The organism is Massilia sp. SYSU DXS3249 (genome assembly GCF_053668055.1).
The window spans coordinates 1-51,149 of record NZ_JBSIPX010000026.1; the positions used below are offsets into that span (position 1 = coordinate 1).

At 65.8% G+C, this 51,149-nt stretch carries 47 protein-coding genes and 1 tRNA gene; 15 read left to right on the forward strand and 33 right to left on the reverse strand.

What is annotated here, in order from left to right; translation table 11 throughout:
- Positions 1-465: TonB-dependent receptor plug domain-containing protein (locus ACWCIA_RS21680; RefSeq protein ID WP_454166558.1), on the reverse strand; the 465-nt coding region annotated here is incomplete at its 3' end.
- Between the two features lie 333 nt (positions 466-798).
- Between ACWCIA_RS21680 and ACWCIA_RS21685 the strand changes: the two genes are divergently transcribed.
- The gene (locus tag ACWCIA_RS21685) at positions 799-2,055 is read left to right on the forward strand and encodes a DUF2863 family protein (RefSeq protein WP_454166559.1); all 1,257 of its coding nucleotides are present in this window, start codon (positions 799-801) and stop codon (positions 2,053-2,055) included.
- An 88-nt stretch (positions 2,056-2,143) separates the two neighbouring features.
- The gene (locus tag ACWCIA_RS21690; protein ID WP_454166560.1) at positions 2,144-2,662 is read left to right on the forward strand and encodes a GNAT family N-acetyltransferase; all 519 of its coding nucleotides are present in this window, start codon (positions 2,144-2,146) and stop codon (positions 2,660-2,662) included.
- A 155-nt stretch (positions 2,663-2,817) separates the two neighbouring features.
- On the opposite strand, the gene ACWCIA_RS21695 is transcribed toward ACWCIA_RS21690, so the two are convergent.
- The 5 genes from ACWCIA_RS21695 to ACWCIA_RS21715 all read right to left on the reverse strand — a co-directional run bounded on the left by ACWCIA_RS21695 (position 2,818) and on the right by ACWCIA_RS21715 (position 6,617).
- On the reverse strand, positions 2,818-3,963 hold the full coding sequence (locus ACWCIA_RS21695; RefSeq protein ID WP_454166561.1) for a serine hydrolase domain-containing protein: 1,146 nt from the start codon (positions 3,961-3,963) through the stop codon (positions 2,818-2,820).
- Positions 3,960-4,436: a CYTH domain-containing protein gene (locus ACWCIA_RS21700; protein ID WP_454166562.1), complete on the reverse strand. Its 477-nt coding sequence runs from the start codon at positions 4,434-4,436 to the stop codon at positions 3,960-3,962. Before ACWCIA_RS21700 ends, ACWCIA_RS21695 begins: the two co-directional genes overlap by 4 nt.
- A gap of 27 nt (positions 4,437-4,463) precedes the next feature.
- Complete coding sequence (locus ACWCIA_RS21705) at positions 4,464-5,585, reverse strand: M14 family metallopeptidase (RefSeq protein ID WP_454166563.1); 1,122 nt, start codon at positions 5,583-5,585, stop codon at positions 4,464-4,466.
- Positions 5,586-5,747: 162 nt separating this feature from the next.
- On the reverse strand, positions 5,748-6,110 hold the full coding sequence (locus ACWCIA_RS21710) for a hypothetical protein (protein WP_454166564.1): 363 nt from the start codon (positions 6,108-6,110) through the stop codon (positions 5,748-5,750).
- Positions 6,111-6,320: 210 nt separating this feature from the next.
- Entirely contained in the window at positions 6,321-6,617 is a 297-nt protein-coding gene (locus tag ACWCIA_RS21715; protein ID WP_379785383.1) for a KGG domain-containing protein, read from the reverse strand.
- 361 nt (positions 6,618-6,978) lie between these two features.
- Here ACWCIA_RS21715 and ACWCIA_RS21720 point away from each other — a divergent pair, with 361 nt between their 5' ends.
- The 8 genes from ACWCIA_RS21720 to waaF all read left to right on the forward strand — a co-directional run bounded on the left by ACWCIA_RS21720 (position 6,979) and on the right by waaF (position 16,125).
- Entirely contained in the window at positions 6,979-7,872 is an 894-nt protein-coding gene (locus tag ACWCIA_RS21720) for a hypothetical protein (RefSeq protein WP_454166565.1), read from the forward strand.
- Between the two features lie 330 nt (positions 7,873-8,202).
- Positions 8,203-9,978, forward strand: coding sequence for an ABCB family ABC transporter ATP-binding protein/permease (locus ACWCIA_RS21725; RefSeq protein ID WP_454166566.1), 1,776 nt, complete (start codon positions 8,203-8,205; stop codon positions 9,976-9,978).
- Positions 9,979-10,105: 127 nt separating this feature from the next.
- A complete protein-coding gene (locus ACWCIA_RS21730; protein ID WP_454166567.1) occupies positions 10,106-11,134 on the forward strand; it encodes a glycosyltransferase family 2 protein in 1,029 nt (342 codons plus the stop codon).
- A gap of 19 nt (positions 11,135-11,153) precedes the next feature.
- Entirely contained in the window at positions 11,154-12,140 is a 987-nt protein-coding gene (locus ACWCIA_RS21735) for a glycosyltransferase family 4 protein (RefSeq protein ID WP_454166568.1), read from the forward strand.
- On the forward strand, positions 12,137-13,603 hold the full coding sequence (locus ACWCIA_RS21740) for a glycosyltransferase (protein WP_454166569.1): 1,467 nt from the start codon (positions 12,137-12,139) through the stop codon (positions 13,601-13,603). The genes ACWCIA_RS21735 and ACWCIA_RS21740 overlap by 4 nt, the downstream gene beginning before the upstream one ends.
- A gap of 8 nt (positions 13,604-13,611) precedes the next feature.
- Positions 13,612-14,463, forward strand: coding sequence for an SDR family oxidoreductase (locus tag ACWCIA_RS21745; protein ID WP_454166570.1), 852 nt, complete (start codon positions 13,612-13,614; stop codon positions 14,461-14,463).
- Position 14,464: 1 nt separating this feature from the next.
- Positions 14,465-15,025: a D-glycero-alpha-D-manno-heptose-1,7-bisphosphate 7-phosphatase gene (locus ACWCIA_RS21750; protein ID WP_454166571.1), complete on the forward strand. Its 561-nt coding sequence runs from the start codon at positions 14,465-14,467 to the stop codon at positions 15,023-15,025.
- On the forward strand, positions 15,022-16,125 hold the full coding sequence (gene waaF / locus ACWCIA_RS21755; RefSeq protein WP_454166572.1) for a lipopolysaccharide heptosyltransferase II: 1,104 nt from the start codon (positions 15,022-15,024) through the stop codon (positions 16,123-16,125). The genes ACWCIA_RS21750 and waaF overlap by 4 nt, the downstream gene beginning before the upstream one ends.
- A gap of 331 nt (positions 16,126-16,456) precedes the next feature.
- Here the strand turns inward: waaF and ACWCIA_RS21760 are convergent, their stop codons facing one another.
- The 3 genes from ACWCIA_RS21760 to ACWCIA_RS21770 form a co-directional block, all read right to left on the reverse strand.
- Positions 16,457-17,887 carry an SGNH/GDSL hydrolase family protein gene (locus ACWCIA_RS21760; protein WP_454166573.1) on the reverse strand — a complete coding sequence of 477 codons (1,431 nt, stop codon included), beginning with the start codon at positions 17,885-17,887 and terminating at the stop codon, positions 16,457-16,459.
- Positions 17,888-18,209: 322 nt separating this feature from the next.
- A tRNA-Pro gene (locus ACWCIA_RS21765) sits at positions 18,210-18,286 on the reverse strand.
- Between the two features lie 94 nt (positions 18,287-18,380).
- Positions 18,381-20,267, reverse strand: coding sequence for an MFS transporter (locus ACWCIA_RS21770; RefSeq protein WP_454166574.1), 1,887 nt, complete (start codon positions 20,265-20,267; stop codon positions 18,381-18,383).
- 268 nt (positions 20,268-20,535) lie between these two features.
- Here ACWCIA_RS21770 and ACWCIA_RS21775 point away from each other — a divergent pair, with 268 nt between their 5' ends.
- Positions 20,536-20,754 (forward strand): hypothetical protein, encoded by a 219-nt coding sequence (locus tag ACWCIA_RS21775; RefSeq protein ID WP_454166575.1) that lies wholly within the window; start codon positions 20,536-20,538, stop codon positions 20,752-20,754.
- An 81-nt stretch (positions 20,755-20,835) separates the two neighbouring features.
- Here the strand turns inward: ACWCIA_RS21775 and ACWCIA_RS21780 are convergent, their stop codons facing one another.
- Together ACWCIA_RS21780 and ACWCIA_RS21785 are read right to left on the reverse strand one after the other, a co-directional pair.
- Complete coding sequence (locus ACWCIA_RS21780; protein WP_454166576.1) at positions 20,836-22,161, reverse strand: homoserine dehydrogenase; 1,326 nt, start codon at positions 22,159-22,161, stop codon at positions 20,836-20,838.
- A gap of 18 nt (positions 22,162-22,179) precedes the next feature.
- Positions 22,180-23,406, reverse strand: coding sequence for a pyridoxal phosphate-dependent aminotransferase (locus tag ACWCIA_RS21785; protein ID WP_454166577.1), 1,227 nt, complete (start codon positions 23,404-23,406; stop codon positions 22,180-22,182).
- Positions 23,407-23,578: 172 nt separating this feature from the next.
- On the opposite strand from ACWCIA_RS21785, the gene ACWCIA_RS21790 reads away from it, so the two are divergent.
- The 3 genes from ACWCIA_RS21790 (at position 23,579) to ACWCIA_RS21800 (ending at position 26,625) form a co-directional block, all read left to right on the forward strand.
- Positions 23,579-23,965 (forward strand): Mth938-like domain-containing protein, encoded by a 387-nt coding sequence (locus tag ACWCIA_RS21790; protein WP_454166578.1) that lies wholly within the window; start codon positions 23,579-23,581, stop codon positions 23,963-23,965.
- A gap of 191 nt (positions 23,966-24,156) precedes the next feature.
- Positions 24,157-24,627: a peroxiredoxin gene (locus ACWCIA_RS21795; RefSeq protein ID WP_454166579.1), complete on the forward strand. Its 471-nt coding sequence runs from the start codon at positions 24,157-24,159 to the stop codon at positions 24,625-24,627.
- A gap of 210 nt (positions 24,628-24,837) precedes the next feature.
- Positions 24,838-26,625, forward strand: a complete 1,788-nt coding sequence (locus ACWCIA_RS21800; protein WP_454166580.1) for a PhoH family protein — start codon at positions 24,838-24,840, stop codon at positions 26,623-26,625.
- 214 nt (positions 26,626-26,839) lie between these two features.
- Here the strand turns inward: ACWCIA_RS21800 and ACWCIA_RS21805 are convergent, their stop codons facing one another.
- The 8 genes from ACWCIA_RS21805 to rpsF all read right to left on the reverse strand — a co-directional run bounded on the left by ACWCIA_RS21805 (position 26,840) and on the right by rpsF (position 34,563).
- On the reverse strand, positions 26,840-29,590 hold the full coding sequence (locus tag ACWCIA_RS21805; protein ID WP_454166581.1) for a bifunctional diguanylate cyclase/phosphodiesterase: 2,751 nt from the start codon (positions 29,588-29,590) through the stop codon (positions 26,840-26,842).
- A 170-nt stretch (positions 29,591-29,760) separates the two neighbouring features.
- Positions 29,761-30,771, reverse strand: coding sequence for an anion permease (locus ACWCIA_RS21810; RefSeq protein ID WP_454166582.1), 1,011 nt, complete (start codon positions 30,769-30,771; stop codon positions 29,761-29,763).
- A gap of 24 nt (positions 30,772-30,795) precedes the next feature.
- On the reverse strand, positions 30,796-31,422 hold the full coding sequence (locus ACWCIA_RS21815) for a DUF47 domain-containing protein (protein ID WP_454166583.1): 627 nt from the start codon (positions 31,420-31,422) through the stop codon (positions 30,796-30,798).
- Between the two features lie 93 nt (positions 31,423-31,515).
- Complete coding sequence (locus tag ACWCIA_RS21820) at positions 31,516-32,901, reverse strand: replicative DNA helicase (protein WP_454166584.1); 1,386 nt, start codon at positions 32,899-32,901, stop codon at positions 31,516-31,518.
- Between the two features lie 131 nt (positions 32,902-33,032).
- Entirely contained in the window at positions 33,033-33,485 is a 453-nt protein-coding gene (gene rplI / locus ACWCIA_RS21825; protein ID WP_454166585.1) for a 50S ribosomal protein L9, read from the reverse strand.
- A gap of 36 nt (positions 33,486-33,521) precedes the next feature.
- Positions 33,522-33,812 carry a 30S ribosomal protein S18 gene (gene rpsR / locus ACWCIA_RS21830; protein ID WP_056332995.1) on the reverse strand — a complete coding sequence of 97 codons (291 nt, stop codon included), beginning with the start codon at positions 33,810-33,812 and terminating at the stop codon, positions 33,522-33,524.
- A gap of 37 nt (positions 33,813-33,849) precedes the next feature.
- The gene (gene priB, locus ACWCIA_RS21835; protein WP_454166586.1) at positions 33,850-34,143 is read right to left on the reverse strand and encodes a primosomal replication protein N; all 294 of its coding nucleotides are present in this window, start codon (positions 34,141-34,143) and stop codon (positions 33,850-33,852) included.
- A gap of 30 nt (positions 34,144-34,173) precedes the next feature.
- The gene (rpsF, locus tag ACWCIA_RS21840) at positions 34,174-34,563 is read right to left on the reverse strand and encodes a 30S ribosomal protein S6 (protein WP_454166587.1); all 390 of its coding nucleotides are present in this window, start codon (positions 34,561-34,563) and stop codon (positions 34,174-34,176) included.
- Positions 34,564-34,798: 235 nt separating this feature from the next.
- Here rpsF and lexA point away from each other — a divergent pair, with 235 nt between their 5' ends.
- Positions 34,799-35,434 (forward strand): transcriptional repressor LexA, encoded by a 636-nt coding sequence (lexA, locus tag ACWCIA_RS21845; protein WP_454166588.1) that lies wholly within the window; start codon positions 34,799-34,801, stop codon positions 35,432-35,434.
- A 198-nt stretch (positions 35,435-35,632) separates the two neighbouring features.
- Here lexA and ACWCIA_RS21850 read toward each other — a convergent pair whose 3' ends face one another.
- The 14 genes from ACWCIA_RS21850 to ACWCIA_RS21915 all read right to left on the reverse strand — a co-directional run bounded on the left by ACWCIA_RS21850 (position 35,633) and on the right by ACWCIA_RS21915 (position 50,799).
- On the reverse strand, positions 35,633-36,358 hold the full coding sequence (locus ACWCIA_RS21850; RefSeq protein WP_454166589.1) for a tetratricopeptide repeat protein: 726 nt from the start codon (positions 36,356-36,358) through the stop codon (positions 35,633-35,635).
- 27 nt (positions 36,359-36,385) lie between these two features.
- Entirely contained in the window at positions 36,386-37,627 is a 1,242-nt protein-coding gene (locus ACWCIA_RS21855) for a cystathionine gamma-synthase family protein (RefSeq protein ID WP_454166590.1), read from the reverse strand.
- A 16-nt stretch (positions 37,628-37,643) separates the two neighbouring features.
- Positions 37,644-39,170, reverse strand: coding sequence for an amidophosphoribosyltransferase (purF, locus tag ACWCIA_RS21860; RefSeq protein ID WP_454166591.1), 1,527 nt, complete (start codon positions 39,168-39,170; stop codon positions 37,644-37,646).
- Between the two features lie 50 nt (positions 39,171-39,220).
- On the reverse strand, positions 39,221-39,709 hold the full coding sequence (locus tag ACWCIA_RS21865) for a CvpA family protein (protein WP_454166592.1): 489 nt from the start codon (positions 39,707-39,709) through the stop codon (positions 39,221-39,223).
- A 16-nt stretch (positions 39,710-39,725) separates the two neighbouring features.
- A complete protein-coding gene (locus ACWCIA_RS21870; RefSeq protein WP_454166593.1) occupies positions 39,726-40,610 on the reverse strand; it encodes an SPOR domain-containing protein in 885 nt (294 codons plus the stop codon).
- Positions 40,611-40,683: 73 nt separating this feature from the next.
- Entirely contained in the window at positions 40,684-41,982 is a 1,299-nt protein-coding gene (gene folC, locus ACWCIA_RS21875) for a bifunctional tetrahydrofolate synthase/dihydrofolate synthase (protein ID WP_454166602.1), read from the reverse strand.
- Positions 41,983-42,161: 179 nt separating this feature from the next.
- Entirely contained in the window at positions 42,162-43,034 is an 873-nt protein-coding gene (gene accD / locus ACWCIA_RS21880) for an acetyl-CoA carboxylase, carboxyltransferase subunit beta (RefSeq protein ID WP_454166594.1), read from the reverse strand.
- A 109-nt stretch (positions 43,035-43,143) separates the two neighbouring features.
- Positions 43,144-43,419, reverse strand: a complete 276-nt coding sequence (locus tag ACWCIA_RS21885; RefSeq protein ID WP_454166595.1) for a hypothetical protein — start codon at positions 43,417-43,419, stop codon at positions 43,144-43,146.
- Between the two features lie 135 nt (positions 43,420-43,554).
- Positions 43,555-43,827, reverse strand: a complete 273-nt coding sequence (locus ACWCIA_RS21890) for a hypothetical protein (protein WP_454166596.1) — start codon at positions 43,825-43,827, stop codon at positions 43,555-43,557.
- Between the two features lie 129 nt (positions 43,828-43,956).
- Positions 43,957-44,754: a tryptophan synthase subunit alpha gene (gene trpA, locus ACWCIA_RS21895; RefSeq protein ID WP_454166597.1), complete on the reverse strand. Its 798-nt coding sequence runs from the start codon at positions 44,752-44,754 to the stop codon at positions 43,957-43,959.
- Positions 44,755-44,807: 53 nt separating this feature from the next.
- Positions 44,808-46,088 (reverse strand): tryptophan synthase subunit beta, encoded by a 1,281-nt coding sequence (gene trpB / locus ACWCIA_RS21900; RefSeq protein WP_454166598.1) that lies wholly within the window; start codon positions 46,086-46,088, stop codon positions 44,808-44,810.
- On the reverse strand, positions 46,036-46,767 hold the full coding sequence (locus ACWCIA_RS21905; protein WP_454166599.1) for a phosphoribosylanthranilate isomerase: 732 nt from the start codon (positions 46,765-46,767) through the stop codon (positions 46,036-46,038). The genes trpB and ACWCIA_RS21905 overlap by 53 nt, the downstream gene beginning before the upstream one ends.
- Positions 46,768-46,876: 109 nt before the next feature.
- Complete coding sequence (gene truA, locus ACWCIA_RS21910) at positions 46,877-47,677, reverse strand: tRNA pseudouridine(38-40) synthase TruA (RefSeq protein WP_454166600.1); 801 nt, start codon at positions 47,675-47,677, stop codon at positions 46,877-46,879.
- The gene (locus ACWCIA_RS21915) at positions 47,674-50,799 is read right to left on the reverse strand and encodes a FimV/HubP family polar landmark protein (protein WP_454166601.1); all 3,126 of its coding nucleotides are present in this window, start codon (positions 50,797-50,799) and stop codon (positions 47,674-47,676) included. Before ACWCIA_RS21915 ends, truA begins: the two co-directional genes overlap by 4 nt.
- Between the last annotated feature and the right edge of the window lie 350 nt (positions 50,800-51,149).

A 51,149-nucleotide genomic window follows, 5' to 3' on the forward strand; every position in this document is an offset into this window, starting at 1 on the left:
CCCCCCCCCCCCCCCCCGCGCGCGCCCCCCCGCCCCCCGGCCCCCCCCCCGCCCCGGCCCCCGACCGCCGCCGCCCCCCCCCCCGCCCCCCCCCGCCCCCCCCCCGACGGTGATGCCCGGCACCGAGCGCAGCGCGTCGGTCAGCGACACGGCGGCGGTTTGCGAGATGACTTCCTGGCCGATGACGGTGACCGACTTCGGCGTGTCCAGCAGGGGCGCGGTGAACTTGTCCGAGCTCGAGGCGACCGGCGCCTGGACGTCGCGGCGCGCGGCGCCCGTGATTTCGACGGTCGGGACGGCCGGGTCGATGTCCTTGGCGCCGTCGGCCTGGGCCAACGGCGACGCCAGCGTGGCCAGCACGGCCAGCGCGGAACCGGTCAGGGCCGGCGCGCTCGTGCGCGCATGCTTGCGGCTGCGGATGAAGGGAGATGCGCTCGGGACTGCCGGGTTTGCTGTCTTGGTCATGGTTGTCAGTAAAAGGTTACCTGCGGGTTGCCTGCCAGCGGCTGTTTTTGTTGCTTGGGAGCCGGGTTTAAATGAGAACGATTCGCATTATGATTTCTATTAAGCGTTTTGGCAAGTATTGTTCAGTGCATACGGCAGGGCCATGACCGGCGTCACGCCGGAATGTGCGCTCGGCGCCACATATGGATGAGCACGACAGGGGACGGCGCCCTTCCCCTTGTGTTCATGGCATGTGGCCGAATCAACTACAATACCGGGGATATGGGTTTATGATGACCCCTTGCAGTTCGACTTTTCGATCCTCACCATTTACAAAGAGACTCTCCCAGCGCCATGCGTCGTCCCTCCAAAGATTCATCTAACAAACTTTCCGCGGAAAGCCAGCGTCTCTCCAGCATTGCCCAGGCCATCGTGCAGTCTGCCAGCCGCGTTGAAGAACGGACCTGGGAGCGCCAACTGGACCTGCAGCTGCAGAAGCTGCTCAAGACCAACCACCAGGAAAGCATCGACGCCGCGCTCAACGCCCTGTTCAAGGACGACCTGGGCGCCTACGACGTGCTGATGGACTGCGTCGAGGCCGTCAGCGAATCGTCGACGATGGTCGAGCAAGGCAACGACGGCGCCGAAGTCACCTGGCAGGCCCTGCTGGTTGCCGCGCCCATCCTGGCCTGGACCCGCTTTTCGATCGGCTCCGGCACCATCCCTGCCGACATGCTGACCACGCTCTCCGCGCATTTTTCGAGCCACCTGCTGGCCGAGGGCGTACAGATGTCGATGGCGCCGACGCTGTATGCGATCGACCAGCTGCCGCGCACCCATGCCGAGACCTACGCGCTGACCCACAAGCTGGCCCAGGCCGCGCACAAGGGCATCGCCATCAAGCCGTCCACCCGCATCCCGGAAACGGCGCCTTTCCTGGCCGACACCCGCTACCTGCTGGTCGCGCTGGTGGCGCCCGTCGGCGCCCCGCTGTTCCGCTGGCAGGAACCCCAGCACCAGATCAATTTCTCGGCGGTGCGCACCAGCGCCCTGGAAGCCTGGCGCGACCAGGGCACGGCCAATGTCGCGCGCCTGCTGCCGGGCTGCGGTGTCGAACTGCTGCTGCCGGAAGCGTATTACGTCGCCTGCCGCGAAGCCGATAAACTGATCCGCCCGGTCTCGATCCGCGCCGCCGTGCACTATCTGACCAATACGCTCGACGTCGAAGCCTCCGACCTGCGCGCCGTCATCGCCGGCTTCGGCGAGGAAGCGCTTGAGGGCCAGATCGACGAATACCGCGTCGGCTTCACGCTGCGCCAGAGCGCGGAAGTGGTGTACGGCATCGTCTGGCCGCTGTACGGCCAGGAAGACGAGGAAGGCACGCCGATCGAAGGCGGCGACAGCCTGCTGCCTGCGCCGCTCACGCCGATCAACGAAATCATCGCCCACCTGAACGAAGCCGGCATTTCCCACATCAAGCGCATCAACGAGCGCTACGTCGCCGAATACTGCGACGATTGCGGCGCGCCCCTGTTCGCCGACCCGACCGGCGACCTGGTGCATGCCGAAATGCCGGAAGACGCCCCGGCGGGTACCGAGCACTTCCACTGATCCTCCCCGGCAGCGGCCCAGGCGACTCCGTCCGGGCCGCGCGCCATCCCGCTTGCCCGCCCGGCAACAAAGGGCGCACAATGGCGCCATGAGCGCCCTTTCCCCCCAATTCCTGGTTCGTCCCGAACTGCCGTCCGACGTTGCCGACATCGACAGCGTGCAGCGCGCCGCGTTCACCTTTCACCCGCACAGCAATCAAACCGAGCACCTGATCGTCAGGCGGCTGCGCTCTGGCGGCGGGCTCGCGCTGTCGCTCGTTGCCGAGACCCGGGAAGGCGCCATCGTCGGCCACGCGGCGTTCTCGCCGGTGACGATCGACGGCCAGGCACTGGGCTGGATGGGACTGGGTCCGCTGGCGGTGCTGCCGGGCTCCCAGGGCATGGGCGCGGGCAGCGCGCTGGTGCGGGCCGGCCTGGCGGCGCTGGCCGAACGCGGCGCCGCAGGCTGCGTGGTGTTCGGCGAACCAGGCTATTACGAACGCTTTGGCTTCCAGCCCGACAGCCCTTTGCGCTATCCAGGCGCCCCGAGCGAATATTTCCTGGCGCTGGCACTGGACGGCAAACCGCTGCCCTCGGGCGACGTCGCCTACGATCCCGCCTTCGATTGAGGGTGGACGGCTGCACCCGGGTCCATGCACATCCGCGGTTGCAACGCCGTCCACGCGTTCAACCGGTTCCTGAAACCGCGCGCCGATTGACCGCCCCACCATAAAAAAAATGGCGCCCCTGAGGACGCCATGATGGGCTCACACGCTTCGCGCAATCAGCGAATCGCCGCAATCACCCGCTTCGCAAACTCCGCCGAATTCCCGCTGTGCCAGCGCCAGACGATGACCAGGTCGTGGTTCGGAGAGACGACGATCGTGTTGCTGCCGGCGCCCAGCGCCGCATAGGCGTTGGCGGGCAGTCCCGGCAAGTTCTTGCCCTTGGTGTTGAGCCACCACAGGTAGCCGTAATCCGGGCCGTGGGCGCTCGGGGTCAGGGCTTCCTTGACGAAGCCGGCCGGCAGCACCTGCTTGCCTTTCCAGGCGCCGCCGTTCAGCCACAGGTAGCCGAAGCGCGCCATGTCCCAGGAGTTGATCCACATGCCGCCGCCCCAGCGCGTGCCGCCGCTGACCGACGGTACCTGCTTGCCGTTCAGTTCCACGTAGCTGTTGTGGTAAGGAACCCACTTCCAGCTGTTCGAGGCGCCGATCACGTCCATCACCTGTTCCTGGAACACTTCCGGCACCGGCTTGTCGAACACGCGCAGCAGCGACAGCGCGAAGCGGTTGATGCGCACGTCGTTGTATTCGTAATGGCTGCCCGGCTCGCCCAGCGTGCGCGGCTTGCGCTCGCCCGCACCGAACTCGGCCTTGCCGATGAAGTCGGCGTTCTTGCCGAACAGGCTGCCTTCCCACTCGGTTTCCTGCTGCAGGTGCTGCTTCCAGGTGACCTGGGCGTTGCGCGGCGACGCGTAGCCGCCGTCCTTCACGCGCTGGCCGACCGGCTCGTCGAGCTTGCCGATGCGCCCGTCGCGCACGGCCACGCCGGCAACGGTGGCCAGCATGCTCTTGGCCACCGAATAGGTGGGATCGACGAAATTCGTGTCGCCGAACTCGGCCACGACGTAGCCCTTGTAGATGACGACGCCGTTGGTGCGGGCGCGGCGCGTCGGCATCGAACCGAGGCGGGTGCCGAAGGTGGTTTCCTGGTCCGAAAAGTCGAGTGCGCGCTCGGTCTCGTGGCTTTGCGCATACTGGACGGCGGCAGCCAGCGCGGCGGCATCCATGCCCAGCTCGGCGGGCTGCTTGCGCGCCCACTCCCCGCCTGGGGGGAAATAGGCGGGACGGGCAGCAACGGCGCTGCCGAGCGGCAGCAATAGGACAGCACCAAGGGCAAGCGCAGCGCGCCGGGTCATGCAAGTCATGCGGAGTCCTTCCAGGCGGAATACGGGTGGCGAATCAGGTTCGAATTGAAATAACGGTGGTCGTGGGTGACCTCGAGGCCGATCCAGCCGGGCTTGTCGAAGGCCTCGTCCTCGGACGCGAGTTCGATTTCGGCCACGACCAGGCCGGCGTTGGCACCCAGGAATTCGTCGACTTCCCAAGTGTGCGGCCCAGCGGCGATCCGGTGGCGGATTTTCTCGACCAGCGGCCGCTGGCACAGGGTATCGAGCAATTCCGCGGCCTCAGGCACGGGAATCGGGTATTCCCATTCGCCGCGCGTGGCGCCACGGTTCTTGCCTTTGATCGTGAGCGTGGCCGCCTCGCCTTCGATGCGCACGCGCACCGTGCGCTCGGGGTCGAGGCTGAGGTAACCCTGGCGCAGCAGGGTGGCCTCGCCCAGCGCGCGCCAGGCGTCGCCTTTGACGAGGAACTTGCGCTCGATCTCAACGCCCATGCACGATACTCATAGTGAAGGCGCCAATCAGTCCAGCGACTGCAGGATAGGCTGCAGGATCGCCGCGCCGAGGGCCGCGCTGCGCGCGCCGTTCCAGCCGGTATGGACGTTCGGCAGGTTGGCGTTGTCCTTGAACGGCATTTCCAGGGTCAGCGACAGGCATTTGAAGGTGTGGCCGATGTATTTCGAAGCCAGGGTCAGCAGCTCGTCGTTGTACTTGCTGGCTGCGTAACCGTACACGTTCTGGAAGTCCGGGCTGGCCGCCATGTATTGGGCGACGAAGGCCTTCTGGCGCGCTTCGCGTTCCGGAGTGAAATCGGCCAGCATCTCGTTGCCTGCCACGAAGTTGTACGGCAGTGCCTCGTCGCCATGGATGTCGAAGAACATGTCGACGCCGGTCTCGTGGATCTTTTCCTTCACGCACAGCACTTCCGGGCTGCGCTCGAGGGAAGGCGTCATCCATTCGCGGTTCAGGTTGGCGCCTGCCGCGTTGGTGCGCAGGTTGCCGCGCACCGAGCCGTCCGGGTTCATGTTCGGCACGATGTAGAACACAGCCCGCTGCAGCAGCTTGGTGGCGATCGGATTGGCGTCGTCGAGCAGCGCATCCATCATGCCTTCCACGAACCACTCGGCCATGGTCTCTCCCGGGTGCTGGCGCGCGATGACCCAGATCTTTTTCTCCGCTGCCGGGTTGCCGATCACGACCAGGTTCATGTCGCGGCCGTCGACGGTGGTGCCGATGTCGTGCACGCGGGCGATCGGGTTCTCGGCGACTTCGCCCAGCAGGCGCAGGTGGCGTTCCCAGGTGTAGGGCTCGAAATAGGCGTAATAGATGCTGTCGAGTTCGGGCGTGTGGTTGACCGTCATGACCTGGCCGTCGAAGCTGGTCGGCACGCGGAACCAGTTCTCGGTGTCGTAGCTGGCCGCGACCTGGTAGTCCTCGAAGCCCTTCGGATAGGTGGCCTGGCCGGCATTCAGGAAGCGGATCGTACAAGCCTGGCCGCGCGCGCCCTGCAGGCGGAAGTGGAACCACTGATGGATGTCCGCGTTATTGTCGCGGCGCAGGTTCAGGTCGACCGCTTTCGGGCTTGAAGCTTGTACCACCTCGATGGCGCCCGAGTCGAAATGCTGGCTGATTTTGATAGGCATGGCTGTCCTCTATTGGCCCGTTAACGAAGAAGATACGAAGAAGAAACGAAGAAGAAACGACGAGAAGAAACGCGCAGAAACGGATGATACCGGATGGATGGGTCCTTCCGTCGCGCATGGGCAGCGTGCCGCTCCATGCACGGCGGACTCGGCGTTGCCGGCTTACGCGTCGAGGTCGATCAGCTCGCGGCTGTACAGCACCAGGATCTGGCGCATCAGTTCGACGTTGCTGCGGTCGAGGACGAGGACCAGGTTCGGCTCGCGGTCGAGGTCAAACGCCATGCGCAGCTTGCCCGGCAGTTCGCGGCAGTTGAGCGTCTGCGCGCGCGGGAAATAGGGATTGTTCCAGTCCTGCTGGGTGATTTCAGGCGGCGCCGGCGGCGGCTGCAGCGACGGGTCCTGGTTGACCGGCAGGTGCTTGAGCAGCCAGAAAACGATGGAAGCGGGAATGTGCAGGCCGATGTCGCTCGCGCCCTGGGTGGAGAATTTAGCGAGCAGGGAATTGCCGACGCGATCGCACGACATGGACATGCTCTTGACTTGACGAATGACCGCTTCTTTCACGACGATGTTCCTCAGGGATAGTTAAAAAGGCGCAGCGATTCTACCCCATCCCCTTGTCGATTTGTGTGCCTTCAGAAAGAAAACGGGGAGCCGCGCTCCCCGTTCCGGTGGTTGGTTCCATCATGCCGCCCGCTCTGGCCGGCATGATGGAACGACGTTGCCTCTTCAGGCTTACTCTTTCGAGCCGCCGCGGCTGCCGCCTTTCGACGAGCTGCGCGAGCTGCTGCCGGAACCGGCGCTGGCCGATTGACGGTTGCCGTGGCTCATCGAGCCGGCACGGCGTGCTTCCTCGGAAGTGAATTCGTGTGCAGTCCCTTTCTGGTGAGCGGCCTTGCCGCCCTGGCTGGCGATTTCGCGCTGGCGCTGCGGATCCATCGATGCGAAACCACGATTGCGAGTGCCGCCGCCGGCGCTCTGGCTGTTGGACTGGTTACCGCCCTGCTTGTTACCTTGATTGCTCGAAGCCATGATGGTGTTCTCCCTGAGTACTTGTGAAACCGCCGCGTCGTGCGGCAGGCTTTACCTCCGCTCATCCGCATAGCGCCGATGAGCGACGGCTGAATTCATCTTAGGCATGCACTTTAGATGAGGGTATAGGACGTTTTCAGATGACTTTGTAGGACTACAGGCGACAGAAAATGCACAGGTGAAATAACGTTCTTTTAGGAAGGAATCCCATCAGTTATCGTCCTACACACTACCGATGCGTCTTCCTATACTGAAGCGACAACAAGGCGCGCATCATGGCAGGATCATGCGGCGCCAGCAGTGCTCGGCAGTCCCCTTACGGCCGGGCCATCCGCGACATCAAGTTTGGAAAGGAAAGAACATGGACGCGAACCAACGCAGCGAAATGAACAATCAGACCAATAACGGTGCCAACGAAAAATGGAACAAGAACGCCAAGGGCAAGACAGCGCCTGACGCCCCGCTCGACCACACCTATCCGCAGGGCGCCTCGCAGCAGCAGGGCAACCAGGGCATCGACCAGATGGGCACCCAGCAAAGCGGCATGGGCCCGGGCCCGTGGACCAACGAAAGCGAGGTGTGGGACGTGCCGGGCGGCTCGATGCAGTCGCAGCAGAACGGCGGCAGCGGCCCCACGCAAGGCATCACCGACAGCCACCAGCGCCAGATGGAACAGCGCTCGAGCGCCTATGGCCAGCTCGAACTGCCGGTCGGCCATCGCCCGGCCGACAGCGGCACCGACCTGCTCCGGCACGAGGGCGAGCATGCCGGCAACACCCAGGCCACGCATCGAATGAATCCGCAAGACCCGCGCCAGCCTGAACTGCAGGGCGGCTCGCTCGGCCACCACCACCGCGCCGGCCAATCGATGCAGTCCGGCCAGGACAGCGGCGGCCAGTACGGCAGCGGCCAGGGCAGCCTCGGCTCGGCGCAGTCCGCCACCCAGGCCGGCGCCCAGCAAAGCACCGACCGCGGCGGCTCGCAAACCGGCGGAGGCGGCCGCGAGACCGGCGCCCGCGACCAGGGCGTACACCAGTCGAACGACCTGGCCGGCGGCCTGCCGCGCAGCCCGGGGAATGCCGGGCCGCGCACGGAAAACACGGCTTCGCTGCCCGGCGCCGGCGGGCAACAGGACCAGCCCGGCGTGCACGAATCGAACGACGCCGCGGGCGGCTATCCGGCCAGCCCGGCCGGCGCCAACCGCCTCGCGGGCGACCGCAAGATGGACGACGACACGGGTTTTTCGCGTAAATAACATGCCTTGGGGGCAGCCGCCCCCATTTGATTCCGACACCCCGGCGGCGACCCTGTCGTGCCGGGGTGTCGGTGCGTCCGTGCCGGACGGCGGTTAACATGGTCGTACGGGCACCTCTCCCCGTTCCAGCGCTGTAGGACAACTCCTTCATTCTGCGAGCAAGCGCTTTTGGCAGGCAGCCGCCTTTTCGGGCGCGGTTTCCTGCCTGGCGTGCCACGCATCGTTCGTGGTTCCCCGAAATAACTGAGCCGTATTTGAGCCACCACAGACATCCAGCGTGATGTAAACGCGGTCGCGCCGGTCAAACCTGCAGAGCCAGGAGAACCGGGAATGACAGGCGAACGTGTCGGCATCGCGGCAACGCGCATCAGTACCGAGCTGTGGGCGGTACTGGCGCGCTATCGCTGGCGCATCGTCTCCGCCGTCGTCCTGCTCCTCGTCGCCAAGCTCGCCACGGTGGCCGTGCCCCTGCTGCTCAAGCGCATCATCGATGCCTTTCCGCCGGACGGCATGCCGGCGCGCCTGCCGGTCTACCTGCTCGCCGGCTATGCGGTGCTGCGCTTTTCCTCGACGCTGTTCAACGAGTTGCGCGACCTGCTGTTCGTGCGCGTGACCCTGGCGGCGGTCTCGAGCTATGCCCAGAAGACCTTCGCCCACCTGCACGCCCTCGGCCCGCGCTTCCACGCCCAGCGCAAGCTCGGCAGCCTGCTGCCCGACATCGACCGCGGCACCAGCGGCATCGCCTTCCTGCTCGGGGTCGGCCTGTTCACCATCGTCCCCACGCTGGTGGAGATCGGCCTGGTGCTGGCGATCATGCTCAGCCGTTACGAAGCAAGCTTCGCCGCCATCATCCTGCTCACCTTCCTCGTCTACGCCGGCTTCACCCTGGTCTTCACCGCGCGCCGGGTGATCTACCAGCGCCGCGTCAACAAGCTCGATTCGCACGCCAAGGGACAGCTGGCCGACAGCCTGATCAACTACGACACCGTCAAGTACTTCACCAACGAGGCCTTCGAGGCGCGCCGCTTCGCCTCCATCATGAGCGACTGGCGCGCGGCCGGGATCGGCAACGCGCGCGCGCTGTTCACGCTGCACGTGGGCCAGAGCGCCATCATCGCCCTCGGCGTGGCCGCCATCATGCTGCTGGCCGGCCAGGCGGTGATGTCCAGGCGCATGAGCGTAGGCGACCTGGTGCTGATCAACGCCTATGCGCTCCAGGTCTGCCTGCCGCTCAACGCCCTCGGCTTCGTCTACCGAGAGGCGCGCGACGCCTGGGTGAATACCGAGCGCCTGTTCGCCCTGCTGCGCGAACGCCCCGAAATCGAGGATGCGCCGCGGGCGCCGCCATTGCGCGCCGGGCCCGGCGACATCGTGTTCGACCACGTCAGCTTCCATTACGAGCCCGAGCGGCCCGTGCTGGCCGACCTCAGCCTGCACATCGAGCCCGGCACCACGCTGGCCGTGGTCGGGCGCAGCGGTTCCGGCAAGTCCACGCTGGCGCGCCTGCTGCTGCGCTACTACGAGCCCGCCAGCGGACGTATCCTGGTCGACGGCCAGGACATCCGCACCGTCACCGCCGCCAGCCTGCGCGCAGCCATCGGCGTCGTGCCCCAGGAGACGGCGCTCTTCAACGACACGATCGGCAACAACATCGCCTACGGGCGCATCGGCAGCACGCGCGACGAGGTGGTGGCCGCCTGCCGCGCCGCCCACGTGCACGAACTGATCGCCACCCTGCCCCAGGAATACGACACCCCGGTCGGCGAACGCGGCGTCAACATCTCGGGCGGCGAGAAGCAGCGCATCGCGATCGCCCGCGCCATCCTCAAGGATCCGCCCATCCTCATTTTCGACGAAGCGACGTCGGCCCTTGACGCAGATTCAGAGCATGCCATCAGCCAGGAACTCGACCGTTTGTCGCGCAATCGAACCACTCTCATCATCGCGCACCGCCTGTCGACGATCGTGAACGCCGACGCCATCGTCGTCATGGAGCGCGGCCGCATCATCGAACGCGGCACGCATGCGGAACTGCTGCGCCTGCACGGCGTGTACGCCCGGTTGTGGTTGCTGCAGCAGCGGATGGACAAGGACAAGGCGCGCTAGCCGGGCCTGTGGTTGGTCCTTGGCTGGGCCTCGGCTGGCCCCTGCCCGGCCTGGGTCGAGCAGCGGGCCGAGTTTCAAGCCGAGTACCGAGTTGAATATCGAGTCGAGTCATTACCACGGAGGAGGCATGCCGAACACGACGTCAGCAGCGGGCAGCACCACCATCACGATCTCGGTCGTGGTGCCGACCTGCGGCCGCATGGACTTGCTCGACCGCTGCCTCGATGCGCTCACGCGGCAGACCCTGCCCTTCGGCAGCTTCGAGGTGATCGTCGTCGACGACGAGCCCAACCACAACACCCTGCACCTGGTGGCCGGCTGGCGCGCACGCACGCTCGATCGCGGGCCGCGCCTGGTCTACCTCGCCAATTCCGGCCAGCACGGTCCGGCGGCGGCGCGCAACCTCGGCTGGCGCGCCGCGCAGGCGCCGGTCGTCGCCTTCCTCGACGACGACGGCGTACCCGCGCCCGGCTGGCTGGCCGAGGGCCTGGCCGCCTTCGGCGCCGACGTCGACGTGCTGTGCGGGCGCGTCGACAAGGCCGGACCCGGCGCCGCGCGCGCCTGCGCGGCCCAAACGCATCCGGACCCGCTGCCCGAGCTGTGCATCACCAACTGCTTCTGCCGCAAGAGCGTGCTCGAGGCACTCGAAGGTTTCGACGAACGTTTCGAGCAGTCCAGCCATGGCGAGGCCGACCTGCACTTTCGCCTGCTGGGCATGGGCGCGCGCATCGTGCGCTCGCCCGACGCCGTGGTGGTGCAGCCGGTGCCGCCCATGCCATGGGGCGCCAGCCTCGCGGAGACCCGGCGGGCCGTGTTCGACGCCCTGCTCTACAAGAAGCACCCCCGCCTCTACCGCGAAAGAATCGGCGCCATCCCGCCGCTCGACTACTACCTCGCAACAGCGGCCCTGGTGCTCATGCTCGGCGCACTGCTGGCCGGCGCCGGCGTCCCCGCCCTCGTGGCCGGGCTGGCCGGGTTGGCTTGGATCGCGCTCACGGCGCGGCTGTGCAAGCAGCGCCTGCGCGGCGCCCCCATCCGCAGTCCCGACACCGTTCTGTACGTGCTCGACATCGTCGTCACCTCGGCCCTGATCCCCCCGCTGGCCGTCTTCTGGCGCCTGGTCGGGGCCATCCGCTACCGCGTCCGTTTCACCTGACGATACACCAGAGACTCCCATGCGCCGACTCAACGTCCTGACCTGGCATACCCACGGCAGCTACCTGTACTACCTGTCGCAGGCGCCGCACGAATTCTTCGTCGTCTCGAAACCCGGGCGGCCGCCCGGCTATGGCGGGCGCTGCGGCCATATTCCCTGGGGCGACAATGTGCACGACCTGCCGGTAGAGGCCGCGCGCGATCGGCAATTCGACTGCATCCTGTTCCAGGACGACCACCAGTGGGAACAGGACCAGTACGCTTTCCTGACGCCGGCGCAGCGCGCGCTGCCGCGCATCTACCTCGAACACGACCCGCCACGCGCGCATCCGACCGACACCCCGCACCTGGTCGACGACCCGAACGTGCTGCTGGTGCACGTCACCCCCTTCAACGACCTGATGTGGGACAGCGGGCGCACGCCGACGCGCGTCATCGAGCACGGTGTGCTGGTTCCGGACGGGGTGCGCTACCTCGGCACGCTCGACCGCGGGCTGGTGATCAGCAACCACCTGGCGCGGCGCGGGCGGCGCATGGGTCCCGACCTGTTCCTGCAGGCGCGCCAGCAGGTGCCGCTCGACCTGATCGGCATGGCGGCCGAAGAACTGGGCGGCATCGGCGAAGTGCAGCATGCGCAGCTGCCCGCGTTCGCCGCGCGCTACCGCTTCCTGTTCAGCCCGATCCGCTATTCCAGCCTGGGCCTGGCGGTCATCGAGGCGATGATGGTCGGCCTGCCGGTCGTCGCGCTGGCGACGGCCGAAATGGCGACCGTGATCGACGACGGCGCTACCGGCTTCATCGACACCCGCATCGATCGCCTGCACGACTGCATGCGCGAACTGGTGCGCAGCCCGTCGCTGGCGCGCGACCTGGGCCAGGCCGCGCGGCGCCACGCCCAGGAGCGCTTTTCGATCGAACGTTTCAGCGCCGACTGGGACGCCGCGCTGCGCTACGTGACCGATCACCCTGGCCAGCGGCCACCAAGGCCAGCCCGGAGGGACGCATGAAACTGAACGAACACCCGGCGGGTGCGCGCGCAGGCGCGGGCCCGCGCCGCATCGCCCTCATCAGCGACCATGCTTCGCCGCTGGCCGCGCCCGGCAGCGTCGATTGCGGCGGCCAGAACGTGTACGTGGGCAACCTGGCGCGCGAGCTGGCGCTGGCGGGCTGCTTCGTCGACGTCTTCACGCGGCGCGACGCCCCCGCCCAGCGCCACCCCGTGCGCCCCTTCCCGCACCTGCCGAACGTGCGGGTGATCCACGTCCCGGCGGGGCCGGCCCACCATGTGCCGAAGGAGCAGATGCTCCCTTTCATCCCGGATTTCGCCCGCTTCGTGGCCCGTTTCGCACGCCGCCAGCCGGCCCCTTACGACATCGTCCACGCGAATTTCTTCATGTCCGGCATGGTGGCCGAGCACCTGAAGGACACGCTCGGCATTCCTTTCGTGATCACCTTCCACGCCCTCGGCCATGTGCGCCGCCTGGCCCAGGGCGGGGCGGACGCCTTTCCGCCCGAACGCACCCGCATCGAAACGACGCTGATGCGCCGGGCCGACCGCATCATCGCCGAGTGCGCACAGGACCGGCTCGATATGGAGCAGCTGTACGGCGCCCCGCCCTCGCGCATCACGATCGCCCCCTGCGGCTTCGACCCCGAGGAACTCTGGCCGGTACCGCAGGCACAGGCGCGCATCCGGCTCGGGCTGGCGCGCGAACGCTTCACCATCCTCCAGCTCGGACGCATGGTTCCGCGCAAGGGCGTCGACACCGTGATCCAGGGCCTGGCGATGCTGCGCGAACGCCACGGCATCGACGCCCTGCTGCTGGTGGTCGGCGGCGACCACGCGCGGCCGGATGGATGTGCGAACGGAGGCACGACTGGAGGCATGACTGGAAGCGCAAACGGAGGCGCCGGCGCAGACGCGGACGGACGCGCTGGCGGAGGCGCCGACGAGCTCCCGGACCGCGCTTCGCAGCGCAATGCGCAGCGCAGTGCCGAGGAAGTCGACGACCCCGAAGTGGCGCGCCTGCAGGCACTCGCGCGCCAGCTCGGCATCGAAGCCCACGTGCGCTTCGTCGGCCAGCAGCCGCGCGACGCGCTGCGCTACTACTACGGCGCGGCCGACGCCTTTGTCACCACGCCCTGGTACGAGCCCTTCGGCATCACCCCGGTCGAGGCCATGGCCTGCGCCCGTCCCGTGGTCGGGTCCGAAGTGGGCGGCATCAAGAGCACCGTGATCGACGGCGTGACCGGCTTCCTGATCCCCTCGCGCGACCCGCGCGCGCTGGCCGAGCGGCTTGCGCAGCTGCACGCCGACCCGGCGCTGGCGCGCTGGATGGGCGAGGAAGGATTGCGCCGCGCCTACCGCCACTACACCTGGCGCTCGGTCGCCAGCCAGGCTGCCGCCGTGTACGCGGCGGTGCTGGACGAGTACCGGGCCAGCACCCCTTCCAGCCTCCCCACCCTTTAGGAGCAGACATGGAGTTGACGCAAGAACCGCAGGACGCGCACGGGCCGCAGGACTGCCGGCCTGCCGGCGAGCTGAATGAGCAACACGCTGGGCAGCAGCACGGGCAGCAACATGGGCAGGCCCGCGCCGCGGCCTCCGCTTCGCTGCGCGGCAAGACCGTCTTCATCACCGGCGCCGCCAGCGGCCTGGGCGCCGCGCTGGCGGGCGTCCTGGCGCAGGCGGGCGCCGACATCGTCGCCACCGACATCCGGCCGGCTGCGCTCGAGGCCGTTACCGCACCCTTGCGTGAACTCGGCGGCCGCCTGCATGCCATCGCCTTCGACGTGGCCGATCCGGATGCCGTGCGGCGCGCCATCGGCGAGGCAGCCGAGGCCATGGGCCGCCTCGACGTCCTGGTCAACAATGCGGGCACCGACGTCACGCTGCCGATCGACGCGCTGTCGGAAGCGGACTGGCTGCGCGTCATCGACACCAACCTGAACGGCCCCTTCCTGCTGGCCAAGCACGCGTCGGTCCTGATGCGCCAGCTTGGGGGCGGCCACATCGTCAACGTCGCGTCCACCGCGGCCAAGCGCGCCTGGCCGAACGCCGCGGCCTACCACGCCAGCAAATGGGGCCTGCTCGGCCTATCGCACGCGCTGCATGCCGAACTGCGCGCGCACAACATCCGCGTCACCGCGGTGGTCGCGGGCGGCATGCGCACGCCCTTCCTGCTCGAGCGCTTTCCCGAGCTCGACCCAGCCGGCCTGCAAGACCCGGTCAACGTGGCCGAGGCCATCCGCGCGGTGCTCTTGATGCCGCAGGAAACGGTGATCGCCGAATTGACCGTGCTGCCGATGCGCGAAACCTCCTGGCCCTGACATGAGAGCGATCTTTCTCGACAAGGACGGCACGCTCATCGAGGACCTGCCGTACAACGTGGAACCGCGCCGCATGCGGCTTGCGAGCGGCGCCGGCCCCGCCCTGCGCCTGCTGGCCCGGCTCGACTACCGTTTTTTCGTCGTCAGCAACCAGTCCGGGGTGGCCGAGGGACGCTTCGCGGAAGACGCGCTGCGGGCGGTGGGCGACCGCCTTTCCGACCTGCTGTTCCGCGAAAACCTCACGCTCGACGGCTTTTATTACTGCCCCCATCATCCGCGCGGCACGATCGCGCCCTACGCCGTCGATTGCCATTGCCGCAAGCCGATGCCCGGGCTGCTCCTGAAAGCGGCCGTCGAGCACGGCATCGACTTGCGCGGCTCCTGGATGATCGGCGACATCCTGCACGACGTCGAGGCGGGCAACCGCGCCGGCTGCCGCACGGTACTGCTCGATAACGGCAACGAAACCGAATGGCGGCTCGGACCGCGCCGCGTCCCCACCCGCATGGCGCCGGATTTGTACGCCGCCGCCGTCCTGATCGCCAGCCACCACGAACAATGAGCAACGACTGGAACCATGCCGCCCACCTGCTGTGCGTGCGGCTCGATTCGCTTGGGGACGTGCTGATGTGTACGCCCGCGATGCGGGCCCTGCGCGCCCAGCATCCGGCACGCCGGCTGACCCTGCTGACCTCGCCCGCAGGGGCGGCACTTGCGCCCCACCTGCCCGACGTCGACCAGGTATTGGCCTATGAGGCGCCGTGGATGAAGAGCAGCAGCGCCGACCCGCCCGACTACCACGTCGCGCAGATCGCCGCGCTCGCCGGCCACCGTTTCGACGGCGCCGTGATCTTTACCTGCTACAGCCAGAGCGCCCTGCCCGCCGCGCTGCTGTGCCAGCTCGCCGGCATTCCGCTGCGCGCGGCCTACTGCCGCGAGAAGCCCTACCAGTTGCTGACCGACTGGATTGCCGACCCCGAGCCGGGCGCCTTTGTCCGGCACGAAGTGCAGCGCCAGCTCGACCTCGTGCGCCACCTCGGGGCCGAGGTGCAGGACGAGCGCCTGTCGTTCCAGCCGCTGCGCGCCGACATGGCGGCCGTGGATGCGCGGCTGCGCCGGATCGGCATCGATCCGGCAGGACGCTGGCTGGTGCTGCACCCCGGCGCCAGTGCGCCTGCGCGGCGCTACCCCCAGCGCCATTGGAGCAGCCTGATCCGGCAGCTGCATGAACGGATCGGCTGCCCCATGGTCCTGACCGGCGGCGCCCACGAAATGTCGCTGATCGACGGCATCGACGTGCCGGCGGAAGCCCGCGTCCATTCGCTGGCGGGGCAACTTAGCCTCGGCGAACTCGGCGCCCTGCTGGCGCAAGCCTCGCTCGTGGTCAGCAACAACACCGGCCCGGCCCACCTGGCCGCTGCCGTCGGCACGCCGGTGGTCGACCTGTACGCACTCACCAACCCGCAGCATACGCCCTGGCGGGTGCCGAGCCGCGTCCTGAACCACGACGTCGGCTGCCGCTACTGCCACCGCAGCGTATGCCCGGAAGGCCACCACGACTGCATGGAAAAACTCGCGCCGAGCCAAGTGGTCGACGCGGTGTGCAGCCTGCTGAAGCAAACCGAGCCGTACCGGACCAGGGAGGGGATGCCGACCGATTGAGGAAACCAGGCGGCCGACCAGGAAACCACCGCTTGAGCAGCCGCTGGCCGATGCCGCGCACTACATGCGTGTTGTGCATCGCCGGCGCTTGTAGCTGCCGCTGTTGCCGGACATGTCCGCCTCTGTCGCAAACCGGCTGCTGCATAAGCTTCGGCTGCCGCGCGTGCGCTGGCTGCCGTAGCTGCTTCCGCGGATGAAGATGCACTTGCTGCTCCGAGTGGCTTGGCGGCCGCATGGGTCGCCAGCCGCTGTTCCCCTCTCCCGTGCAACATACTTCCTGCATCCACCAGACAAGCCTGGCCGCAGGCGGCGCGCGGCCAGGCCGGGTACTTCACTGACCCTGCTCCTTGACCGCCTTCAGCGCCGCCGTGCCCGCCCCGCGGAACAGCTCGAGCGGGATGGCATTCGCCATCGCCTGCATGCCGAGGTCGTTGGGGTGCAGGTGGTCGCCGCTGTCGTAGGCGGGCAGCATGCGGGTCGGATGCGCCGGATCGCGCACGGCGCGGTCGAAGTCGATGACGGCATCGAATTCATCGCTGGTCCGGATCCAGTTATTCACCGCCTGGCGCACGGCTTCCTTCTGCGGCGTGTAATAGCCGGGGAAGACCGTCCCTTCGAACGGGGTCAGCGTGGCGCCGTAGACCGGGATGCCCTTGGCGTGGGCGCGTGCGATCAGCTGGCGGTAACCGGCGATCAGGTCCTGCGGCGTGACCGCTTCACTGGCGGGGATGGTGCCGGTGCCCGGATGCCCGATGTCGTTGATGCCGATCAGGACGATCAGGTAGCGCACGCCGGCGGTCGCCAGCACGTCGCGGTCGAAGCGCGCCAGCGCCGCGCGGCCGAACAGCGGCTGCTCGCCCGGATCGCGCAGCAGGCGGTTGCCGCCGATGCCGCGGTTGACGATGCCGAGCCGGCTGTTCAGGCTGCGCAAGCCGCCGCTGCCGGCCTGGTCGCGCGTCGTCTGCAGGCGCAGCGCCAGCAGGTCGGGCCAGCGGCGGTTCGCGTCGATGGTCGTCACGGCGCCGTCGGTGATCGAGTCGCCCAGCGCCACAATGGCCCCGCCGGCGCCGGCGCCCGGCGAAGTCACGTCGACTTCGGTCAGGAAGGGCCAGGAAGTGATCGTGCGCTGGGTCGGCAGTGTGGCCGCGCCCGTGAAGTCGCCCGGCAGCGACACGTAGTTGGTCTGGAAGGCCGAGCCGTGGATGGTCGTGGCCTGCACCTGTCCCGGCAGGTAGAGGCTGACGGCCAGGTCCGACAAGGCCGGCACGTCGAGGTCGACCGGGTCGGACAGCACCGGGGCGCCGGCCGGGATCGTGATCGACGGCGAACCGCTGAAAGTCAGCACCCGGTCGGTGCCTGCGGCAATCTCCGCGCCCGCGCCGCGCCGGGCGACACGGGCCGCGCCGATGCGCAGCGGCGTGGTGCCGTGTTCGTTCGACACGCGGATGCGCACTTGCGTACCGCCGATGCTGGTGTGCACGATCAGGCGCAGGGTCTGGTCGTTGAAGGTCTGCGTCTGCGCCGCCAGCGGCGGACCGGCCGGCGCCGTACCCCAGGTGCCGACCCACTGCCGGCTGTCCCAGTTGCCCGGCTGGGCATGGACGGCGTCGAACGGCAGGCTCAGGCTGGAAATGGCCAGCGCCCCGGCGGCAAGCCAGGCGCGGCGCGAACGCGCCGCAGTACTGCTCGCAGTACCGCTTGCAGTATTGCTTCTGCGTGCCGGGCGAACCAGCCCGGACAAGGACAACCACATCGTCTTCATCTTCGTGCTCCTCGAAATGGGTGGACCGCCAGCGCCGCGAACGCGGCCATCGACGGCACGCATCAATCTAAGCGAGCCGGACCATGGCAAACAAGCCGGTCTCGGCATCGATCCTTGCGCTCGATCGAAGAATATGAAGACAACTAATGAGAATGGGGAACTTTATTTGGCCAGAACAATAAACAATCAAATTATTGATTAATTGAAACCGTCGCTGCGCCGGCACCTGTCCCCTTCCGCACTGCACGCGGCCGGCCGAAATGAAAAAAGCCAGTCCGAAGACTGGCTTTCAGGAATCATCAACTGATTCGGCTCATTCTGTTGGTCGGGGCGAGAGGATTCGAACCTCCGACCCCTTGCACCCCATGCAAGTACGCTACCAGGCTGCGCTACGCCCCGACTAGCCAACAATTATACCTGAGACAGAAATTTTTACTTGGGTTTTTGTCATACCCTGCCTGCATCGCGGTCCCGCCTGGCCGATACGGGCATCCTACTTCCAATCCCCCCGCAAGCCCTTCACCTGCTCGTGCAGGTATTCCGGCGTCGCCTGCTGGGGCGGCACCGGCACGCCCACCGCCAGCGCCAGTTTCGAGCGCCAGCCGCGTGCGAAGGAGCGCTCGAACAGGTTGCCCGGGTCGCGCGTGAAGACGCTGCCCCACAGGCCGCGCAGCGCCATCGGGATGACCGGCACCCTGCTGCGCTCGACGATCTTCGCGATGCCGCCGCGGAATTCGTTCATCTCGCCCGTCGAGGTCAGCTTCCCTTCGGGGAAGATGCAGACCAGGTCGCCCTGGTGCAGCGCTTCGGCGATGTCGATGAAGGCGCGCTCCATCAGGAAGGGGTCTTTCTTGGCCGGGGCGATCGGGATCGCTTTCGCGGTGCGGAAGATCCAGCCGAGGAAAGGCGTCTTGAAGATGCGGTGGTCCATCACGAAACGGATCGGGCGCGGGCTGGCGGCGCCGATCACGATCGCGTCGACGTAGCTGACGTGGTTGCAGACGAGGACCGCCGGCCCTGTGTCCGGGATGCGCTCGACGTCGACCGTGTGCACCCGGTGGATGGTGTGGATCAGCAGCCAGGCCAGGAAGCGCATCAGGAATTCCGGCACCAGCGAGAAGATGTAGACCGCCACCGCCGCGTTCAGCAGGGCCGTGACCAGGAACATTTCCGGGATCGAGAAGCCCTGCCCCAGCAGCACGATGGCCACGCCAGCCGCTGCCACCATGAAGATGGCGTTCAGGATGTTCATGCCGGCGATCGTGCGCGAGACGTGCTTCGGGTCGCAGCGCGTCTGGATCAGGGCGAACAGGGGTACGATGAAGAAGCCGCCGAACACGCCGATCAGGATCAGGTCGGCTACGATGCGCAGGCTGCCGGGCAGCGCCAGCAGCGCCAAGGCGTCGACGGTAACGGTATTCGAATAGGCCAGGCTGGCGAAATACAGGTCGATGCCGAACACGGACAGGCCGATCGAGCCAAACGGGACCAGGCCGATCTCGACCTTGCGGCCCGAGAGCTTCTCGCACAGCAGGGAGCCGAGGCCGATCCCCAGCGAAAACACGGTCAGCAGCAGCACGAAGACGCTGTGGTCGCCGTGCAGGTAGTCCTTGGCGTAGACCGGGAATTGCGACAGCACCAGGGCGCCGTAGAACCAGAACCAGGAATTGCCCAGCATCGACAGGAACACGGTGCGGTTCTGGCTCGAGAAGCGCAGGTTGCGCACCGATTCGGCCGCGAAGTTGTGGTTGATGCGCAGTTCCGGCGCGGGCGCGGGCGACTGCGGGATGCGCCAGCTCGCCGCCAGGCCGATCAGCGCCATCAGCAGGCTGGCGCCGGCGACCAGCTCGATGCCGAAGGGTTTGTAGGCCACCAGCAGGGCGCCCGCCACTTCGCCCAGCAGGATGCCGACAAAGGTGCCCATCTCGACGACGCCGTTGCCGCCCACCAGCTCTTCCGGCTTGAGGTGCTGCGGCAGGTAGGCGTATTTCACCGGGCCGAACAGGGTCGAGTGCAGGCCCATGCCGACCACGGCCGCGATCAGCAGCCACAGCGTGTGGGTCATCCAGCCGATGGCGGCGACCAGCATGATCGCCACTTCCAGCAGCTTGACGAAGCGCGCCAGCCTGCCTTTCTCGACCTTGTCCGCGATCTGCCCGGCCGTGGCCGAGAAGACGACGTAGGGCAGGATGAAGAGGCCGGGGATCAGGTTGTTCAGGAGGCCGGGGTCGAGGGTCGTCCACGACAGCGCGTCGTAGGTCAGCGCCACCATCAGCGCCGTCTTGAACAGGTTGTCGTTGAAGGCCCCGAGGAACTGGGTCCAGAAGAAAGGCGCGAAGCGGCGCTGCGACAGCAGGGAAAATTGGCTCGGGTGGCTCATGCGGAGTAGGTGTTCACAAGAGAGGCATCAATGTATAACGGCGTCCAGAGGGGAACAACGGTTGATTGCGCGAGATCATCATCGACCTGCAGCGGCGCGCCGGCTGCTACCGCGAGGAGCGGCTGACGATACTTTTTCCCTCTACGGAGCCCAAGTGTACCGTTGTTCACGGCGGCAACTACCATGGCCGTAGGAAAGATGTTTGACACGCCTCAAACACCCGGCGAGCCCGCCTTGTTGTGCACCGCAGCGTGAGTAGAATGCTCGGATGAATTCGCCCAACCTCCAACCCATCCAGCACAGCGCACCAGATGCGCTGCTTGACGAGCTCGAGCACGAGCTGCTCGCCCTGACCAACGCTTCGCTCGACGACGACGGCGACGAGTTGCCCGCCCCCCTCGTCGACGAATTCGCCACCGAATTCCTTGTCGAGCTCAGCCGCCCACCCTCCCCGCCCTTCACGGGCCGTCGACCTCAGGGGCAGTAGCGGCGAAGCGATGTCGTCGAAGACAGTACCCGACCACGGCGAAACGATTCAAGGCCGCCGTGGGATCCTGTCAGGCGCGCATCAGCTCAGGGTTTCGAGCCTGATCCGGATGACCTTGCCCACCACCGAACCGAGCGCCTCGATGCGTGCGATGGCCGCGTCGACGTTCTTCTCCTGGGTCTGGTGGGTGATCATGATGATGTCGGTACGCGCGTCGCCATGGGTGCCCTTCTGCAGCACGGCGTCGATCGAGATGCCGGCGTCGGCCAGGATGCGGGTCAGGTCGGCCATCACGCCGAGCTGGTCGTTCACGTAGACGCGCAGGTAGTAGCTGGTCGTGATTTCCGACATCGGCAGGATCGCCACGTCGGTCATCTCGTTCGGCTGGAAGGCCAGGTGCGGCACGCGGCAATACGGGTCGACCGTCGCCAGGCGCGTCACGTCCACCAGGTCGGCGATGACCGCCGAGGCGGTCGGCTCGGAACCGGCGCCCTTGCCGTAGTAGAGGGTGGAGCCGACGGCGTCGGCCTCGACCAGCACCGCGTTCATTGCGCCCTCGACGTTGGCGATCAGGCGCCCGGTCGGGATCAGGGTCGGGTGCACGCGCAGTTCGATGCCCTCGACGCCGTCGACACGGGTGCGGCGCGTGATGCCGAGCAGCTTGATGCGGTAGCCGAGCTGCTCGGCGTAGCGGATATCGATCGCCTGCAGCGCGCTGATGCCTTCCACATGGGCCTTCTCGAACTGCACCGGGATGCCGAAGGCGATGGCCGACATGATCGTCAGCTTGTGGGCCGCGTCTACGCCCTCGATGTCGAAGGTCGGATCGAGTTCGGCGTAGCCGAGGTCCTGGGCCTGCTTGAGGACGACGTCGAAATCGAGGCCCTTGTCGCGCATCTCGGACAGGATGAAGTTGGTCGTGCCGTTGATGATGCCGGCCACCGATTCGATGCGGTTGGCGGTCAGGCCTTCGCGCAGCGCCTTGATGATCGGCACGCCGCCGGCCACGGCCGCCTCGAAGGCCACCATCACGCCCTTTTCCTGGGCGGCGGCGAAGATCTCGTTGCCGTGCAGCGCCAGCAGCGCCTTGTTGGCCGTCACCACGTGCTTGCCGTTGGCAATCGCGCGCAGCACCAGCTCGCGCGTCAGCTCGTAGCCGCCGATCAGCTCGACGACGATCTGCACCTCGGGGCTGTCCACCACCAGGAAGGGATCGGCGACGACCTGGCACCCGCTGCTGTCGCCGATGATGCGCGCGGCGCGCTCGGTATTGCGGGCAGCGACCATCGTGATCTCGATGCCGCGGCCGGCGCGGCGCCGGATGTCTTCCTGGTTGCGCTGCAGGACGTTGAATGTGCCTGCACCGACGGTGCCGATGCCGAGGAGGCCAACTTTGATGGGTTTCATGGTCGTTTCATAGATAAGTTAACGCGCGTGGCGCCGACGGTAGCTGTCGAGGAAGCGTGCGATGCGCGCGCAGGCATCCGTCAGGTCGTCGGAATTGGGCAGGAAGACGAGGCGGAAATGGTCGGGCGCGGTCCAGTTGAAACCGGTGCCCTGTACCAGCAGGACTTTTTCCTCGCCCAGCAGTTCGCAAATGAATTGCTGGTCGTCGGCGATCGGGTACATCGCCGGGTCCAGGCGCGGGAACATGTACAGCGCCGCTTTTGGCTTGACGCAGGTAACGCCCGGGATATCGGTCAGTAGTTTGTGGGCGAGGTCGCGCTGCTTGAGCAGGCGCCCGCCGGGGCCGACCAGGTCGTCGATGCTCTGGTAGCCGCCCAGCGCGGTCTGGATCGCGAACTGGCCGGGCGCGTTGGCGCACAGGCGCATCGAGGCCAGCATGTTCAGGCCTTCGATATAGTCTTTCGCATGGCGCTTTTCGCCCGAGATCACCATCCAGCCGGCGCGGTAGCCGCAGGAGCGGTAGTTCTTCGACAGGCCGTTCAGGGTCACGAACAGCACGTCGTCGGCCAGCGAGGCGATCGACTCGTGGCGCTCGCCGTCATACAGCACCTTGTCGTAGATTTCGTCGGCGTAGACGATCAGGCTGTGCTGGCGCGCCAGCTCGACGATCTCGAGCAGCACCGCGCGCGGGTACAGGGCGCCGGTCGGGTTGTTCGGGTTGATGACGACGATGGCGCGCGTGTTGGGCGTGATCTTGCGCCGCATGTCGGCGATGTCGGGCATCCAGCCGGCCTGCTCGTCGCAGATGTAGTGCACCGGCGCGCCGCCGGCCAGGCTCACGGCCGCGGTCCACAGCGGATAATCCGGGGCCGGCACCAGCACCTCGTCGCCATTGTTGAGCAGGCCCTGCATCGCCATCACGATCAGTTCGGAGGCGCCGTTGCCCAGGTAGATGTCGTCGATGCCGACACCCGCGATCTTCTTTTGCTGGGTGTAGTGCATGACCGCCTTGCGCGGTGCAAACAGCCCCTTCGAATCGGTATAGCCGGCCGCGCCGTGCATGTTGCGGATCATGTCCTGCATGATCTCGTCCGGCGGATCGAAACCGAACACGGCGAGGTTGCCGATGTTGAGCTTGATGATCTTGTGGCCGTCGTCCTCCATCTGGCGCGCCTGCGCCAGCGCGGGGCCGCGGATCTCGTAGCACACTTCGTCGAGCTTGTTCGATTTCAGAATCGGTCGCAAAATTTCACCTTGGTCTGCCCGCATTGTTGCAGTGCGAAAAATACCATTCTGCCGAAAGCGCCCGATTTAAGCAACCTTGCCGGCTGAGGGCTGCGTGGCTACAGCAAAGCTGCCGAAACGCTTACAATGGCAGCCCTTTCGCCGATGGCGATGCCCAAGTACCAGGACTCCCATGAAGCTCCATTCCGACAACAACCAACAATACCAGACCGTCACTGGCTACGATGCCAGCGGCGTGGAAATCAACGCCGAGCGCTTCAACTTCAGCCTGCTCGTGATGCCGGAAACGCCGCCGCGCAGCTGGGACGTGAGCCGTTTCGAGGACCTGGAGGCCCGCCATTTCGAGCAGATTGCTGCGGATGCACCAGACGTGGTCATCCTTGGCACCGGCGCGCGCCAGCGCTTCGTGCATCCGCGCCTGGTCGCCAGCCTGTCCTCGCGCCACGTCGGCGTCGAATCGATGGACAGCCAGGCTGCCTGCCGCACCTATAACGTGCTGATGGGCGAAGGCCGCAAGGTGACGCTGGCGCTGATCATCGAGCCGGCCGCCGCGGCCTGAGCGTAGCCCTTTCGGGGGATGTTGTTTCCTTCTTGAATTATCGAATGCCGTCCGCATATCGGAACCGCTATTGACGAGTTGACATGCTAGACTGGCACCGGTGTCGATGGCCGTTTATGATGTCAGGGCACAGGACGGCAACAGGCCTGTCCTGCCCCAGATCTTGCATCCACCCCGTTCAGGAGAACCCCGTGGCCGACAGCCCCAGCGCAGCAACCGTAGAGAACTTTTCCGCCGCCATGACCGGCGACCAGACCTTCCAGCTCGGCGGGCGCCCGGCGAAGTACACGGTGCTGTATTTCTACCCGAAGGACAACACGCCCGGCTGCACCACCGAGAGCATGGCCTTCCGCGACCGCCACGAAGAATTCCTGGCCGCCGGCACTGAGGTCTATGGCATCAGCCGCGATTCGCTGCGCTCGCACGAAGGCTTCAAATCCAAGCTCGGCCTGCCCTTCGAACTGATCTCCGACCCCGAGGAACTGGTCTGCAAGCAGTTCGGCGTGATGAAGAATAAGATGATGTACGGCAAGCAGGTCCGGGGGGTCGAGCGCAGTACGTTTGTCGTTGACGCTTCCGGCCGATTGGTGAAAGAATGGCGTGGCGTGAAGGTCAACGATCACGTCGATGAAGTGCTGGAATTTGTGAAGAGCCAGCCTTGAACGGTGGCTCCAGTAAACTTACTTTTCTGGACGAACCCGTTATTTTGAGTCAACACGTTTCAAACAAGCATCATTCCAATCCGGTAGCCTGCCAGAACCGCCATGGTTCTGGCCCGCACCTCTCAGTACGTTTCCAGTTGCATCGAACCCGCCCCGCAGCGCACCACGCGCTGGCGCGAGGCGTCCTCCACTTTTTAGATTGAGAACCTGATGCCACTACCAAAAATGCCTACCAAGCCGGCCACGCTGCTGCCGGTAAATGAATACCCGAAAGCCGAACCCGGCAAGTCCCCTGTGCGCGCGGTTGCCGCTGCGCCGGCCGAAGCCGATCCTGTCGAAGACCTCATCAGCGGCAAGGCCGTGCCTGCCGCCAAATCGAGCCGTGCGCGCAAGGCGAAAGCCGCGCCGCTGGCCGCCGTCCCCTCCCCCCAGACCCAGCCCGAAAGCACCACCTGGCCGGCGCGCGCCGAGACCGGCACCGTCGCCAAGCTGAAGGAAACCGACCAGGACCAGCCGCATCCGGCCAAGCACAAGCCGGTCGAAGTCAACGTCAAGTCCTCGGCCAGCCGCAAGGCGGACCGTTCCGGCAAGACCAAGGTATTCGTGCTCGACACCAATGTGCTGATGCACGACCCGACGTCCCTGTTCCGCTTCGAGGAACACGACGTCTACCTGCCGATGATGACGCTCGAGGAACTCGACGACCACAAGAAGGGCATGTCGGAAGTGGCGCGTAACGCGCGCCAGGTCTCGCGCACGCTCGACGCCCTGATCGCCAACATCGACGACGACGCCATCGAGGCCGGCATCGAACTGGCGAAACTCGGCAACAAGGATGCCAAGGGTCGCCTGTTCTTCCAGACCAAGCTGCAGAACGGCCCGCTGCTGCCCGAAGGCCTGCCGGTCGGCAAGGCCGACAACCAGATCCTGGGCGTTGTGAAAGCGCTGGCCGCCGAACAGCCGGACCGCGCCATCGTGCTGGTGTCGAAGGACATCAACATGCGCATCAAGGCGCGCGCGCTGGGCCTGCCTGCCGAGGATTACTTCAACGACCACGTGCTGGAAGACACCGACCTGCTGTACTCGGGCATCGTCCAGCTGCCGGACGACTTCTGGGACACGCACAGCAAGAACGTCGAGTCCTGGCAGGAAAACAAGAACGGCAACTCGGCCACCTTCTACCGCGTCAACGGCCCGTTGATCTCGAGCTTGATGGTCAACCAGTTCGTGTATTTCGAGCCGACCGGCGCCGGCGAGACCCCGTTCTACGCGCAAGTGAAGGAACTCAACGGCAAGACCGCGGTGCTGCAGGTGCTGCGCGACTACAGCCACACCAAGAACAGCGTCTGGGGCATCACCGCCCGCAACCGCGAGCAGAATTTTGCGCTGAACCTGCTCATGAACCCGGAATGCGACTTCGTCACCCTGCTCGGCCAGGCCGGTACGGGTAAAACCCTGCTGGCCCTGGCCGCCGGCCTGGCGCAGGTGCTGGAAACCAAGCTCTATAACGAGATCATCGTCACCCGCGTGACGGTGCCGGTGGGCGAAGACATCGGCTTCCTGCCGGGTACCGAGGAAGAGAAGATGTCGCCATGGATGGGCGCCTTCGACGACAACCTGGAAGTGCTGAACAAGTCCGACAGCGACGCCGGCGACTGGGGCCGCGCGGCAACGCAAGACCTGATCCGCTCGCGCATCAAGATCAAGTCGCTCAACTTCATGCGCGGCCGCACCTTCGTGAACAAGTTCCTCATCATCGACGAGGCGCAGAACCTGACGCCGAAGCAGATGAAGACCCTGGTCACGCGCGCCGGTCCCGGCACCAAGATCCTGTGCCTGGGTAACATCGCACAGATCGACACGCCTTACCTCACCGAGGGTTCGAGCGGCTTGACCTATGTGGTCGACCGCTTCAAGGGCTGGTCGCACAGCGGCCACGTGACCCTGGCCCGCGGCGAACGTTCGCGCTTGGCGGATCACGCGAGCGACGTGTTGTAAGCAGTTTCCGTTTCACCAAAAAACCTGCGCACCGGAAGGTCCGCAGGTTTTTTTACGTCCGCCGGAACCGTGGGTGGTAATTCGTACTAAGCCTATCGACGCGTGGACGGGGAACCCGTCCACCCTACCCCCTGCTGCAAATGTTACCCGTAGGGTGGACGGGTCCCCCGTCCACGCGTTCAACCATCCCAAGCGCAGCCGCGCACGACAAGCATTACGACTGCGACCCGATCGCCGGCTGAAACTCCCGGCTCCCCACCGGCTGCCGCTCCCCCGCCGGCACCGGCCGCGAAAAGAAATAGCCCTGCCCTTCGTCGCAGCCCAGCGTCTTGAGCATCTGCATCTGCTTGCGGTTCTCGACGCCCTCGGCCACTACCCGCATGCCCAGCGCGTGCGCCATGGCGATCATCGAGGCGATCAGGGTGTCGCCCTCCGGGTGTTCGATGCGCAGCACGAAAGCGCGGTCGATCTTGAGCACGTCGAAGTGCAGCTTCTGCAGCTGGGAGAGCGAGGAGTAGCCGGTGCCGAAGTCGTCGATGCACAGCTTGATGCCCAGGTCGCGCAGCTGGCGGAACACGGCCGACTCGCCTATGCCCTCCTGCATCATCGACGATTCCGTCACCTCGATTTCCAGTAGCGCGGGGTCGATGCCGTAGCGCGCGATCACGCGCCGGAACAGCGCCAGGATGTCGGACTGGCTGAACTGGCGCGGCGAGACGTTGATCGAAACCGGCACCAGCGGTGCGCCGTCGCGCGCCCAGTGCACCAGCTGGCGGCAGACGCTCTCGATGACCTGCTCGCCCAGCTGCACGATCAGGCCGGTCTCTTCCAGCAGCGGGATGAAGCGGTCCGGCCCGGTCAGCCCCTGGCCGGGGCGTTCCCAGCGCACCAGGGCCTCCATGCTCGAGGTCTTGCCGGCGGCCAGGTCCACGCGCGGCTGGTAATGCACCACGAACTGTTCCTGGTCGAGCGCGCGCCGTAGTTCCATTTCCGTCTCCAGCCGGGTGCGGATCGCCTCGAAGTAGCGCGACTGGAAGAAGCGGAAGCTGCCCTTTCCCTCGGTCTTGACGGAGTACATGGCGATGTCCGCATGCTTGAGCAGGGTCTCGGCGTTGTCGCCGTGCTCGGGGAACAGGCTGATCCCGATCGAGGCGTTCAGCACGTGGGTCGCCTGCTGCAGGTGGAAGCCGTCGTGGAAGGCCCCGAGCACGCGGCCGGCGACATGCTCGACGTCCTCGGCGCCCTTGATGTGTTCCAGCACCACCACGAACTCGTCGCCGCCCAGTCGCACCACGTGGTCGCGCGGGCGCACCGCGACCGTCAGGCGCTTGGCCACGGTGCGCAGCAGCTGGTCGCCGGCCGCGTGCCCGAGCGCATCGTTGACGGTCTTGAAGCCGTCGAGGTCGATGAACAGCACCGCCAGCCCGCGACTGCCCGAGCGCGCCGCCTCGATGGCCCGCGGCAGGTATTGCTGGATCCAGTAGCGGTTTGGCAGCCCGGTCAGCTCGTCCGAATTGCTCCTGCGCTCGAGCTCGTTTAACTGGGCTTTCGATTCGCTGATGTCGCGCACCGTCACGGCGAGGTCGTCGCCGGCACGTACGACCTTGTAGCGGATCCATTGCGCCTTCAGGGGCTGGTCGGCGGCCGGCGGCACCGGCAGCTCGCGGTCGTACAGGCCGGTGTCGAGCGCCTGGCGCAGCCGCGCGCAGGCCGCACGGAACAGTTCGCCCTGGTAGAACTCGGACAGCCGGTGCCCGATCAGCTGTTGCGATTGCTTGCCGAACATGTCGGCGCCGTACTGGTTGCAATCGACAATCTCGAAATCGACCACGGCGCCGTGCGCATCGCGCAGCGGCCGGTGGATGAAGAAGCCCTCGCCCGCATCCTCGGTCGCCAGGCGATAGGTGGCGCGGATGGTTTCGACCTCGTGCTGCCGCCACTTCGCGTGCACATACAGGCTCGTCGCCAGCAGCGCGGCCAGCGTCAGCCAGGCGGTGTTCCACCACGCATTCTCGAGCGCCGCCGCGCGGTCGCGCCGGTGGCCCGCCATGGCCGAGTACTCGTCGACGCCGAGCATCCCGGTCATCCCCAATTCCGGCAGCGGCTGCCAGCCCACTACGCGGGTACGCCCGTCGGCAAACCAGCGGGCGCCGTCGAGCCTGGCCACGCCGCGCGCTCCGGCCTTGGGCAGGGGCGCCAGCAGGAAAGGCGCGGCGGCCGAGTGGACCGTGTTGCCGCTGCGGCTGGCCAGCACCTCGCCGTTCGCCTGCAGCAGGCCGACGAAGCCATGCTCGCGCAGGATGGGTTCGGCGTAATGCTGGGTGAAGAAGGATGGGAACACCGAGAACAGCACGATGCCCTCGAATTGCCCGCGCGGCCCCAGCAATGGGCGCGAGAAGGCGATCACTTCCCGGTTCGACACCTGGCCGGTCATGGGGCCGCTGACGTACAGCTTGTCCGCGAACTTGCCCGCCGCCGCATGCTGCTGCCCGGTGAAATAAGGTTTGTCCCCGAAATACATGCCCACCGCGTCCGGGTGCGAGCTGCTCACGACGATACCCTTGCGGTCGACCATGGCTGCGCCGGCAATGTACTGCTTCGAAAAGATGCCCTTCTCGACGGTCCCGGCCAGCGTATCGCGGGCGCCCGACACGGACCAGTGATGGCGCAACAGCAGCATCAGGCGGTCGGTGTCGCCGATCGAGCGCTGCGTGCGGGTGGCATAGCTGCGGGTGTACGCATCGACCTGCTGCTGCAGCTCGGCCTGGCGGTCCTGCCGCTGGTGATCGAGCTGGCCCAGCACCAGCGCCCACAGTGCGGCGCCGGCCAGCACCGCGATGGCCGGCCACAGCAGCAACAGCGACAGCCGCCCGCGCAGGAAGGCCAGGAAGGGACGCAGACGGACGACCGGCCCGGGAGCGCCCGGGGTTCCGGCTGTCATCGTCTTGTCGGGTCGCTGGTCCATCCAGACTCCTGCAGGCCGCGCCGGCTGTGCGTGAACCGACAGCGTAACAGAGTCGAGGTGATGAAGTAAGACCAGCCACGGCGGCGGAAGTTGGATGGGATGCCCTGCCGCGGCGATAAAAAAAGCCCGGCAATGCCGGGCTTTCCGTGATGCATGCAGCTGTGGGCTGCTTACATGATCTTGGTGCCGATCCACCATGCAACCGCCGCCATGAAGGCCGAGGCCGGAATGGTGAAGATCCAGGCCCAGACGATGCTGCCTGCCACGCCCCAGCGCACGGCCGAGGCTTTCTGGGAGGCGCCCACGCCGACGATGGCGCCGGTGATGGTGTGGGTGGTCGAGACCGGGATGCCGAAGAAACTGGCCATCAGCAGGGTCATCGCACCGCCGGTTTCGGCGCAGAAGCCGCCGACCGGCTTGAGCTTGGTGATCTTCTGGCCCATGGTCTTGACGATGCGCCAGCCGCCGAACAGCGTGCCGAAGGCGATCGCCGCGTAGCACGAAATGATCACCCAGGCCGGCGGATGCGCGTCGGCCGGGTTCGTGTAGCCGGCGGCGATCAGCAGCATCCAGATAATGCCCATGGTCTTTTGCGCGTCGTTACCGCCGTGACCCAGCGAGTAGCCGGCCGCCGAGACCAGCTGCAGGCGGCGGAACCAGACGTCGACCTTGCGCGGCGTCGAGCGGACGAAGATCCACGACACCAGCAGCATGATGACGGAACCGAGCACGAAGCCCAGCAGCGGCGCCACGACGATGAACACCACGGTCTTGATCAGGCCGCCGGCGATCAGCGCGCCGGTGCCCGACTTGGCGACGGCCGCGCCCACCAGGCCGCCGATCAGCGCGTGCGAGGACGAGGACGGGATGCCGTAGTACCAGGTGATGATGTTCCAGACGATGGCCCCAACCAGGGCCCCGAAGATGACGTAATGGTCGACCACGGCAGGATCGATCGTGCCCTTGCCGATGGTTTGCGCCACCTTCATGCTGACCACGAAGATCGCGATGAAGTTGAAGAATGCGGCCATCGCAACAGCCGATTGCGGCTTCAGCACGCCGGTCGACACCACGGTGGCGATCGCGTTCGCCGAGTCGTGGAAGCCGTTCATGAAGTCAAAGATCAGTGCGAGCAACACCAGCGCACCCAGCACGTAGATGCTGATAGTTAAATGTTCCATAGTTGTTTTTGTTGTGCGCGTGGCTTACGCGTTCTCGACGATGATGCCTTCGATGATATTGGCGACATCTTCGCAACGGTCGGTGACGGTTTCGAGGATCTCGTAGATGGCTTTCATCTTGATCAGGTTGCGCACGTCCGGCTCATCGCGGAAGAGCTTGCTCATGGCGGCGCGCATCACGTGGTCGGCGTCCGACTCCAGGCGGTCGATCTCTTCGCAGATGGCGACGATCTTCTGCGCATTGCCCATGTCGTGCAGCAGGCCGACGGCCGCCTGGACGCGCTCGCAGCAGGCCAGGCACAGCTCGGCCAGGCGCTTCGCTTCAGGGGTGACGGCGTGCAAGTCGTACAGGGAGATGGTCTGGGCCGCGTCTTCCATCATGTCGAGGATGTCGTCCATGCGCGTGATCAGCTTGTGGATGTCGTCGCGGTCGAGCGGGGTGATGAAAGTCTTGTGCAGCAGGTCCACGCATGCGTAGGTGACCTTGTCCGCCTGCTTTTCGATGGTTTCCACGGCATGCGTGCGCATTTCGAGGTCGTCGAAGTTGGTCATCAGGCCGACCATCTCGTGCGCGCCCTTCACGCACAGCGCAGCATGCTGGTTAAACAGGTCAAAAAACTTGCCCTCGGTGGGCATGAGGCGTCCAAACATTAAAGGTTCTCCGTTTAAAAACTCTTGGAAATGCAAAGGTGCCCTGCAGGTCCGGCTCGCCATGCGTGCCGGCCCCAGTTGCACAATATCGGCTTAATCGCCCTGGTAGACGGCGAGGTTACCGCTGTAGTTACCGAACTTGGTGTACTGGCCGATCCAGGTCAGGCGGATTGCGCCGATCGGACCGTTACGCTGCTTGCCGATGATGATTTCGGCAGTGCCTTTATCGGGCGAGTCCGGGTTGTAGACCTCGTCGCGATACAGGAAGATGATCACGTCCGCATCCTGCTCGATTGCGCCCGATTCGCGCAAGTCGGACATGACGGGGCGCTTGTTCGGGCGCTGTTCCAGCGAGCGGTTCAGCTGCGACAGGGCGATCACCGGGCAATGCAATTCTTTCGCCAGGCCCTTGAGCGAACGCGAGATCTCGGAAATCTCGGCGGCGCGGTTGTCGCCCGGCTGGCTACCCTGCATCAGCTGCAGGTAATCGACGATGATGAGGCCGAGCTTGCCACATTGGCGGGCAAGGCGGCGCGCGCGTGCGCGCATCTCGATCGGGTTGAGCGCCGGCGTCTCGTCGATGTAGAGCTGGGCGTCGTTCATCTTCTGGATGGCGTGCGTCAGGCGCGGCCAGTCCTCGTCGTTCAGGCGGCCGGTACGCAGGCGGTGCTGGTCGAGCTGGCCGACCGAGCCGAGCATACGCATGGCCAGCTGGGCGCCGCCCATTTCCATCGAGAACACGGCGACCGGCAGGCCGGCTTCGATGGCCACGTTCTCGCCGATGTTGACCGAGAACGCGGTCTTGCCCATCGACGGACGGCCAGCGACGATCACCAGGTCGCCCGGTTGCAGGCCCGAGGTCATCTTGTCGAGGTCGATGAAGCCGGTCGGCACGCCGGTGATCTCGCCCTGGTTTTCGCGCGAATACAGTTCGTCGATGCGCTCGACCACTTGCGTGAGCAGCGGCTGGATCGGATTCCAGCCCTGGGCACCGCGTGCGCCCTGCTCGGCGATGGCGAAGATCTTGGATTCGGCTTCGTCAAGCATCTGCTTGACTTCCTTGCCTTGCGGATTGAACGCGTTGCCGGAAATCTCGTCGGCAACCGTAATCAGTTTGCGCAGCACGCCGCGGTCGCGCACGATCTCGGCGTAACGGCGGATGTTGGCGGCGGACGGCGTGTTCTGCGCCATCGCGTTCAGGTATTGCAGGCCGCCGACGTCGTCGGCCTTGCCGAGCGAGACCATGGCCTCGTAGACGGTGATCACGTCGGCCGGCTTGCCGCTGTTAATCAGGCGCACCATCTGTTCGAAGATGATGCGATGGTCGTAGCGGTAGAAATCGTCCGCGTGCATGAAGTCGGCGATGCGGTCCCACGCCGCATTGTCGCGCAGGAGGCCGCCGATGACGGACTGCTCTGCTTCGATGGAATGCGGGGGAATGCGCAGCGATTCGATTTGCGGATCTGCGGGGGTATTCATGGCGGGCATTATACCCTCTCCGGTCACACGGCTGAAATAATTGGCGAGTTTCTGAGGACAAAAAAAAGCCGGGCAAGCCCGGCTTTTTCCTTTTAACAACAGCTCGTGCCGAGCTGTGTCAGAACATCTGATTAGGCAGCTTCGCCCACGACAGCGATCGTGATTTCCACGACGACGTCGGTGTGCAGGGCGACGGCGACCGGGTGCTCGCCGGTGGTCTTCAGCGGGCCGGTCGGCAGGCGCACTTGCGCCTTTTCGACCGCGAAACCTTGCTTGGTCAGGGCTTCGGCGATATCGAAGTTGGTGACCGAACCGAACAGGCGACCGTCAACGCCGGCCTTCTGGCCGATGGTGATGGTCATGCCGTTCAGCTTTTCGCCTTGTGCTTGCGAAGCCGACAGCTTTTCAGCTGCTGCTTTTTCCAGCTCGGCGCGCTTGACTTCGAACTCGGCCACAGCCGCCTGGGTCGCGCGGCGGGCCATCTTCTGCGGGATCAGGAAGTTACGTGCGTAACCGTCCTTGACCTTGACCACGTCGCCCAGGTTGCCGACGTTAACAACTTTTTCCAAAAGGATAACTTGCATATTTTTCTCCAGAAAATTCGGACTGTACGGCGCCGATTAGGCGTTGTGCAGGTCGGTGTACGGCAGCAGCGCGAGGTAGCGTGCGCGCTTGATCGCGGTGTCGACCTGGCGCTGGTAGTGCGCCTTGGTGCCGGTCAGGCGTGCAGGCATGATCTTGCCGTTTTCCTGGACGAAGTCCTTCAGGGTGTCGACGTCTTTGTAGTCAACCTGTTCCACGTTTGCAGCGGTGAAGCGGCAGAACTTCTTGCGCTTGAACAGCGGGTTCTGCTGTTTGCGCTTCAGTTTTTCTTTGGCTTTGTTTTTGTCGAACTTTTTACCGAATGCCATTTGAGGCTCCTGTATCTAAAAGGTGGCCGCTCATTCTTTAAGCGGCGGCACTGAAATCAATGATGTGAAACACCAGGGCTTTGCTGTTGCGATTCTTCCTGGCCAAAAATCCCGTGAACTGGTGGGCTGCGCCCAACTCGGCGCTGGCGAAGCGGCCCGAAATTTCACCCGCGGCGAACGCGGCAATTTCGAACTCGACCAGCCTGGCGACCCCTGCCTCGACCTGCTGCGAACTGTGCATCAGGATTGCCGAGACGACCGGCACGCCGGCGGGGGTGTAGCGCAGTACGTCGCGTTCAGCAATCGTCGCGACGACCTGGAGCTGGTTCACTTCTTGTTCACGATTCCTGGCGAAAGAAATTTAGGCAGCAGCTGGGGCCGGGGCAGCAGCCGGGGCTTCTGCGCGGTGGCTCTTGGCTGCGTCTTCGCGCTGGACCGACTTCATCATTGGCGACGGAGCGGTTTCAGCCTTCTTCATCTTCACGGTCAGGTGACGCAGCACGGCATCATTGAACTTGAATGCGGTTTCCAGCTCGACCAGGGTCTCGTTGTCGCACTCGATGTTCATGCAGATGTAGTGTGCCTTCGGCAGCTTCTGGATCTGGTAAGCCATCTGGCGGCGGCCCCAGTCTTCCACGCGATGGATGTTACCGCCGCGTGCGGTGACGCTGGCCTTGTAACGCTCGATCATCGCCGGGACTTGCTCGCTTTGGTCCGGGTGGACGATAAAAACGATTTCATAATGACGCATGCAACACTCCTTAAGGACGTTTAAACAAATGCCCACCTCGGCGTCAAGACGAGTGTGGGAAGGGAAAGCCGGCAATTATAACGCGATACGGGCGTCAACACAATCCTGGGCCATCGTCGCCCCGCCGCTACAACTTCCCGGGTGGAAATCGTTAATTTTTCGTGATTTCCCTTGCATTCGCCGAAATACTGTACAAAAATACAGTCTGAATCATTAACCCACCCGTGGCAGATCCATGCTCAAGCTCACCGCAAGGCAACAACAGATCCTTGACCTGATCAAGGAAGCGATCGACAACACCGGCTTCCCGCCGACCCGTGCCGAGATCGCGAAGGAATTGGGCTTCAAGTCGGCCAACGCCGCCGAGGAGCACCTGCAGGCGCTCGCCCGCAAAGGCGCGATCGAAATCGTTTCCGGCACCTCGCGCGGCATCCGCCTGATCGGCTCTTCGCTGCCGGCACCGGTACCGCACGTTCCTGCCGCGCTGCTGATGTCGCTGCCGCTGGTCGGCCGCGTCGCCGCCGGTTCGCCGATCCTGGCCCAGGAACACGTCGAAGCCACCTACAACGTCGACCCCGCCATGTTCGGCGCCCGCCCCGACTTCCTGCTGAAGGTACGCGGCTGGTCGATGCGCGACGCCGGCATCATGGACGGCGACTTCCTCGCCGTGAAGAAAATCGACAGCGCCAAGAACGGCCAGATCGTCGTCGCCCGCATCGGCGAGGACGTCACCGTCAAGCGTTACCGCAAGACGGGCGAACTGATCGAGCTGCTGCCGGAAAATCCGGATTTCAAGGTCATTCGCGTGGAACCGGGCGACGAGTTCGCGCTCGAGGGGCTGGCGGTCGGGCTGATGCGCAGCTGGCATTGAGCTTGATGTGACAAAGGCCGCGTTCAGCGGCCTTTTTTCCGGGTATTGCACTTGTAGGGTGGACTCTCGAGTCCACGCGGTCCGGCGTTCGTAAATCGAATTGTTACCACTTGGCGGCAATGTCGCCTTACAGCGGACGGTGATACCGCGTGGGCACAAGTGCCCACCCTACGAAAGGCGGCAACCGGTGGACTTCGCTTACTTGCGCAGCGAGTCGTCTTTCGGCAAGTTCTTGATGATCGCATTGTGCTCGCCCACATACGCCTCGGTCGCCTGGCGCCAGACGGCGACGTCGGCCAGCACCAGCTTGGCGCTGACCTTGGCCTCTTCCGCGAGGTTTTCCTGTACCTGCGCCAGGTGCTTGTGCGCACGCTCGGTCTCCGAGGCATTCATCAGCTTGGCGATATCGGCAGGAATGCGCTCGGCTAAGGGCGAGACCGCGTTCAGGTTCGTCACGAATCCGTTGTAGCAGTCCTGCCACTTGGCGATCGCCTTCGATACCCGGTCGATTTCCTCGGACTGCTTGGAGACCGCCGGAATCCGCGGCGCCGCGCAGGCGAACTTGCCTGACTTCAGGTCCGTGCCGTCGTAGCGGCTGACCCAGTGCTCGATGTCCGCGCGGCGTGCGACGCGCTGCTGCATCACGTCCAGCGAGGCCGCCGCCACCTTGTTGCCCTTGGCCGCAGCCTTCTGGAACCACATCCGGGCCTTGTCCTCGTCGACCGTGCCGGCCTCGCCGTACCAGTACATTTGGCCCAGGTGCTGCTGGGCGTCGACGTTGCCGGCGTTGGCCAGTTTGGTGTACAGCTTGAATGCTTCCGGATACTTCTTCTGCTCGAACAGCGCTTTGGCGTCGTCGAGCTCGCCCGCGTGGGCAAGCCCGGCCAGCAGCAGGCCGGCCACCAGCATCATCTTCTTGTTCATGGTTCCCCGTCGTGGCAAGGCAAGCGTTCAGGCGGACAGCGCGCTGCGGAAGTCGTCCAGCAAATCGCCGGTGTCTTCGATGCCGACCGACACCCGGATCAGGGATTCGGCGATCCCCATGCTGGCGCGGCGCTCGGCGCCCATCTCGAAGAAGATCGTGTGCGCGACCGGGATCACCAGCGTGCGGGTGTCGCCCAGGTTACTGGCGGGAATTGCGAGCTGCAGGCGGTTCAGGTAATCGAAGCAGTCGATCCCCTCCTTCAGCTCGAAGCTCAGCAGCGAACCGCCGGCCCGGAACAGCTCGCGCACGATGCCATGCTGCGGATGCGAGGCCAGGCCCGGGTAGTGGACGGCAGCGACACGTTCGTCGGCTTCCAGCATCTGCGCCAGCGCCAGCGCATTCGCGCAGGTGCGTTCCATGCGCAGCGCCAGCGTTTCGGCGCCGACGGCGATGTGGTGGGCCGCTTCCGGGCCGAGGGCGGCGCCGAAGTCGCGCAGGGCCTTCGCGCGCAATTGCGCCATGCCCTGGGCCGTTGCCGGCTGCTTGCGGAAGTTGGCGGCGATGTTCGGGAAGGCGCTCCAGTCGAACAGGCCGGTATCGGTCAGGGCGCCGCCCAGGGCGATGCCGTGCCCGCCGATCGACTTGGTGAGCGAATTGACCACCAGCCCGGCGCCGACCGCCTTCGGGCGGAACAGCCAGGGCGTGGTCATCGTGTTGTCGACCACGTACAGGATGCCGCGCTCGCGGCACAGCTCGCCGATGCGGGCCAGGTCGGCCACCTGGGTGCGCGGATTGGCGACCGTCTCGACGAACACGAGGCGCGTCTCCGGGCGCAGGGCGGCTTCCACGTTGGCGACGTCGGTGGCGTCGACGAAATCGACGCCGACACCCTGCCCGGCCACCGTCTGCCACAGGCTGTTGGTGTTCCCGAACAGGAAGCTCGACGAGACGATATGGTCGCCGGCGCGCAGCAGCGCCTGGAACAGCGCGCCGATGGCCGCCATGCCGGTGCCGAAGCACAGGCTGGCCACGCCGTCTTCCATCTTCGTGATCTTGTCTTCCAGCGCGGCGACCGTCGGGTTGCCCTGGCGGCCGTAGCGGAAGCCCGGCTCCTTGCCCTGGAACACAGAGGCAAGCTGGCGCGCGTCGCCGTAGCCGAAGGCCACCGAGGTGTGGATCGGCTTGTGCAGCGAGCCCTGCTCGATCGCCTTGCGGCGGTCGTTGTGCAGGATCGTGGTGGTGAAACCGTACTGTTTCTGTTCGCTCATGGGCAGGCCCGTGACATTACTCGGCGGCGACCGCCGGATTGAGGTTCAGCTGGGTACGCACCACGTCTTCCTGCGACACGCCCTTGCCGCCGTTGTGGCGCGCCGTTTCCAGGTTGTCGAGGTAGGCCGGGGTCACGTCGCCCGTCACGTACACTCCATCGAAGCAGGACGCCTCGAAGTTGGTCAGCGCCGGATTGACGTCGGAAATAGCACGCTTGAGGGCGTCGACATCCTGGTAGACCAGGCGGTCGGCCGTGATTTCCGCGCACACTTCCTCGACGGTGCGGCCGTGGGCGATCAGCTCGTCGCGGGTCGGCATGTCGATGCCGTACACATTCGGGAACAGCACCGGCGGCGCGGCCGAGGCGAAGAACACTTTACGGGCGCCGGCGTCGCGCGCCATCTGCACGATCTCGCGGCTGGTGGTGCCGCGCACGATGGAATCGTCGACCAGCAGCACGTTCTTGTCCTTGAACTCGGAGGCGATCGCGTTCAGTTTCTGGCGCACCGACTTCTTGCGCATGCCCTGCCCCGGCATGATGAAGGTACGGCCGATGTAGCGGTTCTTGATGAAGCCTTCGCGGTATTCGACGCCGAGCTTCAGCGCCAGCTGGATGGCGGCCGGGCGCGAGGAATCGGGGATCGGCATGACGACGTCGATTTCCTCGACCGGGATTTCCTTGCGGATCTTGTCGGCCAGGTATTCGCCCATCTTCAGGCGGGTCGCGTAGACCGAGGCGCCGTCGATCACCGAGTCCGGGCGCGCGAGGTAGACGTATTCGAAGGCGCAAGGGTTGAGCGACGGGTTTTCCGCGCACTGGCGCTCGTGCAGGCGGCCGTCCTCGCCGATGAAGATCGCCTCGCCTGGCGCAATGTCGCGCACGAAACGGAAACCGATGCCTTCCAGGGCCACCGATTCGCTGGCGACCATGTATTCGACGCCGTTCTCGCCGTCGTTCATGCCCAGGCACAGCGGGCGGATGCCGTAGGGGTCGCGGAAGGCAAGCATGCCGTGGCCGGCGATCTGCGCCACGACGGCATAGGCGCCGCGCACGCGGCGGTGGACAATGCCGACCGCCTTGAACACAGCCTCGGCGTCGAGCGAATAACCGTTCGCCGCTTCCTGGATCTCGTGGGCCAGCACGTTGAGCAGCACTTCCGAGTCGGAATTCGTATTGATGTGGCGGCGGTCGTTACGGAACAGCGCCTCCTTCAGTTCCGCCTGGTTGGTCAGGTTGCCGTTGTGGGCCAGGGTGATGCCGAAAGGCGCGTTGACATAGAAGGGCTGCGCCTCTTCCTCGCTCGACGAGCCGGCGGTCGGATAGCGGCAGTGGCCGATGCCGGTATTGCCCTGGAGCGAACGCATGTTACGGGTGCGGAACACATCGCGCACGAGGCCGTTGGCCTTGTACATCGAGAACATGCTGCTGTGATTGGTTGCAATCCCCGCCGCGTCCTGGCCGCGATGCTGCAACAGCAGCAATGCGTCATACAACAGCTGGTTGACGGGAGTTTGCGAGACGACGCCGACGATGCCACACATGGTGCGCTCCTAAGAACAGAATGCTGTTACAGAAAACTTCAAATCGAATGTCAAAACCGCACGTGCTGCGCGAACGCAGCGGGAAGGAAGGGTTTGACGGTGCGCGCTCCGGCCTCGGCCAGCGGGGACAGCAGCGCGTCTTTCCAGAATGCTTGTTGGGGGATGGCGGTCATGGAACACAATATGACGGCGGCGAGCACGATCACAATGCCGCGCGCCAGGCCGAACAGTCCGCCCAGGCCGCGGTCGGCCAGCGACAGGCCGCTTGCTTCGATCAGTGCGCCGAGCGCCAGCGACAGCAGGCCCATCAGGATACGCACGCCGAGGAACAGGACGATGAAGGCGACGATCAGGCGCACCGTCTCGCCGGGGATCATGTCCGGCAGCAACACCGCCAGGCGCGCGCCGTAGGCATTGGCCACGACGAAGGCCACGATCCAGCCCAGCAGCGACAGGATTTCCTTCACCAGGCCGCGCAGGGTGCTGATCACAACCGAGGACACCAGCACGAACAATACCAGATAATCGAAAATCGTCACGCCGCCACTACCAGCTTCACACCGGCACCAGGAAGCCGCCGATGCCGAGGCCGCTGAGTTTGGCCCGGGTCTTCTCTGCTTCCTCGCGGCTGCCGAAAGGACCGACCTGCACCTTGATCAGGGCGCCCGACTTGCGGGTGGTCGAGCTGACGCCGGCGGCGCGCAGGCGCGATTGCAGTTCCGCGACCTTTTCCTCGGTCGCCAGCGCGGCCACCTGCACCACGTAGCGCTGGGCCGCCTCCGGCTTCTTCTCGGCTTCGGCCGGCTTCGCGGCAGGCTTGCCCTCGAGCAGCGCCAAGGCGCGGGCAGCGTCCGCATCCTTCGTGCGCGGCGCAGCAGGCTTTTCTTCGGGTTTCTTTGGCGCAGGCTTTTCGACCGGCTTTTCGGCGACCTTACGCTCGGGCTTAGGCTCCGGTTTCGGTTCGGGCTTGCGCTCGATTGGCTTCGGTTCCGGTGCCGGCTTTTTGACTTCCGGCGCGTCGTCCGTGATCATTTTCGGGGCCTCGACGGTCTTCACGGGCGGCGCCACGGCCGGGGCCGGCTCAGGCACTGGCGCAATGATTTCCTCGTCCTGGTCGACGCTGTCGGCAGCCGCCACGGGAGTGGACGGCATCGGCAGCGCCGGAGCCTTTTCTTTCGAGGGAATCTGGATGGCGATGTCGCCCGCCAGCGGACGCGGTTCGGAGTCGAGCAGCATCGGCAGGCCGACGGCGGCAGCCAGGGCCAGCGCAATGGCGCCTACCAGGCGGCGGCGCGCGCGCTTCTTCTCTGGCAGCATCGGATCGCCGCCGCTGCGGCTGCGGCGCGAACCACCCGCCCCCGCTTCGTTCGCGTGCGACGCGCGCTTGGCGCGGGCCTGCTGGCCGTAGTCGTCATCGTCGCGGGCGAAGTCACGCGACACTCGGCCACTGTCCTGGGCGGTACTGTCTCCCTTGTTTTTGCTGAAGATCGAGAACAAGCCCATGCGTCTTATGTCAGTGAAGTGAGTTTTTTCGGGCCGCCATCACGCCGGCGACGGTGTAGAACGAACCAAAGACCACAATTCTATCATTCTCCTCGGCACGGCTCACCGCATTTGCGAATGCCGCGGCCGGGTCGGCGAATGCGGTCACCGAAAAATCGCTCTCCTTGGCGCCGGCGGGACGCAGCGCGGCTACCTTTTCGGCGAGGCTGTCGCCCTTCGCCGAGCGTGGCGAAGGCAGCTCGGCCAGGCACCAGTGGTCGATCAAGCCCGCCATCGGCGCGAGCACGCCTTCGATGTCCTTGTCTTCCATGATGCCGAAGACGGCATAGGTGTAACGGTGGAAGCCCATGTTGCCGAGGTTTTGCGCGAGCGTTGCGGACGCGTGCGGGTTGTGGGCCACGTCGAGCACCGTCGTCGGCCGTCCCGGCAGCACCTGGAAGCGCCCCGGCAGCTCGACCAGCGCCAGGCCCGTGCGCACTTCCTGCGCGCCGGCCGGCAATTGCATGCGCAGCGCTTCGAGCGCGGCGAGCGCGGCCGAGGCGTTCAGCAGCTGGTTCGCGCCGCGCAGGGCCGGATAGGCCAGCGAATTGCGGCGCTGGGTGCGGCCGCCATAGCTCCACTGCTGCTGGTCGCCCTGGAAGTTGAAATCGCGCCCGATCAGCCACAGGTCCGCGCCGATGTCGGCCGCGTGCTGGATCAGCGACTGCGGCGCCAGCGGGTCGCTGCAGATCGCCGCCTTGCCCGGACGGAAGATGCCGGCCTTCTCGAAGCCGATCGCCTCCCGCGTGTCGCCCAGGTAGTCGCTGTGGTCGATGTCGATGCTGGTGACGATGGAGACGTCGGCGTCGACCACGTTCACCGCGTCCAGGCGCCCACCCAGGCCCACTTCCAGGATCGCGACGTCCACGCCCGCCTTCGAGATCAGGTGCATGATCGCCAGCGTCGTGAACTCGAAGTAGGTCAGCGAAACGTCTGCGCGCTGCGCTTCGACGAAATCGAAGGCCTCGACCAGCATGGCGTCGGTCGCCATCTCGCCGTTGATGCGGGCGCGCTCGTTAAAGTCGAGGAAATGCGGCTTGATGTAGAGGCCGACGCGGTAGCCCGCATGCAGCAGGATCGACTCGAGCATCGCGCAGGTCGAGCCCTTGCCGTTGGTGCCGGCGACCATGATGACGGGGCAGTCGAATTGCAGGTTCATCTTCTCCTTGACCGCGCGCACGCGATCGAGGCCCATGTCGATATGGGTTTCGGCGTGGCGCGACTCGATCAGGGCCAGCCAGTCGGGCAAGGTGGTGGGGAGATTGGACATCATGGGCGTTGAAAACGTAAGAATGAAAAAGCCGGCGCCCTGCTCTGCAGGTGCCGGCCGTAATGCAGTTAGGGGCGTCTAAGAAAAGTCCCAGGGCAAGGCGCATCGTCGAAGACAGTACGTGAGTACGGCGAGACGATGCAACGCAGCCATGGGGCTTTTCTTAGACGCCCCAATGATCAGGCGACGACTTCGGCTGGCTGGTTCTGCAGCAGGGCCAGCAGGCGGGCGATTTCTTCGCGCATCTTGCGGCGGTCGACGATCATGTCGACGGCGCCCTTTTGCACCAGGAACTCGGCGCGCTGGAAACCTTCCGGCAGCTTTTCGCGCACGGTGTTCTCGATCACGCGCGGGCCGGCGAAGCCGATCAGCGCCTTCGGTTCGGCGATGACGACGTCGCCCATGAAGGCGAACGAAGCCGACACGCCGCCCATGGTCGGGTCGGTCAGCACGCTGATGAACGGCAGTTTCTTTTCCGACAGCTTGGTCAGCATGGCGGTGGTCTTGGCCATCTGCAGCAGCGACAGCAGGCCTTCCTGCATGCGGGCGCCGCCGGTGGCGGTGATGCAGATGAACGGCACTTTCTGTTCCAGGGCGATCTGGGCGCCGCGCGCGAAGCGCTCGCCGACGACGGAACCCATCGAGCCGCCCATGAATTCGAATTCGAAGCAGGCCACGACAACCGGCAGGCTCATGATCGAGCCGCCCTGGACGATCAGCGCGTCGGTTTCGCCGGTGGCGTCCATTGCCTGCTTGAGTCGGTCAGGATACTTCTTGCTGTCCTTGAACTTCAGGGTGTCGACCGGCAACGCTTCCTGGCCGATCTCGTAGCGGCCGCCTTCGTCGAGCAATCCGTCGAGGCGGTCACGGGCGCGGATGCGCATGTGGTGGTCGCACTTCGGGCAGACATGCAGGTTCGACTCGAGGTCGGCGCGGTACAGCACCGCTTCGCACGACGGGCACTTGACCCACAGGCCCTCGGGCATGGTCTTGCGATTGGCGGCATCGGAGCGCTGGATCCGTGGGGGCAGCAATTTTTCCAACCAACTCATGTTCTCTCCTTTGCGGCAATTCTTGAATGGGGCGTAGTGTAGCCGCAAGCGCCGGGCTTGTCACCGCTTGCCTGTCTTGCAATCAAATTGACAGTCAAATCGCCGGCAATCAGTCTTTACCGATCTCGACCGTAGTGAATTCGAAGCCGCCGACGCGCGCTGCAATCCCGTTATACACCCATGCGCCGAACAGGGTGAACACGAAACCGAACGCGGTGTACAGCACGGGCATGAGAACAATTGCCATTAAGGAAGCACTGAAACCCTCCTGCATGACCATGGGAATGGCCATCAGCACGACCACGGGCAGCGAGATGACGAGGTAGATGACCGCCATGAGCTTGGCGTTGTGCAGGACCGAGACGCTGGCGATTTGCTTCTTCATGATGTGTCTTCCATGCAAGATTGAGTGCGGTTAATGTACCGTACGCAGTAGCAAGGCGACAAGTAAAAAAGCCGGCAGCGGAATGCCCGCTGCCGGCTTTGCAGGAGATCTCCCGCTGCGGGAAGGCGACCTGCCTTACCCGGCGATTTCTTTCGTCGTGAACTCGAAGCCGCCGACAACCGAAGCGACCAGGTTGTAGAGCCAGGCGGCGATCAGCGTAAAGATGAACCCGCCCAGCGCGTATCCCAGCGGAAATGCCACCAGCATGACGCCCGTGACGCCCGCCTGCCCGGTCGCTGCGGCGAATCCCCACAACATCCCCAGTACCGGCAGGGACATCACCAGATAAAGCGCGGCCATCATTTTGGCGTTCTGCATTGGTGAAACGCGTTGAATCTGCTTCTTCATGTAACTGGCTCCAAGTTGAAGTAAGGAAATATGACCTTACCCCAGCAGGGAGTGCCGCCCCATGCATATGTCGCCCTACCCTGCTTGATGCATCTCAGGCAGGGGTGCGGAAAGTCACCGCGGTCCGGCTCAGCTGTCGAGCGCAGCCCGGATGCCGGCGACAAAAGACTGCACCGCCGGCACCGCCGCCTGCGCGCCGGCGTTCTCGATCTCCTGGATGATGCGGCTGCCGATCACGACCGCGTCAGCCACCGAGGCCACCGCCTTCGCCGTTTCCGCGTCGCGGATGCCGAAGCCGACGCCGATCGGCAGGCTGACGTGTTCGCGGATGGCCGCCACGCGGCGCGCCACGTCTTCGGTATCGATGCTGCCGGCGCCGGTCACGCCTTTCAGGGACACGTAATACGAAAAGCCGCTGCCGTAGCGCGCCACCTGGCGGATGCGCTCGGTGGTCGAGGTCGGGGCCAGCAGGAAGATCAGGTCGAGCCCGTTCTCGCGCATGGCGTCGGCAAAGGCTTCGCACTCTTCCGGCGGATAGTCGACGACGATGGCGCCGTCGGCGCCCGCGTCTTTCGCGTGCTGGATAAAGCTGTCGGGGCCGATGCGCTCGATCGGGTTGGCATAGCCCATCAGGACGACCGGCGTGGTCTGGTTCGTCTGGCGGAATTCGCGCACCATATTGAACACGTCGGACAGGCCGATGCCGAATGTCAGGGCGCGCTCGCAGGCGCGCTGGATGACCGGGCCTTCGGCCATCGGGTCGGAAAACGGCACGCCCAGCTCCAGCACGTCGGCGCCGCCCTCGACCAGCGCGTGCATCAGGGGCACCGTGAGGTCGGGGCCGGGGTCGCCAGCGGTGATGAAGGTGACAAGGCCGGTTTTGTTTTGTGCGCGCAGGGCGGCGAAAGTTTGTTCGATTCGGGACATGGGTGTTTTATCGGTTCGGTAGTCGGTAACAGTGGATTGTGCGTTCAACCAACTCAGCTGAAATCCAACCCCATCCGCTGCGCCACCGTATGCATGTCCTTGTCGCCGCGCCCCGACAGGTTGACCAGGATGAGCTGGTCCTTCGGCAGCGTGGCCGCCAGTTTCACCCCATAGGCGATCGCGTGCGAGGATTCCAGCGCCGGGATGATGCCTTCGATGCGGCAGCAGTCGTGGAAGGCGGCCAACGCTTCGTCGTCCGTGATCGACACATACTCGGCGCGTGCCGAATCCTTGAGCCAGGCGTGCTCGGGACCGACGCCCGGATAGTCCAGGCCCGCCGACACCGAGTGGGTCTCGATGATCTGGCCGTTCGCGTCCTGCAGCAAATACGTGCGGTTACCATGCAGCACGCCCGGGAAGCCCGCCGTCAGCGAGGCCGAGTGCTTGCCCGAATCGAGTCCCTCGCCCGCCGCCTCGACGCCCACGAGCTTCACGCCCTGCTCGTCGATATACGGGTAAAAAATGCCCATCGCGTTCGAGCCGCCGCCGATGCAGGCGACGACGTAGTCGGGCTGGCGGCCCGTCATCTCCGGCATCTGCACGCGGCACTCCTCGCCGATCACCGACTGGAAGTCGCGCACCATCATCGGATACGGGTGCGGGCCGGCCACGGTGCCGATGATGTAGAAGGTGTTTTCGATGTTGGTGACCCAGTCGCGCATCGCTTCGTTGAGCGCGTCCTTCAGGGTCTTGCTGCCCGATTCGACCGGCACCACGGTCGCGCCCAGCAGTTTCATGCGGTAGACGTTCTGAGCCTGGCGCTTGACGTCCTCGCTGCCCATGTAGACCACGCACTCGAGGCCGAAGCGTGCGCAGATGGTGGCGGTGGCGACGCCGTGCTGGCCGGCGCCGGTTTCGGCGATGATGCGCTTCTTGCCCATGCGGCGCGCGAGCAGGGCCTGGCCGATGACGTTGTTGATCTTGTGCGCGCCGGTGTGGTTCAGGTCTTCGCGCTTGAAGAAGACCTGGGCGCCGCCGGCCAGTTCCGACCAGCGCTTGGCGTGGTAGACGGGAGATGGGCGGCCGACGAAGTGCGCCAGCTCGTAGCGGAATTCTTCGAGGAACTCGGGGTCGTGCGAATAGCGCGCGTAGGCGTCGTTCAGCTCGGCCAGCGCGTGGGTCAGCGTCTCGGCGACGAAAGAGCCGCCGTAGGGGCCGAAGTGGCCGCGCGCGTCGGGGAACTGGTAGTCGGTGGTCTGGAACAATGCGGCGGGGCCGCGCTCAGCTTGTGCTTCCTGGGTCACTTCCAGGGCTGCTTCCTGAATCGGTTTCATATGGGTGCTCGCTTTCAATGATGGCATCGGCTGCCCGCACCGCCGCGACGAAGTCGGCGATCTTGCGGGCGTCCTTGATCCCCTTGGACGCTTCGACACCGCTGCTGATGTCGACCGCCCAGGGGCGTACGCGTGCTACCGCCTCAATGGCGTTTTGCACGCTCAAGCCACCACTCAAAACGACCCGAGGCGCGAGCTCTTTTGGAATAACTGACCAATCGAAGACCTTTCCGGCGCCGCCGTAGGCGTCCACGTGGGTGTCGAGCAGGAGGCCCGTGAACCAGGGACTGGCGGCGCGGTATGCGAGCTCGCATTCTAGCAGTTCATTCGGCGCCGTGTCCGGCTTGACGCGGAAGGCCCGCACGAAGGGGCGCTTCACCGCCGCGGCAATGCGCGCGCACTCCTCTGCCGTTTCGTCGCCGTGGAACTGCAGCAGCGCAACCGGCGCAGCATCGACCACCGCCTGGACGGCGTCGACACTCGCATTCACGAACAGCGCAACAGACGAGACATACGGCGGCAGCAAGGGGCCGAGCGCGGCGAAGCGCTCCGGCGTCAGGTAGCGCGGGCTCTTCGGGTAGAACACGAAGCCGAGCGCGTCGGCCCCTGCGTCACAGGCGGCGCGCAGGTCTTCCTCGCGCGTGATGCCGCAGATTTTGATGCGGGTGCGGTGCTGCATATTCCAACCTTTTAGAGTGTCTGACAAATCCCAGGGCAAGGCGCGGGGCCGAGACAGTACGCTAGTACGGCGAGGCCACGCAACGCCGCCATGGGTTTTGTCAGGCGCTCTATAACCAGGGGAGTGGCGAGACTGCCTCCTGCGGCAGTCCCCACTTCGGATCGTAATCGATTTTCGCGAAATACAGGCCGTCGGGCATGAAGGTGGGCGCGGCGGCGTCGCGGTCGCGCGCGGCCAGCACCTCGGCCATCCAGTCCGGCTCGTTGCGGCCGGTGCCGACATAGATCAGCGCCCCGACGATGTTGCGGACCATGTGGTGCAGAAAAGCGCTGGCGCGCACGGTGAAGACGATGATGTCGCCGCGCCGCTCGATGCCGATCTCCTGCATGTCCTTGACCGGCGTATTCGCCTGGCAGCCGGAGGCGCGGAAGGACGAGAAGTCGTGGGTGCCGATCAGGTGGCGGGCGGCGGCGCGCATGCGCTCCACGTCCAGCGGGCGGAACACCCAGCCGGCGCGCCCGGCCAGCAGCGCCGAGGGGTTGGCGTTGTTGTACAGGATGTAATGGTAGGTGCGCGAGCGCGCCGAGAAACGGGCATGGAAATCCTGGCCTTCGGCGTCCGGCGGCACTTCGGCGGCCCAGCGCACGGTGATCGAATCGGGCAGGAAGGTGTTCGTGCCGCGCACCCAGCTTTGCGGGGAGCGGTTCAGCTCCGTATCGAAGTGGACCACCTGCTCGACCGCGTGCACGCCGGCGTCGGTGCGGCCGGCGCAGGTGGTGTGGATCGGCGCGCAGGCGAATTTTTCGAGGGCGATTTCGAGCGCGTCCTGGACGGTGTCGCGCGAAGGCTGTTTTTGATAACCGCTCCAGCCGGTGCCGATGTACTGGAGCCCGAGTGCGATCCGGGTCACGCCAACTGGGCGCGCATGGCGCTGGCACGGCTGGACTGTTCGACGTTCCCACCCTTGATGACTTCGTCGAGCAGCTCGCGCGCGCCTTCCTTGTCGCCGATCTCCTGGTAAGCGATTGCCAGATCCAGCTTGGTTTCCATCTCCATCTGCGCGGCCGTCAGTTCGACGGTGCCGCCCTGCCCGGACTCCGCCGCCGGCTGGGCTGTCAGGTCGAGGTCGTGGCCCGGCAGGTCAAGGTCGAGGCCCGACATGTCGAAACGCGGCGCCGGGGTGCCCGGGGTCGGCATCGGCATGGGCGCCGGCGCCGGCAGGTCGCCCAGGCCGAACGGATCGTCCATCGCGTCTGCGGGTGCGGCGGCCGTGGCAGGCATGGAGGGGGCGGCGGGCTGGCCGAAGTCCATCATGTCGAGGTCGAACAGCGGGTCTTTCGCGGTGTCCGCTTCGGCCTGGACGGGCTGCACCGGTTCCAGATCGAGGTCGGTCGAGCCGAAGTCGAAGACCGGCTCCGGACGCTCGGCGGCCGGGACGGGCTGGGTCGTGTCGGCCAGGCCGAAGTCCATGGCGTCGAGGTCGAACAGCGGATCCTTCAGGTCGCTGGCGGGCTGAGCGTCCGGCGCTTCCGGCAGCGGCGGCAGCTCGAACTCGCGCGCCAGCTGGGCCATGTCGATATCGGTGTTCGGACCGTTCTTCGACAGGTCGATGGCAAGGGCGTCGTCGTCCGTGACCGGCGCCGCGGCCGACGCATTGTCGGGGGTGCCGAAATTCATGTCGAAAGCGAGGTCGTCCAGGCTCTCGCTAGCGGTCGCCACCGGTGCAGGATCGGTTGCGATGTCGAGCGCCGGGGTGCCCGAGGCCGGGTCGAGCGGCGCGAACGGCTCCATGTCGAACTGCAGGTCGGGCACGGCGGTCGGGTCTTCTGCGCGCGCCGCCAGGGTCGGCTCGGTCGCGGAGACGGGCTCGAAGCTCAGGCCGCCGAGGTCGAAGTCGAGCAAGTTGTCGTCCGCCTTGGCGTCCGCCGGGGCCGCGGTGTCGTGCAGTTGCGGCAGCGCGGTCGCCTCGTTCCCCAGCGCGAAGCTGTCGAGATCGAAGCCCTTGTCGAGCGAGGTGCCGGTCACTGCGTCGACGGTCGATGCCGGCTCGATCATCTCCGGGGTATCGTCGCGGCTGCGGAAAGCCTGCTCCAGCTGTTGCGACAGCATGGTCTGCGGGCCGGCTTCGGCGCTCGCCACCGCAAGGCCGGCAGCACCGGCCGCACCGGCACCGGCCATGGCTGCCGCGCTGCCCATGCCGCCGGCTGCGTGCGCATACATTGGGTTGGCCGGGTCGAGCGTGTGACCGAGCGCGGCGGCCTGCGCCCACTCGTCGCCCTTGCCGCCAGTGAGGCTGTACAGTTCGGTCGCCTGGGTTTCGAAGGCGCGCACGTCCTTGCGGGCGGCGTAGATTTCGAGCAGCTTCAGGCGCACCGGGTGGCGGAGCGGATCGTTGCGCAGGGCTTCCTTCAGGATGTCTTCGGCCTGGGTGTCGAAGTTATAGGCCAGGTACAGCTCGGCCTCGGCCAGCGGATCGACTTCGTTGGTGTCGAGCTGGCTGGCCGACGGCGCGAAGCTGGAATTGAACACGCTGTCGTGGGTGTCGACGTTCTGGCCGCCAGTTTCGGCGAACAGCGACTGCGCCGGCTGGGCAGCGGTACCGAGGATGGTCGGGACGTTGGCGGGCGCCGCCTTCGGCTCCACTTTTTTCCGGCGGCGCTGCGACAGGCCGAGCGCGGCCAGCAGCAGCACGGCCGCGCCGGCGCCCAGGTAGGTGATGTTGTCCATTACCGTGTCGGCGAAGCTGGTCTCGGCCGGCTCGGCCGGCGCCGCTTTCGGTGCCGGCTTGATCTTGGGGGCCGCGGCCGGCTGGGCGGGCGCGGCGGCCGGAGGCGTCGCCACGGCGCCCGCTGCTGCGCCAGCCGCTGCAGGCGTTCCGGCGGCGCGCTGGGTCGCGGCGGCGCCGGTCTGGCTCTTGACGGTGATCAGGCTTTCCAGGTCGTTGACGTTCTTCTCGAGTTCTTTCACGCGCTGCTGGGCATCGGCCAGTTCCTTCTCCCTGGCCACCAGGTCTTCGGCGGCGGCGGTGGCGCCGCCCGCCTGCGGCGCGGCTTTCGACAGGCGCAGCTGGTCGGCCGACTCGTTGGCGGCGGTCGGGCGTTCCTGGACCTTGGCCGTGATGCGGCCGGTGGCGCTCTGCCCCGCCTGCGGCTCGCGCGCCGGGGTGCTGGTAGCGACCTGGCCGGCCAGCTTGGCGCGGTAGGCGTTGAAGTCGGCCGCGTGCGCGACGACGGTGCCGTGCGCGTCGCCGGCGTCGAGGCCGCGCAGCGCGTCGGCATTCGGCACCGTCAGGATCTGGCCCGACTTCAGGCGGTTCATGTTGTTGCCGATGAAGGCGTCCGGATTGGCGCGGTACAGGGCGACGAGCATCATGTCGAGCGAGATGTCGACCGGCTTGATGCGGCCGGCGATGCGGCTCAGGGTGTCGCCGCTGCGCACGCGGTAACGCGATGGGGCGGAGCCGGCCACCGGCGCGCGGGCGCCAGGCGCCGCTTCGCCGGGGCTCTCGTCGGTGCGCGCGCTGCGCTGCGGACGGGCGGCGGTCTCGGTTGCCGGCGCCGGTGCCTGCGTGGCGGCGGTGCCGCGCGCGGCGCGGTTGCCGTTTGCAGCCGGGGCCGGCGCCACCTGGGCCGACTGGGTGCTGCGCAGTTCGGCCGGGTCGAGCAGGAAGGTGTATTCGCGCACCAGGCGGCCGTTATTCCAGGACAGTTCGAGCAGCAGGTCGACGAAAGGCTCGTTCAGCGGCTGCGGCGAGGTGATGCGCACGAACTGGCGGCCGCCGCGCTGCTCGACCGCGAAGCGCAGCGACAGCAGGGCCGGATTGAGTTCGATGTTGGCGGCGCGGTAGGCGTCTGCGCTGGCCAGCTTGGCGACCAGGCCGGCCGCTTCGTCGTTCGACACGGAGGTCAGCTCGATCTCGGCGCGCAGCGGCTGGCCGAGCGCGGACAGCACGGTCAGCTTCCCCAGCCCCGCCGCATTCGCCGCCGACGTCAGCAGCACTGCACTTGCGACCGCTGCGGTAAGCGTTTTCAACGCGGACGACATGATCTGTGGGCGGCGGTTCAGTGGCATAGTTGGAGACGAGAAGGTTAGCTGGCGGAAACGACGGTTTCCCGGAGGTCTCAACATAACATCATGCACTGGAGCATGCAAGCTCCACGGGGCGTAGCGAGGTCAAACTGTGGGCTGGATGCGTGTTCGATGACGATTCGATATCGTCGTTATGAAGGTGGAATTATGGGGGTGTTAACAGGTGTGGTTGAATCGCCAAGAGAGTGGCGTACCGTTGATGTAGGGTGGAGGGGGGGGGGGGGGGGGGGGGGGGGGGCGGGCGCCGCGGCCCCGGGCGCCGGGCGGGGGGGAGGGCGGCGCGGTGTCGCCCG

Coding starts and splice junctions, on each gene's coding strand:
- ACWCIA_RS21685 (WP_454166559.1), top strand. CDS start 799: ATGCGTCGTCCCTCCAAAGATTCATCTAACAAACTTTCCGCGGAAAGC.
- ACWCIA_RS21690 (WP_454166560.1), top strand. CDS start 2,144: ATGAGCGCCCTTTCCCCCCAATTCCTGGTTCGTCCCGAACTGCCGTCC.
- ACWCIA_RS21695 (WP_454166561.1), bottom strand. CDS start 3,963: ATGACTTGCATGACCCGGCGCGCTGCGCTTGCCCTTGGTGCTGTCCTA.
- ACWCIA_RS21700 (WP_454166562.1), bottom strand. CDS start 4,436: ATGGGCGTTGAGATCGAGCGCAAGTTCCTCGTCAAAGGCGACGCCTGG.
- ACWCIA_RS21705 (WP_454166563.1), bottom strand. CDS start 5,585: ATGCCTATCAAAATCAGCCAGCATTTCGACTCGGGCGCCATCGAGGTG.
- ACWCIA_RS21710 (WP_454166564.1), bottom strand. CDS start 6,110: ATGTCGTGCGATCGCGTCGGCAATTCCCTGCTCGCTAAATTCTCCACC.
- ACWCIA_RS21715 (WP_379785383.1), bottom strand. CDS start 6,617: ATGGCTTCGAGCAATCAAGGTAACAAGCAGGGCGGTAACCAGTCCAAC.
- ACWCIA_RS21720 (WP_454166565.1), top strand. CDS start 6,979: ATGGACGCGAACCAACGCAGCGAAATGAACAATCAGACCAATAACGGT.
- ACWCIA_RS21725 (WP_454166566.1), top strand. CDS start 8,203: ATGACAGGCGAACGTGTCGGCATCGCGGCAACGCGCATCAGTACCGAG.
- ACWCIA_RS21730 (WP_454166567.1), top strand. CDS start 10,106: ATGCCGAACACGACGTCAGCAGCGGGCAGCACCACCATCACGATCTCG.
- ACWCIA_RS21735 (WP_454166568.1), top strand. CDS start 11,154: ATGCGCCGACTCAACGTCCTGACCTGGCATACCCACGGCAGCTACCTG.
- ACWCIA_RS21740 (WP_454166569.1), top strand. CDS start 12,137: ATGAAACTGAACGAACACCCGGCGGGTGCGCGCGCAGGCGCGGGCCCG.
- ACWCIA_RS21745 (WP_454166570.1), top strand. CDS start 13,612: ATGGAGTTGACGCAAGAACCGCAGGACGCGCACGGGCCGCAGGACTGC.
- ACWCIA_RS21750 (WP_454166571.1), top strand. CDS start 14,465: ATGAGAGCGATCTTTCTCGACAAGGACGGCACGCTCATCGAGGACCTG.
- waaF (WP_454166572.1), top strand. CDS start 15,022: ATGAGCAACGACTGGAACCATGCCGCCCACCTGCTGTGCGTGCGGCTC.
- ACWCIA_RS21760 (WP_454166573.1), bottom strand. CDS start 17,887: ATGAAGACGATGTGGTTGTCCTTGTCCGGGCTGGTTCGCCCGGCACGC.
- ACWCIA_RS21770 (WP_454166574.1), bottom strand. CDS start 20,267: ATGAGCCACCCGAGCCAATTTTCCCTGCTGTCGCAGCGCCGCTTCGCG.
- ACWCIA_RS21775 (WP_454166575.1), top strand. CDS start 20,536: ATGAATTCGCCCAACCTCCAACCCATCCAGCACAGCGCACCAGATGCG.
- ACWCIA_RS21780 (WP_454166576.1), bottom strand. CDS start 22,161: ATGAAACCCATCAAAGTTGGCCTCCTCGGCATCGGCACCGTCGGTGCA.
- ACWCIA_RS21790 (WP_454166578.1), top strand. CDS start 23,579: ATGAAGCTCCATTCCGACAACAACCAACAATACCAGACCGTCACTGGC.
- ACWCIA_RS21800 (WP_454166580.1), top strand. CDS start 24,838: ATGCCACTACCAAAAATGCCTACCAAGCCGGCCACGCTGCTGCCGGTA.
- ACWCIA_RS21805 (WP_454166581.1), bottom strand. CDS start 29,590: ATGGACCAGCGACCCGACAAGACGATGACAGCCGGAACCCCGGGCGCT.
- ACWCIA_RS21810 (WP_454166582.1), bottom strand. CDS start 30,771: ATGGAACATTTAACTATCAGCATCTACGTGCTGGGTGCGCTGGTGTTG.
- ACWCIA_RS21815 (WP_454166583.1), bottom strand. CDS start 31,422: ATGTTTGGACGCCTCATGCCCACCGAGGGCAAGTTTTTTGACCTGTTT.
- ACWCIA_RS21820 (WP_454166584.1), bottom strand. CDS start 32,901: ATGAATACCCCCGCAGATCCGCAAATCGAATCGCTGCGCATTCCCCCG.
- rplI (WP_454166585.1), bottom strand. CDS start 33,485: ATGCAAGTTATCCTTTTGGAAAAAGTTGTTAACGTCGGCAACCTGGGC.
- rpsR (WP_056332995.1), bottom strand. CDS start 33,812: ATGGCATTCGGTAAAAAGTTCGACAAAAACAAAGCCAAAGAAAAACTG.
- rpsF (WP_454166587.1), bottom strand. CDS start 34,563: ATGCGTCATTATGAAATCGTTTTTATCGTCCACCCGGACCAAAGCGAG.
- lexA (WP_454166588.1), top strand. CDS start 34,799: ATGCTCAAGCTCACCGCAAGGCAACAACAGATCCTTGACCTGATCAAG.
- ACWCIA_RS21850 (WP_454166589.1), bottom strand. CDS start 36,358: ATGAACAAGAAGATGATGCTGGTGGCCGGCCTGCTGCTGGCCGGGCTT.
- ACWCIA_RS21855 (WP_454166590.1), bottom strand. CDS start 37,627: ATGAGCGAACAGAAACAGTACGGTTTCACCACCACGATCCTGCACAAC.
- purF (WP_454166591.1), bottom strand. CDS start 39,170: ATGTGTGGCATCGTCGGCGTCGTCTCGCAAACTCCCGTCAACCAGCTG.
- folC (WP_454166602.1), bottom strand. CDS start 41,982: ATGTCCAATCTCCCCACCACCTTGCCCGACTGGCTGGCCCTGATCGAG.
- accD (WP_454166594.1), bottom strand. CDS start 43,034: ATGAGTTGGTTGGAAAAATTGCTGCCCCCACGGATCCAGCGCTCCGAT.
- ACWCIA_RS21885 (WP_454166595.1), bottom strand. CDS start 43,419: ATGAAGAAGCAAATCGCCAGCGTCTCGGTCCTGCACAACGCCAAGCTC.
- ACWCIA_RS21890 (WP_454166596.1), bottom strand. CDS start 43,827: ATGAAGAAGCAGATTCAACGCGTTTCACCAATGCAGAACGCCAAAATG.
- trpA (WP_454166597.1), bottom strand. CDS start 44,754: ATGTCCCGAATCGAACAAACTTTCGCCGCCCTGCGCGCACAAAACAAA.
- trpB (WP_454166598.1), bottom strand. CDS start 46,088: ATGAAACCGATTCAGGAAGCAGCCCTGGAAGTGACCCAGGAAGCACAA.
- ACWCIA_RS21905 (WP_454166599.1), bottom strand. CDS start 46,767: ATGCAGCACCGCACCCGCATCAAAATCTGCGGCATCACGCGCGAGGAA.